Source organism: Paenirhizobium cremeum (genome assembly GCF_047553425.1).
Taxonomy (GTDB): domain Bacteria; phylum Pseudomonadota; class Alphaproteobacteria; order Rhizobiales; family Rhizobiaceae; genus Allorhizobium; species Allorhizobium cremeum.
The window spans coordinates 1-57,671 of record NZ_CP180219.1 but is presented as its reverse complement, the minus strand read 5'-3'; the positions used below and the strand labels follow the sequence as shown (position 1 = coordinate 57,671).

Below are 57,671 nucleotides of genomic sequence, written 5' to 3'. Positions count from 1 at the left end.
TCGAGAAGGTTGCGATGTCTTCTGAACCGAGCGCTGCAAGCTGGGCGGAGCTGAGGGCGCCGACCTGCGCGGAACTGAGCGCTTCGGCTTGACCGGTGGCCAGGGCTGCAATCTGCCTCGTGCTCAGAGCGGCGACGCCTGCGGTAGTCAGCGCATCGATCTGGTCGGTCGAAAGCGCCGCTATCACAGCGGTGGACAGTCCTGTGATCGCGCTCGATCCAATGGCAGCGATATCCTTGGTCGAGAAGGTGGCGATGTCTTCCGCTTCAAGGACGGTAAGTTGTGCCGAGCCGAAGGCGGCGACCTGCGCCGAGGTCAATGCCTCGACCTGCGCGGTGCTCATTGCCAGGATCTGCTTGGTGGAAAGACCTGCGATGGCCGCTGTGCCGAGGGCCGCGATCTGGTCCGTCGAGAGCGCGGCGATCTCGTTGGTGCTTAGGGTCGCAAGCTGACCGGAGCTTAAGACCGCAATCTGCTTGGTGGAAAGGCTGGCAATCTGTTCCTCGCTCAGGGCCTCGACCTGTTTGGTCGTCAGGCCTGAAATGCCGGCCGTGCTCAAGGCGTTGATCTGGCCGCTCGAAAGGGAGGCAAGGACCGCTGTCGACAACCCTGCTATCGCCGCGGATGTGATGGCCGCAATCTCGGCCGTCGAGAAGGTCAGGATATCGCCCGTGTCAAGCGCGGCGATCTGGTCGGAATTGAGAGCCGCAATCTGCTTGCTGGACAGTGCAGCCATCTGATCGCTGTTCAGGGCGTCGATCTGTCTGGTTGTGAGCCCGGCGATGCCGCCGGTGCCAAGCGCTGCAATCTGGTCGGTAGAAAGCGCTGCGATGTCATCCGTACCAAGGGCGGCAATCTGCGCCGAGTTGAGCGCGGCGATCTGCGCGGTGGTCAAGATGGCGATCTGTTCGGGTTCCAGGGCGGCGATCTGCCGCGTGCTCAGGCCCGAGATGCCGGCGGTCCCGAGGGCGGCCAGTTGTTCCGTGGTCAATGCGGTGACATTGCCGGTGTTCAACGCCGCGACTTGCGCGGAACTCAGTGCGGCAAGCTGCTTGGTCGACAGAAGGGCGACCTGGTCCGAGCTGAGAGCATCGATCTGGAGAGTGGTCAGGCCCTTGATGGTGGCCGTGCTCAGGGCTTCGATCTGTGTGCTGGAAAGAGCGGCGATGATATTCGTCGACAAACCCGATATTGCGCTCGAACTTATCGCGGCGATGTCCGCGGTGGAGAAGGTCGCGATATCGGCGGTCTCCAGCGCCGCCATCTGTGCGGAACTAAGAGCGGCCACCTGGACGGTCGAAAGCGCCTCGACCTGTGCGGTCGAAAGGGCGACGATCTGATCCGTGCTCAGGCCCTTGATCGCGTTGGCGCTCAAGGCCGCGATCTGTCGGGTGGTGAGAGCCTCGATGAGGTTTGCGGAAAGACCCGATACGGCGGTAGAGCTGATGGCTGCGATATCCGCGGTGGAGAAGGTCGCGAGGTCCTCGCTCGCCAGCGCTGCCAGTTGCACGGAACTCAGTGCGGCGACCTGGGCAGGCGACAGCGCTTCGGCCTGGGCGGTCGACAGGGCTTCGATCTGGTCGGTGCTCAGACCCGTCGTAGCCCTGGTGCTCAGCGCTGCAATCTGGCTGGTGGACAAGGCCGCGATACCGTCCGTGCCCATGGCCGCGACGTGCTTCGAGCTTAGAGTGGCGATCTGAGACGTCGTCATCGCGGCTATCTGTTCGGGGGACAGGGCGTCGATCTGGTCGGTCGTCAGGTTTGCGATTGTCGTCGTACTCAAGGCGGCAATCTGGGCGGCGGTGAGGGCCGCAAGCGCGTCGGTTGCCAGCCCCGCTATCGACTTGTAGCTGATTGCGGCGATTTCCGCGGCCGTGAAAGTCGCCAGATCGTCGGTGCCCAGTGCCGCGACTTGCAGCGAACTCAGCGCGGCCACCTGCGTTATGGTGAGCGCTTCGGCCTGCGCGGTGGAAAGGGCTGCGATCTGGTCCGTCGACAGGCTCGCAATGACGCTTGTGCTGAGCAGGGCAATCTGGTTGGTGGTAAGCGAGGCAAGGACGTCCGTGGAGAGACCGGTTATCGCCTTGCTGGTGATGGCCGCGATCTCGGCAAGTGAGAACGTTGCGATATCGTCGGTCTCCAGCGCGGACAGCTGTAGCGAACCCATCGCCTTCACCTGCGTGACAGTCAGCGCCTCGACCTGTGCGCCGGAGAGGGCAGCAACCTGATCGGTCGTCAGGTTGGCAATCGTGCTCGTGCTCAGAGCAGCGATTTGCCTGGTGCTGAGCGCCGCAATGTCATCCGTGCCGAGGGCCTGCATCTGGGACGCCTTGAGGACGCTGATCTGCGTCGTCGTCATGGCGGTCAACTGGTCGACCGAGAGTGCCTCGATCTGTGTCACCTTCAAATTAGCCACGGCGCTCGTGGTGAGCGAGGCGATCTGGCTGGAGGAGAGGGACGCAAGCACGTCGTTTGTCAGGCCCGATATCGCCCTGTTGCTGATTGCCGCGATATCGCCGGTCGAAAACGTCGCTAGGTCGTCCGCTTCCAGCATGGCGATCTGGGCCGAACTCAGGACTTTCACCTGAGCGGTGGAGAGTGCCTCGACCTGCGCGGTGGACAGGGCCTCCATATGGCCGGTGGTAAGGCCGGTAATGGCGCTCGTGCTCAGCGCCGCAATCTGGCTGGTCGAGAGGGAGGCGACCTGGCTCGCTGTCAGGCCCGACAAGGCCTTACTCGTGATGGCAGCGATATCTGCAGTCGAGAATGTCGCCAGATCCTCCGTCCCCAGGACGGCGATCTGGTCGGAGGTCAAAGTCTTCACCTGTGTGGTGGTAAGAGCCTCGACCTGCGCGGTGGAGAGAGTGTCGATCTGGTCTACAAAAAGCGCCGGCACCGCTTTCGTGCTCAATGCCGCAATCTGCGCGGTAGAAAGCGTGGCAATGTCATCGGTTCCCAAGGCCTGGACATGGGCGGCCTTGAGAACGCTGATCTGGGCGGTTGTCAGGGCGGCGACCTGTGCTGTGGACAGGGCCTCGATCTGGTCGGTTGTCAGGCTTGCCACTGCGCCCGTGCTCAAGGCTGCAATCTGACCTGTCGTAAGGGAGGCCAGCACGCCCGTTGCAAGGCCGGATATGGCGTTCTGGTTGATCGCCGCGATATCGGCGAGCGAGAATTTGGCGAGATCCTCCACGCCGAGAGCGGCAAGTTGAGACGCGGTGAGGGCTTTGACTTGCGATGAGGTGAGCGCCTCCGTCTGCACGGTGGTCAAGGCGTCGATCTGCGTGGTGGTAAGGGCTGCGACCTGGCCCGATGTCAGGCTCTCGACATCGTATTTGTCCAGAACGGCGAGCTGATCGAGGGTCAAGCCGACGATTGCGTTCTGCGAAATGGCGCTCAACTGCTGGGAGTTGAGGACATCGACGTCTTCCGTATCCAGGGCTGCAATCTGTTCGGAGGAAAGCGCGTTCATCTGCCGCGTCGAAAGCAATGCCACGTCTTCCGTAGTCCAGGCGGCGACTGCAGCAGTTGAAAGAGACCTGATCTGACTGACGCTTAAGGAGGGAATAATCGAGGTCATGCGAGAAAGCCTTTGACGTTAGCCGATTGTCGAAATCAATAAAGTTTGCGAACAGTCGCCCCAACGGGGCAGCCCACCGGTATTGCCCGTTCGGCTTTCGGCTGAGGTCGCGGCCGGCCGAACAATGCACCACCTGGCAATGGGGATTATAGGCAACTGGCTTGCCTGAACCTGAAGTTGATCCGCCACGGTTGCCATGCCCAACCCATGCGGATCGTTCAGATCGGCGAATGCAGGAATGCCGGCATCTTCGTTTCTCCGGGAGAATGGGAAAGATAAAGCCGCGCGGTATCCAGAGCCTCTCGAATCGTCACGTCCATATCGAGATAACGGTAGGTTCCCAGCCGTCCGACGAAGGTGACGGCATTTTCCTGCACGGCGCGCGCCACATATTGGGCGAGCTGTTCCTTCTCCTCCATCAGGCGGATCGGATAGTAGGGGATGTCGTCGGGACCGCAGGCGCGGGAAAATTCGCGATAGCAGACGGAACCGGCGTGCTCTTCCCATGGTGCGAAATGCTTGTGCTCGGTCACGCGGGTATAGGGCACGGAAACATCCCCGTAATTCATCACGGCGCAGCCCTGATAATCACCGTCATAGATGAAGCGCTCGAAGTCCAGTGTCCGATATCCCAGGCGGCCATATTCGAAATCGAAATAGCCGTCGATCGGACCCGAATAGAATACATGATCGAAGTCCGCTCCGAGATCCCGGTGAAACCTCGTCTCCAGGTGAACCCTGATGTTCGTATGGTCGAGGATCCGGCGGACCATCTCGGTGTAGCCGTTCTCCGGCATGCCCTGGTATTTATGGAAGAAATAGTTGTCGTCGTAATTGAAGCGAACCGGCAGCCGTTTCAGGATGGAGGCGGGAAGTTCCGTCGGAGAGCAGCCCCACTGCTTCTGCGTATATCCCTTGAGGAAGGCTTCATAGAGGTCCTTGCCGACGAAGCGCAGGGCCTGTTCTTCGAAGGTTTTCGGATCTTCTATCGTCGTGTCTGCCAGCTCGGCAATGAAGGCGCGCGCTTCGTCCGGCCGGAAAGTCCTGCCGAAGAACTGGTTGATCGTGTGAAGATTGATCGGCAGGGAGAAAACCTGCCCCTTGCTGGTCGTCTTGACGCGGTTCTTGTAGGGCAGGAAGGTCTCGAAACGGTTCACGTAATCCCATACTTCCCGGTCGTCCGTATGGAAGATATGCGGCCCGTAAACATGAACCATGACGCCGGTTTCGCGGTCGCGCTCGGTATGGCAGTTCCCGGCGATATGGTTGCGCGTGTCGAAGACGTCGATCTCGCAGCCGGCCTCGGCAAGCATGCGTCCGATGACTGCTCCGGAAAGGCCGGCGCCGACCACTGCTATTCTTTCAGTTCGAGACATTGCGAAACCGCTCTTTCCATTTGCTCCCGATGCGTTTCATGACGCCGATGCAACTGGTGTGGTCCACAGGCGATTGTCGGCGGGAATCGGCGAGAAATCGTGCCATTCGGCCAGTTTTTCGAGGTAGCGCTGCCGGTAGGCGGCGTCCTCGCAAAAGACGGTGTTTTCCTGCACGAGTTCGGCGCCGATATCATAGTAGACGTCGAGATTGCGCAGGTCCGGCACGGGTGTTTCACCGCGCTCGCATTCCTCCTGCATTTGCCAGAAAAGTTCCTCCAAACGGCGTGTTAGGGCTGGAATGTCACGCAATATGCTGGTCTCGCGTCCGGCCTGCAGAGCCCTTCTGATGCGGTCGAGGCTGCCGGGGTCCTTGGCGAAGCCGATGGCCTTTTCGACGTAGTTTTCCGGGCCCGTGCAGAGCAGTTCGGGAATGCCGGCGGCAATGACGATGCTGTGGCAAAAACGTGCCGCGAAGCTTTTTCCGGGAAAAGTGAGCACCGGCAGGCCCACGGTCAGGGCGTCTGCCGCCGTCGAATGCGCGCCGTAGGGGAAGGTGTCGAGGAAGAGATCGGCGACGGCGATGCGAGCAAGGTGTTTTGCATTCGGGGCCTTGGGCGCAAAAATGAGGCGCTCCGGCGCGACGCCGGCATTTTCCGCTGCCTTTCGCAGGCGCTGGTCCGCGCTGTCATTGCCGCTCAGCAGCCAGAGAACACTGCCGGGTGTGGCCGCGAGGATCTTCATCCACTGGCCGAACGTATCCTCTGTGATCTTCTGCATGCCGTTGAAGCAGGCAAAGACGAAGGCGTTCTCGGGCAGGCCCGCTTCCGCACGGGACGGCTTTTCCGCGATCACTCTTTTGCGATCTATCGGCTGGCAACAGGGGATCCGCAGGACCTTTTCCGAATAGTAGATTTCGTTTTCGGGCGGAACGATATGTTCGTCGGTAATCATGTATTGATGGAAGGGGCTCCCCATAGAGCCGGGATAGCCGCAAAAATTGACGATCACCGGCGCCGGCCGATATGCGAAGATCTTCGTTCTTGCGTGCTTGGTGTAGCCATTGACGTCGATCAGGATATCGATGTCGTCGCCTGCAATCAGCCTGACGGCATCCGCGTCGCCAAGCATGGCGATATCGCGCCAGCAATCGACGGCGCTCTTCATCCGCGCCTGGGTCGGATCGTTCGGCGCGGGATCGCCGCAATAATAGGCGTAGATTTCGACGCTTTCCTTGTCGTGCAGTTCCAGCACCTCGCGAAGTGCGAAACCGACAGCATGATCTCGCAGGTCCGACGATACATAGCCGATCCGCAAACGCTGGCCTGTCCCCACCTTCCGTTTCGGCGTCTTGCGCGGAAAACCGCTGATGTCAGGACGTCCCACGAAGGACTTGTTGTAGCGATAGGCTCGGGCGAGCTGGAACAGCGGGTCGTCGCAGTAGCAGGCCAGCGCCAGCGGCGACATGGAATCGATCAGCTGTCTTTTGGATACATGGTCGGACGAAACCAGGATTGGCCAGGAGCACAGGCGCTGCCGGAGCGCGCTCCAGTGCTGGCCGGCTTCGGTCTTGTCGGGCCGCAGTTCGATAGCCTGCCAGAGAGCCGTTTCCGCTTCTTCCAGCAGCCCGGCATTCTCCATGACCCGGCCGATATGCTGGAGCGCCATCAGCCGGTGTGAAATCCGGTCGGCCGTGCTTTCGGCGCTCAATTCCACGAAGCTGCGCCACTGCTGGATGGCCTGGGTGGCGATGCCTGCATCCTCGAAGGCTCGTCCGAGATTGATATGGGCCGGTCCGAACTTTGGATCGAGCTTCAGGCAGGCCCGCAGCGCATGAATGCATCCGGCGATGTCGCCGAGCTGGCGTAGCGTTACGGAATAATTGAAATAGACGAGATGAAGGAAGGGGTGACCTTCGTTGAAGGCGATCCAGCTTTTGTAGAGTTCCGCAGCCTCGGTCCTTTGACCGGTGGCGCTTCTGCTCTCAGCAAACTGGAACAGTTCCGTGAACGACAGCTTCTGGGTGCGGGCTAGCTCCAGCATGCCGGCAAGGGCCGGAACAGACTTCGAGGCCGATAGATCATTCATGATCCTGAACATCCCGTACATTGGCGGTCCGATGACCGGCGTTACAACTACGTGCGAAAGGCTGTTCGTAGTTAACCACGCTAGCTTGCCTTAGGCATGCCATCCGGCATCGGAAATGCCTGAGGAATGAAATCTCCACGGATGGGCCGGGCTTGGCCGCTCCCAATCTGCCAAAGGGGAACGTAAAACCATGCGACGCTGAGGAGATACGAACTGCGTCCGTACTACACGTGCGGCATTTCCCGCTCGACAAGATCGAGAACGAACGCGAAAGCCTGACGGGCACCCTCGACGGCGCGCTCATCCTCTTCCGGTGTCAGCGCGATCGCATCGAGTGCCGAGGTGAAGTTTCGCCAGTGCAGGCCGCGTCCATCTGCATGGCCGGCAAGATGGCGCGCACCGTACGCTTCGGAGAGGCCGAGCGTCTTGGTGGCGGTCTTCAACAGGATCGCCGCACCAAGATTGGAGCCTTCGACGACATAAAGCCAGCCAAGTGCGGTGGGCACGTCCAGCGGTTCGTCTACCTCTGAAACAGGGCTCGGCAGTTTGCCGGTGATATCTTCGACATCCCTGCAGACGCGGTCGAGCCGGCGGCGAGAGGCGAGGCCGGGAAGCAGGGCTCCGAGCTGCGGATCGAGATAGAGGCGCTCGACCCTGCCGTGGAGAGCATGCTGGACCTTGAGAAATGCAGCGTAGCGGTCAAGGTTGCCGAAGGGGTCCGCGCTCATGATCCGCTTGTCGAGCGTTTCGTGGGTGGCATGGGTTCCGTTGCGAAGGCGCAGGGCACGGCTGGGTTCGACAAGGGCGGCTTCAGCACTCATTTAAAATCCTCGAATGTGGGGTTTGTTATCGTTCGATCGGCGGGCGGTGTGGCTCAGTCATTCCTCGCGAAACGCTCTGTTGATCTGATCGCTGATCGGTTTGACGAGATAGGAAAGCGCCGTGCGGTCGCCGGTCTTTATCATCGCTTCTGCGGGCATCCCCGGCACAAGGGTCAGTCCCCCTAGCTTCTGCATCTCCTCGTGGCTGATGGAGAGACGCACGAGATAGTAGGTCAATCCGCTCTTCTCGTCGGTCGAAAGATCGGCGGCGACGCGACTGACATGGCCATTGAGTTCGGGCGTGGTCCGCTGGCTGAAGGCAGAAAGACGCAGGACGGCCTTCTGACCGGGTTGTACCTGATCGATATCCTTTGGCTGTATGCGCACGTCGAGCGCTAGGTCTTCCCCTTTCGGGACGATGAGCATGATCGGTTCACCCGGCGACACGACACCGCCGACGGTATGCACAGCGAGTTGGTGCACCGTCCCCGATTGGGGTGCGACGATATCGATGCGCTTCAGCTCGTCCTCGGCTGCCGTCTTGCGCTCGATGAATTCGCCGATCTGGCCCTGGATCTCACGCAGTTCCTGACCGACTTCCGTCTTGAGGTCCTGCTCGATCTGCAGGATCTGCAGCCGGGTTTCAGTGATGCGACCCTGCGCCTGCGCCTGATAGGCGATTTTTTCACCACGCTCGCCGCCGAATGTGGCGGCCTGCGTTCGCAGGCTGTTCAGCCGCTGGACCGATACGACGCCCCTCTCCTGCAGGGTTTCCTGCGAGACGATCTCGGACTGCAGAACCCTGAGGCCATCGGCATAGGCGATTTCCTGTGCCTTCAGACCCTCGATCTCATGTTCGTACTGTGCGATGCGTTCGCCAAGTTGGGCCTTCTTGCCGGCACGCGCCTCCCTGCGGAACTCGAACAGCCTCGTCTCGCTGCGGATTGCAGATGCTACGTCCGGATTGTCGCGTCGGGCCAGCAACTGGTCGGGAAAGTCGATCGCGTCGAGATCGTCGCGTTCGGCTTCAAGGCGCGCCAGACGGGCAGTCAACTCATCGAGGCGCTTAGTGACGATGGCGAGGCTGGCCCGGGTCTGGGTTGCGTCAAGGCGCATGACGACGTCCCCTGCCCGCACCTGCGCGCCTTCCTGCACAAGGATTTCTCCAACCACGCCGCCTTTGGGGTGCTGCACTTTCTTCACATAGGAATCGACGACAAACGAACCGGAAGCAACCACGGCGCCGGCGAGTTCGGTCGTTGCGGCCCACCCGCCGGCCCCACCGACAAGGACAAGGCCGAGCGCCAGCCCGGCCGCCAGGTGGCGGCGGATCGAACGGATGATCTGATTGTCATCAGCGGCGGCCATCGGGTTCCTCCTGTTCCTGCCCTGTCGGGGCTTCTTTCGCCGGCACGGGCCGGTTGGCGATCACACGCAGAGGTTTGAGCGCAGAGCCGGTTGCCGGAAAGCCCTTTGAGGGTGCGGGTGGCGTCTGCAGCACCTTCGCGAATACTTCGTCGCGTGGCCCGAACGCCGTCTGTCGACCGTTTTCCATCACCAGAACCTGATCGACCACGCCGAGCGCGCTGGGGCGGTGTGCGACCACGATCGCGATGCCGCCGCGGTTACGCACGCCGGCAATCGCCTGCACGACGGCGGCCTCGCCATCGGCATCAAGGTTGGCGTTCGGTTCATCGAGAACCACCAGAAAGGGATCGCGGAACAGCGCGCGGGCAAGGCCGATCCGCTGTCGTTGTCCGGCAGAAAGCGCCGACCCTCCCTCCCCGATGCGTGTCTCGTAGCCGTCATCGAACCGCAGGATGAGTTCGTGGGCGCCGGCCGCCTTCGCTGCGGCGACGATGGCTTCCGGATCAGGTCTTTCCTCGAAGCGGGCGATGTTTTCGGCAATCGTGCCGTCGAAGAGCTCGACCCCCTGCGGCAGGTAGCCGATATGCCGTCCAAGCGTTTCCCGATCCCACTGATCGAGGCTTGCGCCGTCGAGGCGAACCTTGCCGGCTGTAGGAGACCATGCGCCGACGAGCGCGCGCGACAAGGTGGACTTGCCCGAACCGGAAGGCCCGATAATCCCGAGGGCGCTGCCGGCAATGATGGTGAAACCGACCTGGGCAACTGTCGGCTTGCGCTCGCCGGGCGGGAGTATGGTGACGGCTTCGACCCGCAACTCCTTCTCCGGCGCGGGCAAGGCGGTTACCGGCGGTCGGTCCGGAACCTTGGACAGCAATTCCTTGAGCCGAGACCAGCCTTGCCGGGCCAGAAGAAACGATTTCCAGTTGGCTATGGCGAGATCGACAGGCGCAAGAGCCCGGCCCATCATGACGGAACTGGCGATAATGACGCCGCCCGTCGCCTTCTGCTCGACGACCAGCCATGCGCCGACCGCGAGTATCGCCGACTGGAGCATCACACGCATGGTTTTCGACAGTCCGCCCAAGCCTCCGGCGACATCACCGGCCCGACGGTTCGCCGCGAGATAGGCGTTGTTGGTAATGCGCCACCGGGTTTCCATCCGGCCTGCAAGCCCCATGGCGGCCACCACTTCGGCGTTGCGGCGGGTGCTTTCCAGAAGGGCGTTGCGGGCCATGTTCTGCGCGATAGTTTCGCTCACCCATTTCTGCGACAGGGTGTTGGCAAAAATGGTCAGGAGCACGAGCAGGATTGCGCCGAAAAGCGCCGTCAGGCCGATCCATACATGGAACAGAAAGCAGATGCCGAGATAAAGCGGTATCCACGGCAGGTCGAAGAAGGCGGTCGGTCCCGTTCCAGATAGGAAGCCCCGCACGCTGTCGAGATCCCGCAAGGGTTGAAGCCCGTCGCCCGGCATGCGGGCGAGAAGCGGTAACCTGACGACGGCGTCATGGACGCGGCCGGAAAGCTTGTTGTCGAAGTGCTCCCCGATCCGCAGCAAAACCCGCGCCCGAAGGATGTCGAGCGCTGCCTGGAACAGATAGAGCCCGGCCGCCAGCACGGAGAGACCCACCAGCGTCGGTACGCTGCCGCTAGAAAGCACCCTGTCATAGACCTGCAGCATAAACAGGGGTGAGGTCAGCGCCAGGATATTGACGACACCACTGATGAGGGCAATCGCAAAAAGCGATTGCCTCAGCGGCGAGACGACCGCCGCTGTCAGAGACAGCGGCGGCGCATATGTCGGTTTCCTCAGCACGTCCGCGCCGTCATCACGCGGCCAGCGCCGGAGCGAAGATGAAGTCGCTCACGTCGAGAACGCTGGAGCTGACACCGACCAGCGTGATGCCGACGGAAGCGTCTGTCAGCGAGCCGATAACGGCATCGCCGTTCGTGTCATCGTACCAGTAGATGTCGGCGGTCGAGGTCACCCCCCATGCCGATACGTCCAGCGTATCCGTTCCGTCCTGATAGCCATAAGTGCTGGCAGGACCTGCCTTGACCGTGTCCACGCCGCCGGAAAAGACGAAGGTGTCCGCACCGGAGAAGCCGACGAGAACATTGGAGGCGGCGGTGTCTTCGATAACGGTGCCGACTTCGCCGAGGTAGTCGTAGAAGCTGGAAAGAGAACCGTTGACCGTCAGATCGTAGATCGCCCAATCGAACGAGTCCTGCCCGGCGCCGGGGATGGTGCTGTCGGGCGTGATGACGAGTTCGGCGGAGACGCTGAAGCCGCTGGCGTTGGACTGGCTGAAGCCGCTGCCGAGCGTGATGGTGTCGACCGTACCGGTCAGGTTGCCGCGTGCATACTGAACCTCGCCTTCGAGGTAGATGCCCTTGCTGCCGGCAGTGCCGTTGCCCCATTGCTCATAGGTCGTGCCAGCCACGGGGTTGGTCACAAGGCCTGCGCCCTCGTCCCAGAACGCGCCGTAGCTTGTCTGGAAACCGCTGGTCCAACTCGTCAGGTAAGCTTCCAGATTGGAAGAAGCCGAAGTGAGTTCAATGATTGCAGCCATTTGTCTGCTCCTCGGATGGGTGTTGCAAAAATGCCGGATCTCAGCCCGGACAGTGCTCCCCGGGCAAAACCGAAACGGTTTCGGGGAGACTGCGTCGCATTGAAAAATCCTTGCCGGTTTCTTGCATCAGAACCTCATGTTGAGAGACGCCAGGAAGGTTCTTCCCGGCGCGGTGTAGGAACTGGTCGCCGGGATGTAATTGCGGTCCGTCACATTGTTGACGGCCAGTTTGAGCGTGGCGCTTTCGGTCAGCGCGTAGGAAGCGTAGATATCGGCCACGGTATAGGGATCGGAAATCTCCCTCAGGTTGCCGTCTTCGTCGAGGCTCCGGCTTTGGGTTGGCGTGACATGCGTCAGGCGACCTCCGATGGAGAGACGAGTTTCGAAGAACCTGAGGCCCGCGTCAAGAGTGACCTTGAATCTCGGGGCTACGGCACCCGAGGTCGCAAAGACCTCGCCGTCCGTCGTGATTGATCCATTGGAGAAGACCTGTGTCTTTTCGGGCCACTCCGTATCGAGGAATGTCATGGACCCGCCGAGCCAGAAACGATCGGTGTTGTAGTTTCCTTCCAGTTCGACGCCCCGCATGGTGGTGGTGCCGTCGTAATTGACGAAACCATTGTAGCTTCTGTCCGTTACCCCTGGAGTCAGGATGGAGCCGAGGACGATGTAATCATCCACTTCGCGGTAGAAGGCGGCAGCCTTCAGACGCAGCGAATCGCCATCCTGCAGAAGGTCGTCCAGCAGAATGTTGGCCCCGATTTCGGCCGTACGCGCCCGTTCCGGTTTCAGCCACTCATTGGGCGCAAAGACCGTGCCCGGTGCACCGTCACCGGGGGTACCTCCGGAGAAGAAGGTTTCGAGAATGGTCGGCGGACGGAAGCTGTGGGAATATGTGACGAAGGGACGGAACCAGTCGGCTGGCTTGAACTCGATGCTGGCCGAAGGCAGCCAGGCATCGTCGGTACGGTCTATTTCGACATCGTATGAGGGATAGACTGTCACAGGGTTGTGCTGGGTTGCGGACGGCCCCGTACCAGCCATGCATCGCGAAGCGAAGCTGTTGGGCCAGAGGACGTTTATGAATATCGCCCGAGGAGGAGGATTACTGCTGCCAACCGCTATTACGCTATCGTAATACTGTGCCGCGGTGTAATGGTTGGAAAGTGGGTCACAGGGCACTTCTATGACTTCGGTATAAGAATAGCGATTGTAATAGGTCGACGTTCCCTTCAGCCGCGACCAGTCATAACGCAGCCCTGCGCGCAAGGTGACCCAGTCCGCCGGCTCCAGCGCCCCGTTGATGAAGAAGCTTGCCATATCGCGCCGACCGTCCGGGCTGAAGGACGTGTAGTTGCTGGCCCAATCGGGATTGAGGTCGATGGTCGCGCTCGACGCGCTGGAGGTTGCTATATCGCGAAAAGCCTCGGCACCGTAATTGACGCTGAGCGCCCCAACAGGTGTATCGAAGCGGCTGGTATTTTCCAGTGAACCGCCGAAACTTTTCATCCCTGCGTCGATGAAAGTGTCGGGCGTGCCGTTATCTCGTGCCTCCCGCATCTCGTTGTTCATGGCGTCGTTGAACCAGAATCGGCCGGTGAAATCGATCAGGTCGCTTTCCGGATCCCATTTGAGTTCCGCCGAAACGCTGTCATTGCGCACGTCTTCGAAATTGCGGCTGGTGCCGCCGGACGAACCGTAAAGGAACTCGTTTTCCTGATGCATCCAGGAAAGGGATGTCTGGACATCTCCGAAATCGCCCTCGAGCTTGACCAGTGACGACCAGCTTTCGCGGCCTAGCTGGTTCCTCATCGTTTCTTCCGTCGTCGTCGAATCCCCGTTTGCGCCGATTTCGTATTCGCCGAGCCTGGTGCGACTGTAGCCTCCGGTCACGGAAAACGGTGTATCGCCAAGGCGGGCTGCTCCGAGGATAGAACCTTGAAAATCATAGGCATTGTCGCCGCGCGCGGCGTTCAGCTCGATGCCCCAGTTCTTGCCGTCTCTGATTAGATCATCCGCACCCACCGTGCGGAAATCGACCGAACCGCCGAGCGAACCGACATTGCCCGACGAAGCGTCGGTGCTCTTTTCCACCTCGACCGAACGGATGAAGGCTGTGTCGACATAGGCCTGCCCCGCATCCGACTGATAGCCGCCGTCGCTTCCACCGAAGCCCAGACCGCGCTGGGCGTTCTGCCGGGCACCGTCGATCGAGACCACGACGCGCCCAGCATCCTGGAGACCGCGGATGTTGGGAGATACTGTCGGGAAGCTGCCATTGCCCTCCCCCGCATAGACGCCGGAAATGTTGTTGAAGAGATCCCGCGTGTTGCGGCCCCCGCTACCCTGGATAGCCTCGCGTGAGACGACGCTGACCGACGCCGGCTCCTGATAGACCCAGTCAGGCGTGCCCTGATAGCCTGAGCCCGTCGCGACATAGCGTCCGGTCTTTCCGGAAATGACGATCGGCTCAAGGACCGTGTCGTCACCCGTGTCGATCGCACCTGCGCCGGCATCGTTCGCGGTCTGGGGCGCAGTTATGATGACCGTGCCTTCAGATGTGATGCGATAGGACACACCCGTTCCCTGCGTCAGGCGTGCAAGAGCCTGTTGGGGTGTGAAGACCCCGACCACCGAGTTCGACCGTAACCCCCTGGGAACCTCTGTTGGAAAGGCCACCTGCAGGCCGGACTGCCGTCCGAACTGCGTCAGCGCGCCGGTCAGCGGCTGGGCCAGAATATTGAAGGAACGGGCGCCCGGCTGTGTCGGGATCTGTGGCTCGGCGGTCTGTGCCAAAGATGTTCCGGCAAGAAAGACCGGTGCGCCTGTTAGCGCACACACCGCTACGCCGACAAGCAACCGGGCAGTCCCCGATGCCAGCGCCCTGCCCGCCGTCAACCCCTTTACCCTACCCCCAATACGCATTCTGCTTTCCGTCTCCGATCATGCCCGCAGGACGTCATGCCCTGCGCTTCCATGAGTAGAGACGAGCGGCACAGAAAAATTGCCAAAAAGACTCAAGTTTTTTCTGAAATTTTTGCGCGATTGCTTCTGCAACCGATCAGAAGCCTGAAATCACGCGAGAAAACGGCGTTATGGCGCGCACCCTGCCGCCGAAGGGGCCGACGATCGCGGCAAGTGCCTTGTCCGGATTGGCAAGGTCGAAGAGACCGCTGATCCTGCGTTCGGCGAGTTCACTGTCTGGCATGACAATCCAGGCGGTGTGGTAGCGCTGGACGGTCTCGATCGCTTCCCGGACGGTCACTCCTTCGAGCAGGATCTTTCCGTCCCGCCACGCGCCGATATCCTCAAGGGCAATATCCTTGACCGTGACCTTGCCGTCGGTGTGATCGATGACCGCAACCTGGCCGGAGTGGAGAACAACGGGTGCGTCATCGCTTTCCGTCATCTCTGCGCTGATCGAGCCCCGCAACAGGGCGACCGTGGTGGAGGCACTGGAGACCTCGACATCGAAGGCGGTTCCCAGCACCGTCACTTCGATGCCGTCTGCATCGACCCGAAACGGCCGTCCCTCGTCATGGGCGACATCAAAGAAGGCGGCCCCCGCAAGCAGCCTGACGCGACGTTCCGCGGATACGATCTGCGTGGAAATGGCGCTGCTGCCGCTGAGTTCAACCGTCGAGCCATCCGCCAAGCGGACGAGTTCCGTCTGGCCCGCCGCCGTGCGGTAATCGGAACGCCAGTCGATTAGCATCACCGGCACGAACACCCAGAGAAGACAGATGGCAGCAAGAACGGAAGCGGCAAGGACAAACGGCCGGCGCAGCCGCCGCCGGGCAATTCCATGCGAACGACGCGAGGGTGAACGCGCCGCATCAGGCGCAGCAGCGGCCCAGTTTCTGTCGGCATAGGCAGGCTGAGCCGCGCCGAGAACGTTCCAGGCCTGATTGACACTCGCCCAGGCGGATCGATGATCTGGCGATGTGGACACCCAGGCATCGAACTCGATCCGTAAGGGGGAATCTTCCGGAAGGCCGCGCAGCCGGAGGATCCAGCGCGTCGCCTCGCCGAGCAGTTCCCTTTCTGTCTTTGCCTTGCTGCCCAACGTCGTTTCCTTTGCAGGCTCCTTCAGTTCTTCCTGTGGCCAGAGCGAACAATCGAGCCGATGTTCCTGTTTCATCTTCCGCGCCTGCGCGAAAAGGCGGCGAACTCGGTGCTCGTCATATTAGGTTTTTCCCCCGGCAGGAGGAAGATCGTCGGTATCCTGCCGCAGGCGGGTGGTAACCGCGATCATCGCGTCCTCCACCAGTCGGTAGGCCGTGCGCAGCGACACTCCCAAGTGCGCTGCAACGTCCTCGACGGAGTATCCGCCAAACCTGACCATCTCCAATGCAATACGCTGCTTCTCCGGCAGGCTGGCGATCATATCCATGGCGCGGCGCATACTCTCACAGAATAGAATGGATTCCTCCGGCGTCGGAATGGCCTGCGGCGCCGCCCAGTCCGGCGCCTCCTGCTCGCTCTGCCTCGCCTCGAGTTTCCGCCGGCGATGTCGGTCGATCACCAGATTACGGACGATGCGAAACAGATAGGACCTCGGCGGCAAGGCTCTGTCATTACTCGTCGTCGCCGGCAGGAACCGCAGGAACGCTTCCTGCACGATGTCCTCGGCGCCATCGCGCGTACCGAGCAGACGGCTGGCGTAGTCGATGAGTACAGGACGATGCGTCGTGTACAAGCCGAAGCGAAGGTCGGGCCGTTCGTTCATCCGGCGTTTTCCCGAACAGCACTCAAACGCGCCTTCCTATCCAACGAAGTCCGATGCCGCTCCCAAACATGGAGAGGCATCTGTTCCATACCGAATGTCTACCCTGCTGAACCTCGCCTCTCGCGTGCCGCAGGTTTTTCCGTGCCGCAAACGCATAGGCGGCGCGAAATTTCTTGGCAATACCAAGCATTTACACCGCTGCTTCGGAGCTCGACGGGCGTGGGCGCGAGAAAAGTAGAGTTATTTAATCATATTTATCAACGCATTCGGCGATTGAAAGTACCGTCCGTTCGCAGAAAATGCGCTTCCCTTTGGCTGGCAAGGACTGCGATCAATTTTTCGTGATTGGAAGGCGAGGCCGGGCGGGAGGGAGAGCGACCGGCGCTTCGCTCCGCAGTCAGGCCGTGCTGGCAAAGCGTTCCGGCCGGAACGTGGCGAGCATTGGATGGCGGGCGCCGGTTGCCATTTCATAGGCCATGAGTTCGCCGACAAACAGGCCGAGTGTCGCGCCGCTATGGCTGAAGGCCACGAAGCAACCGGGAACGCCCTGCAGTTCTCCGAGTACCGGTTCCCCGTCCCCCGGGATGGGCTTCGGACCTGCGCCATAGGAGGCGACCTCCAGAACCGGATTGCCTTCCATGACTTTCGATGCTTCCTCGAGCAAGCCCTGCAACGTCTCGGCCTTCACTGCAAAGGATCCGTCCGCCCTGACCTCGACCTCTTCGGCCGCCCAGTCCGCATCGAGCGAGAAGGTACCGTTCGGCGCCGGACGGATTGCGACGCGGGGGGTGTTCAGGACGGCGCGAAGCGGGTGGTCGAGCGGTTTGGTCTGGATGAGCAGGGCAATCGGCGTTCCATCGCCGATAGTCACGCCGATATCGGAGGCCATGCGTGGAACCGCCGGGCCTGTTGCGATCAGCACGGCGTCCGCTTCGAACCGCTTGCCGGAAGCCGTGACGGCCCCGATGGCGCGACCTCCTTCCACCTGCGGCGACGCCGCACCCTGATCCGTGACCAGAACACCGCCGAGCGCCGAAAACTCCTTGAGGAGATAATCGATCAGGATGGGCAGATCGACCCAGCCTTCACCGGGGTTGAAAATTGCTCCCTGCGGGGTGATCGCCCGACCGTCGATGCCGGGAGTGATCTTGGCGATCTCCGAACCCTGCACATGCAGCGCATCATAGGCCAGCGATATCTCGTGACGATAGGCAGCGTCGATCTCGTTGCCGGCATTGTCTGCATCCCAGGTGAGGCCGCCTTCGAAGCGCAGCCAGTCCACATCGGGCAGCTTTGCCGACAGCGTGCGGTAGCGGTCGATACCCGCCATGCGCAGGCGATGATATTCCTCCGAGCGCATGCGGGCCGAGTTGAGCCAGGAAAGGGAGCGCCCGGATGCACCATTGGCCGGAGAGCCATCGTTGATGATGGTTACCTTCACCCCGCGGCGAATAAGCTGGGTCGCCGTGGAGACACCGAAAATGCCGGCGCCGATGATGATTGCAGAGGAGATCTTGTTTGTCATGGTCTTGTCTTTTCGTCTGTCGGATCAAAAATGCGGTTGGATGTAATCAGGGAGTTTCTCAAAGCCCGGTCCGCGCCGAGCGGAACAGGGCGTCAATCGCCTTCATGCTGGCGACGGCATCATCAAGGCCGGTTTCCAAGAGTTCGCCCGTGAGGACGGCATGCGCGAAGGCATCCGCCTGAAGGCGATACTGGTCGACAGGCTCGATCAAGATTTCCTCCCGCCCGCCGCCGGTAAGATCCCGGTCCCCATCTTATCGTCTGCGTCACTTCGCACCTTCTTTCATGCAGATACGGGTTTTGATGTGCTGATCGCTGGGTCAGAGCACTTCCGCCAGGAAGCGCTGGAGACGCGGGCTCTGCGGACGGTCGAAGATCGCTTCGGGCGTTCCTGCCTCCACGACGCGGCCCTCGTCCATGAACACGACCTGATCGGCCACGCGCCGGGCAAAGCCCATTTCATGCGTGACGACCACCATCGTCATGCCATGCTTGCCGAGATCGGCCATCAGGTTGAGGACGCCCTTCACCAGCTCGGGGTCGAGCGCGCTCGTTACCTCGTCGAAGAGAATAACCTCGGGCTCCATGGCGAGCGCCCGGGCAATCGCCACGCGCTGTTGCTGACCGCCCGACAAGCCGCTGGGGCGATGATGCTGGCGGCTTGCCAGGCCGACATCCGCCAGCCTTGCCTTGGCGATGCGCTCGGCTTCTTCCTTCGGCAGTCCCTTGATCTTGGTCAGCGACAGCATCACGTTCTCGAGCGCCGTATGGTCCGGGAAGAGATTGAAATGCTGGAATACCATGCCGACCCGGCGGCGGAGCTTTTCGGGCTTCATGGCAAGAATGCTCTCGCCATCCAGCAACACGTCGCCGGCTTTCGGCTCGACCAGACGGTTGAGGCAGCGCAGCAGCGTCGACTTACCCGACCCGGAGGGTCCGATAATGCAGGTGACGGAACCCGGGCGCACCGAAAGGTCCACGCCCTTCAGCACATCCAGCTCGCCATAGGCCATGCCGAGGTTCCTCACATCGAGGCTGCCGCCCTTGAAGCCCGCTCCCGGCTTCTGATCCATGCGTTTTGCGCCGTCGAGTTCGTCGACCTCTTCGAGACCGCTTGCGATGCCGGCCGGTTTCTGCTTGCCGAGCCTCAGGCGCGTGTCAATCATATTGACGACATGGGTCAGCGGCACGGTGATGACGAGATAGAATATCCCCGCGAGCAGAAGCGGCGAGAGATTGCCAGTGACGACCGCCTGATCCTGACCGACGCGAAAGATCTCACGCTCGGAGGCCAGGAGGCCGAGAAAGTAGACGAGGCTCGAATCCTTGACGTTGCCGATGAACTGGTTGACCAGCGCCGGCAGCACCCGTCGCACTCCCTGGGGCACCACGATCAGCCGCATGCCCTGGCCATAGCTCATGCTCAGCGCGCGGCAGGCTTCCATCTGGCCGCGATCGACGCTTTGAATACCGGAACGGAAGATTTCGCCGATATAGGCGCCCGCGATCAGGCTGAGTGCCATGATCCCGAGTGGATAGGGCGATGGGCCGAAAAGTTCGCGGCCGATCCGGGCGAAGCCCTGCCCTATCAAGAGGATCGTGACGATCGCCGGCAGTCCGCGGAAAATGTCGGTATAGATGCGCGCTGGAATGCGCAGCCACGGCGATCGGGAAATCCCCATGATCGCCAGCACCATGCCGATGACCACACCGAAGACGGTGGAAGCGGCGGCGAGGATCAGGGTGTTTTTCAGGCCGACCGCAATCATCGTCGGCAGCACCTCGGCCATCGCGTTCCAGTCGAGGAAACTGCGACGCAGATTTTCAAGCCAGTTCATCAAGCTCTTCCTTGAAATGCGGGGCCCGGCGGCATGCCGCCGGGCCGAACGGGATCACCTGGCGATATCACTTGGGAAGATATTCGGCCGGCATCGGCGAGCCGGGGAACCATTTCTCGTAGAGGGTCTTCCAGGTTCCGTCCTGCATGGCTTCATGCAGCCCCTTGTTCAGAGCTTCGCGGAACGTGTCGTTGCCCTTTCGGATCACGAAACCGGCCGGTGCGTCGAAGCTTGGAATGTTGATGGTGACCTTCAGATCCGTGTGGCGGGCGGTATAATCCTTTGCTGCCTCGTAATCGAGGAAGTGAGCATCGATCGTGCCATTGTTGAGGGCGACGACTGCGGAGTTGTTGTCGGGAAACTTGACCAGATCGGCGCCGGTGAAGTTCTTCTCGGCATAGATCTCCTGCAGGGTGCCCTGCACGACGCCGAGGCGCTTGCCTTTCAGGCCTTCGGCGTTGGTGATCTTCGCATCCGGCGTCAGCACCGAGAGATAGCCCGCGAGATAGCCGTCAGAGAAATCGACGGTCTGCTTGCGTTTCTCGGTCGTGCCGATAGCCGCAACCGCAACGTCGAAACGGCCGTTCGCGACGGATGGCATCAAGGCCGAGAACTCTTGACCGGTGAATACGACCTGATCCTTCTTGTAGCCAATGCGCTCTGCAACGTTCAGGAACAGTTCGATGTCAAAGCCGGTAAAATTGCCGTCGGCGGTGGTGAAGGTATAGGGCTTGGCATCGCCCATCGTGCCGACGCTGATGATGTTCGGGTCGATCAATCCGTAGGGATTGTCTTCCGCAAGCGCCGCCGTGGCTGTGACGCCGGTAAAGGAGAGAGCCAGCGCGAGCATGGCAGCCCGCATTCGGCCTATAGAATAAGACTTCGCTTCGAGGAATTTCATGGGTTCGTTCTCCTGCTCTGGTGGTCTCGTTTGCGACGTTTTCAAGCGCAAGGGTCCCGCCCGGACGGCAGCCGAAGACACCGTCCGGCCCATACTCGTCGCATATGCCGGGATTCACGATTCTTTCGTGAGACCGGTCTCTTTATATTGTGAGACCGGTCTCTTTTGGTTTTGACAATTGTTATATTCGCATTTGCCAGCCGTCAACATCTCTTGTAAGGCTAATGTCATGGAACAGAGCCCCGCCAGATCTTCCTCGGTTACGGTAGCCGACGTCGCCCGCGAGGCTGGCGTCTCCAAAGCGACAGCGGCCCGTGTTCTGGGAGGTTATGGCACGGTTAGTGCCAAGGTCCGCGACGCGGTGAAGGCGGCAGCCAGCGCGCTGGATTATCGCCCCAACGAACTCGCCCGCTCCATGACCACCGGACGATCGGGAACCATCGGCGTCGTCGTCGGCGATATCGAGAACCCGTTCTTCAGCCTTGCCGTGCGGGGCATTACCGATGTCGCCCGCCTTGCTGGTTTCAACGTCATCCTGTCCAACTCCGGGGAGGACGTCGCCGCGGAAAAGGCGGCAATTCGCACGCTGGTTGCCAAGCGCGTCGACGGGCTCATCGTCTCACCGGCGAAAGAGGGTGATGTGGAGCACCTGAAGGACATCGAGCGCTCGGGCCGTCCTCTCGCACTGCTGGATCGCTCCGCGCGATCGTTGAACGTCGACACCGTCATCGCCGATGACAGGCATGCTGCGGAAAGCGTGACGAGGCTGCTGATTGCACAGGGTCACCGGCGCATTGCCTATGTGACCGCCTGCGATACCGCCGATCATGTTTTTCGCACGCCGGAGGATATCTACACTGACTCTGTGCGGCGACGCATCGAGGGCCATCTGGGTGCATGCCGCGAAGCGTCGCTGGAAGGCGTGGAACAATGGGTGTGTGTTGGCGCCAACAGGCCGGAGGCAACGCGGCAGATCGTCATGGGCATGTTCCGTTCGACGGAGCGTCCGACTGCAATTATCGCCTCCGACAGTGTGATCGGCCTGGAGGTCTTCAGGGTCACGCGTGAGTTGGGCCTCATCCTTCCGGATGATCTCTCCCTGGTGTCCTTCCATGATGCGGACTGGACCTCGGTGACCTCTCCACCGGTGACGGTGGTGCAGCAGCCGGTTTATCAACTGGGCGAGGCTGCAGCGAGGCTGCTTGTGGGACGTCTGAAAGGCGAAACCGGTGAGGGCCGCAGGGTTGTGCTCGACACCCGATTGATCGAGCGGGCCTCCGTCGGTCCCGCCCCCTCCCCTGCCTCATAACCGAGGGTTTCGCGCGTCATCAGTGTCGCCGTTCGTTGCCATCCGACATATGGCGGCGGAGCTCGTTCTCGTTCTTCACGAGGGAGGGCTCAGCGAGGCGTTTTCCTGCATCCATAAGAGGTGGACTATCCCTGCGTCGATTGGGATGTGAGTCGCACGCACCTCCCGAGCGATTCTGGTTAGACTGGCCGAAAACGCGGCGTTGGATGCAGCTTATGGCATTTTAAAGCGGCGGGGCCGTGTGGAACTGGCCGGAGTTCCAAACAGCGCCGCAGCGGGGCTAAATGGCTGTAATTGTGTTTCCAATGGCCGGTTCGAGTCGGCATTTCGCCTGTGGAGGGCGAAGAAATTAGGGAGGCGTTAACCCTATTTCGCTTGCGGCGAACTGAGAATCGTGTCCTTGCTTGGCGAGTAATGGCCGACAAAACGCATTTTGGCCGCCAAGAGGGACCCATGGCGCTAAACACTCAGATCAGACGGGAAATCTCCGGGCAGGAAGATACCGCCGAGAAGATCGTCAGACACGCAAGCATGCTGTCAAATCAGCTGCAGCAGCTTCGTGCCCGCATGTACCCTCCCCGTTCGGAAAAAACGCTGCGGTACTTTCTGACGAACGAAGTTTCCAAACTCACATCCATACCGGATTCGACGCTCAAGCTGATGTCGATCGAGGGGCGTGGGCCGGTGCCCAGCAGGCTTGAAAACAATCATCGCGCCTATACCCTGGCGCAGATCAACGAATTGCGTGAGTTCTTTGCTGAGCAGAAGCCAGCGGAAGCCCTGCGCTTCCTTCCTCATCGCCGCCCCGGCGAGCATCTTCAGATCCTTGCTGTTTCGAATTTCAAGGGCGGAAGCGCCAAGACGACGACAAGCATACATCTGGCGCATTACCTCGCGCTGCATGGCTATCGGGTGCTGACGATCGATCTTGATCCTCAGGCCTCCCTGTCGGCAATGTTCGGTGCCCAGCCGGAGGTCGATGTCGGATCGAACGAGACGATTTATGCCGCGCTTCGCTATGACGAAAGGCGGCGCCCGATCGGCGAAATCATCCGCAAGACCTATTTTGAAGGAATTGACCTGATCCCCGGCAATCTGGAGGTCATGGAATATGAGCATGATACCCCGCGGGTTCTGTCTCAGGGTGGTGGCCGGGCCGGCGGAATATTCTTCGAGCGCTTGAAACTTGCGCTCGGAGATGTCGAGGGGAAATATGATGTTGTCATTCTCGACACGCCGCCGTCCCTGGGCTTTTTGACGCTCGCGGCCATTTACGCGGCGACCGGAATGATCGTGACCGTTCATCCAGCGATGCTCGACGTTTCCTCTATGAGCCAGTTTCTGCTGATGATGGGGGATCTGGTCCAGGTTCTGAACGAGAACGGCGCCGAATTGAAGCAGGACTTCTTCAAGTATCTGGTGACCCGACACGATCCCAACGATCAGCCGCAGTCGCAGATCGTCGCCATGCTCCGGCATTTGTTCGGAGATGATGTTCTGCTGCCGACTGCGGTCGAGAGCACGGCCATTGAGGCGGCGGGGCTTGCCAAGCGCAGTCTCTATGAACTCGAGATGGGCCAGGTCGGCCGGGATACCCATAAGCGGGCGCGGGAAGCCATGGATTCCGTCAACGAGGCGATCCTTGAGTTGGTTCGATCGAGTTGGGGTAGAGCATGAGCAAGAAATCCATCACGGCAAGTTTCGGATTGCTGGCGGCGGGAATCGACGCCAATGAGGCGGCTGATGTGACACCGGCGACCGTTCCGGCGACACCCCGCCCCTCGCCGCTTCCGCGCGTCGGCGCGGGCGTGATTGGGGCTGCCGATCGATCGATCGGTGCGTTGCGCGCCGAGCATGATCGTCTCGCGGCACTGCTCGCCTCGGGCGGTGGTGCATCGAGCGAGCTGGATCCGGCGCTGGTGGACCCCTCGCCTTTTCCGGATCGTTTGCCGGATGATGGCGATGCGGGTTATCTCGAATTCAGACAGACGATCGAAACCGAAGGACAGCGTGTCCCGATCCAGGTGCGTCCGCATCCGAACGAGGCCGGACGTTACCAGGTGGTCTACGGTCATAGGCGTTTGCGGGCAGCGAAAGAACTCAGCCGTCCCGTCAAGGCTATCGTCGTTGAAATGTCCGACCGCGAAATGGTTGTTTCGCAGGGACTTGAGAACGCATCGAGGCAGGATCTGACATGGATCGAGCGAACGCTGTTTGCTCGCCGCATGGATGATGCAGGCCTGAAGGCGCGAGATATCCGTTCTGCTCTGTCGATCGACGATCCGGAACTGGCGAGGATGCGTTCCGTTTACAGGGCGGTTCCGTTGGAGCTAATCGAGCGCATAGGTCGCGCGCCCAAAGTCGGACGTCCGCGTTGGGTGGATTTTTCCAGACGATTTTCACTGGTGTCCAATTCAGAAGAACGTGTTCTTAAAACCTTGTCAGCTGACAAGGTTTTGAAAACTTCTTCCGATGAACGCTTCCGTTTGGCGTTTGATGCCTTGAAGGCCTCGAATGCGAGCAATGGAGAAGCCGATAGCCTGGATCTGATCGAGCCTGGCGGAGAGCCCCTCGGCGTGTTGAAGGTCTCAGACAAAGGACTGCGGCTTATCGCGTCCACAGCGCGCGGGCGGTCCTTCTCGGCTTTTCTACAGGCGGAAATGCCACGCCTTATTGAGCGTTTTGTTGAAGAAGACGGCCAAGACTAACGATAAACCTTGTCAGCTGACAAGGTTCTGCAGCGGTAACTAGAACAGAAACTGGACGTGAAAGGATAGCTATTGAGGTAAAACGAAAGGCCCCCAAGCGGCGAACCAACCTGAGAGCCTTTGTATCTTGTAGCGAAGACATCAATAGCTCCCACCGAATCACCTGTCAAGTCGGAACGCCATTTTGGTGAGCACTTTCGTATTGCCTACAGCTTGGAGGCTACGAAATGGAGAGAAGCAGTATAACGACACCGTTTGGTGGTCGAGGTGTTACGCTTGCGCTGATTAGGGGCCAGCTTGAGAGCGGTTCTGTTGCGCCGGGCAAGAGCGTGGACAAGTGGCGTGTTTATCGCGATGTCTGCGATGCGCGGGGGCTGCTTGGTTTGCGGGACCGTGCGCTTGCGGTTTTGAACGCGCTTTTGTCGTTTTATCCGGAAAGCCGGCTTTCTGCGGAAGACGGCCTGATCGTGTTTCCGTCGAATGCGCAACTGAGCGCGCGGGCGAACGGCATTGCCGGCACGACGCTGCGGGAGAACCTGGCGCTTCTGGTCAAGGCCGGGCTCATTCACCGCAAGGACAGTCCGAACGGCAAGCGTTATGCGCGCAAGGGCGAGGGGGGCGCGATCGAAGACGCCTACGGCTTCAATCTGGCGCCGCTTCTGGCGCGGGCGGAAGAACTGGCGCAGCTTGCCCAGCAGGTTGCCGCCGAGCGCCGCAGGGTGCGGATCCACCGGGAGAAGATCACCATCTTGCGGCGGGACATCCGCAAATTGATCACGGCGGCGATGGAGGAGGGGGCTGCCGGCGACTGGGCGACGATCGAGGCCGGCTATATCGGCATGGTCGCCGGCATCGGGCGTGCACGGAGCGTCGACGAACTGGAGGCCGTGCATGCGGATCTGGCGCTGTTGCGCGAGGAAATCGTCAACATCATGGAAATGCAGCTTAAAACACAAAAAAGCGACGGCAATGGTGACGAATGCCGTCAGCACATACAGAATTCAAATACCGAATCCATCAATGAACTTGAACCTCGCTCTGAACAAGAGCAGGACGAACCGCCGGCGGGTATTCCCGCACCCCGGCGCGAGCCGATCAAGACCTTCCCCCTGGGAATGGTGCTGAGGGCCTGCCCGGACATGGCCGCCTATGGTCCCGGCGGCGCGATTTCGAGCTGGCGCGAGATGATGGCCGCGGCGGTGGTGGTCCGATCGATGCTGGGGGTCAGCCCCTCGGCCTATCAGGAGGCCTGCGAGGTCATGGGGCCGGAAAACGCCGCCGTCGCCATGGCCTGCATTCTCGAAAGGGCGGGGCATATCAACTCGCCCGGCGGCTATCTGCGGGATCTCACGCGCAAAAGCGCCCGCGGCGAATTCTCGCTCGGCCCGATGATCATGGCGCTCGCCCGGGCCCATCCGACCCCCGGCCAAAGGGCATCGTAGCGGCATGGCGGGAAAGGGAAAGCGGACGATGCGGATCCGCCGGATCAAAGCCCCGCGGCCTTGGTCAGGTTGATGCGGAAACGGTCGCGGCGGCGCTGATAGCGGCGGGTCATTTCGGCGGAGGCGTGACCGAGCTGCTTTTGCACGTAGCGCTCGTCGACTTCCGCCGAGGAGGCAAGGCCGGCGCGCAGCGAGTGGCCGGCGAATTTCTGGCCGCGTTCGACCTCGGAGAGATCGCCGCGTATGCCCGCTGCCATCGCCGTCTTCTTGACGAGGCGCGCCACCTCCTGGTCGTTGAGACGCTCGGCGCCGACGGATTTGCCCTTTCCGGTCACGCGACGGAAGAGCGGTCCCCTGGCCAGCCGGGCAAAGCGGATCCAGGCTTCGAGCGCCGCGACGGGGCAGGTGGTGTCGGCCGATCCCCGGCCGATCTCGACCTCGCGCCAGCCGGTCTTGCCGCGCAGGGTGACGAGGGCGCCCTTGTCGTGGATTTCGATCCAGCCGCGGCCGTCTTCGGTCTGGTCGCGGCCGAGATCGAGACCGGTGATTTCGGAGCGGCGCAGGCCGCCGGCAAAGCCGACGAGCAGCATGGCCCGGTCGCGCAGCCCCCGCAGCGTCCCGCGATCGAGGGTTTCCAGCATGGCGATGATGTCTTCGGGAAGGATCGCTTCCTTCTGGCGCGGCGGCGCGGCATGGGTGTTGCGGATGCCGGCCATGACGGTGGCGATATGCCGGTCCCTGCGCTCGAGGACAAGGCCGCGCTGGGCATAGTTCCAGGACAGGGAGGAGAGACGCCGCTCGATGGTTGCGACGGAATTCGGCCTGGCGCCGCGCTCGACCGTTCCGGAGGCGCAGGCGGTGATATAGAGGCCGACGACCTGGGGGCTCGGCGGCAGCAGCGCGAGACCCTGCCGCCGGCACCAGGCGGAAAAGTGCTTCCAGTCCGCCGCATAGGCGCGACGCGTATTGGCCGAACTGGCGGCTTCGACATAGGTGCGGGCGCGGTCGGCGAGATGTTCGAGATGCTGCGAAAGAGGCAACGGCCCGTCTTCAGCGGAGGAAGCGGGATCGGAAAGGCCGCCGGCGGCATCCGGAGCAGGCGGCGGCAGGGGCAGCGTGAGGTGGTTCTTGTCTGGTTCTTCCATGCCGGCCATATCGAAAGGGTTCGGCGCTTGCCGCGAAATCGGCGGCAACCGCCACAATGGGGGTTCACGGGGCACGCGCAAACAGGTGATTTGCCGCAGATTACGGGGCGACGGAGAGCGTGACAAGCCGGTTGCGCTTCGGGGGAGCCGACCGGCGTTCGCCTGCTTGGTTTCCCGGTGCGATAGGGAATACCGGGGTAGGGCGGGAGGGCCATGGAACGTCCACCCGCAGCTGCCGCGCAAACCGCGGTTCGATGACAGGAAGGATCGACGGGATTGCGGGCGTAGAGACAGCCGCTCCGGCGTCAAGACCGGCAGGTGCCGCAGCCGCAGTCGTCACAGGCCGGCGTTCGCCAATGCCATGGCTTGCGTGGAGGGGGAAGGCGGAGAAATCCGGAATGGCATCGGGCAAGCTCCACAAGCGCACCAGACCACACCAAGAGCCCGGCGACCGACCGGGGTCGCCAAGGCGTGGTCGCCCGCGCGGCCGGGGAAGGAGGCATCCCGTGTCGTTCCGACGGCCAGCAAACGCATCGCCCGTGTCTCTTACCGCCGTCTGCGCCACGACAGCGGTCGTTTTGCCGCGCTTGCGCGCGCGGTTTTCATAAAAGAGAACAAGGAACGATAATGCAAGATTATCAATCGTGATTGGATAAAGACAAGGCGTGCGGTTTAATACATAAATTTCGAGAAAAACGCTCCCTATGAATCGGAGTCAGCCGGGGCGTCAACGGCAAGTATACCGGTTCCCTCGAAATCCTTCACGTTGGGCGTAACGACCGCCAGGTTATGAAACATGGCCGTGGCGGCGATCGGCCTTCGAACCAGCAACATGGCATCGTGTGCCACAATCTGTTTGAGCGGTTCGACCAGCGTTGCCAGTCCCAGTCCGCCAGAACGTCCCACACGCGGGCACGCATGCCGGCGCTCATGCGTGGATGGGCGTTGGTGCACAGATCGTTTATCGATGATGGGTGAATTGCCCCCATTTCGACCGGACAGATCGCATAAGCAGAAAGGCTCAATCCGGCCGGGGTGCCGATGAGCTAGAAATTGGCGACCTTGCCCCAGACGGATGCGTGCAGGCGATCCGGGTGGTAGGGTTTCGGATCGACGAGCGGCTCCTCGCCGGTGACGAGGTCGGCGATGAGATGGCCGGCGCCCGGGCCGATGCCGAAGCCGTGGCCGCTGAAGCCCGCGGCCAGAATGAGGCCCGGCATTTCCGAAAGTTCGCCGATGGCCGGAACGCCATCCGGCGTGCTGTCGATATAGCCGGCCCATGCCGCCGTGATCGTCGTCTTGCGCAGTTCGGGAAAGAGATCGAGCGCCCGCTGATGCGTGAGCCGGATGGTGGATGCATCCGTTGCCGGATCGAGGATGCGCATGCGCTCCATCGGGGTCTCCTCGTCGAGACGCCAGCGCGTCAGGCTTTCATGTCCGGAGCGAATACCCTCCAGACCGCCCGGCGACAGACTTTTCCAGCGCCGCAGGAACATCGGCAGGAACTGCCGGGAGAAGCGTAGTTGTTGGGCGGTCGGATCGATGCGGCCGCGACCGCTGATCGCCAGCGTATAACCGCCATCGCCACGGCGCGTGACCGAGACGGCGGCGGTGTGCAGGGCATCGGGAAGCCCCTCGGCCCCGGCCGAAACCGACAGGATGGACGAGCGGACCGACGCCTGCGGAAAACGCACGCCGAACTGCCGGCAGAAGGAAGAGGCCCAGGCTCCGCCCGCCATCACCGCGAGTTTTGTCCGGATCGTGCCCTTTTCTGTGACGACGGCAGAAAGGCGTCCGCCCTCGGTCTCGATGCCCCGCGCCGCGCACATCTGGTGCATAGAACCACCAAGCGCCATGATCGCGCGAGCGACGGCGGGTGCTGCATTGGCCGGATCGGCAATGCCGTCCGTCGGCGAGAAGACGCCGCCCTTCCAGATGCGACCGGTGGCGCGGCCGCGTTCGCTCGCCTCTGCGCTGTCCAGCATATGGGTGGTGACACCGACGGTACGGGCGAAATCGCGCCAGCGCGCCCATCCCGCCAGCTCCGCCTCGTCATTGCTGAGGTAAAAGAGGCCGCAACGGCGAAAGCCGGTGTCCTCGCCACTATCGGCCGCGAAGCGCTCCCAGAGATCGAGGCTCTTCGTCGCCATCGGCAGTTCGCGGGCGTCGCGGTTCTGCTGGCGGCACCAGCCCCAGTTGCGGCTCGATTGCTCGGCGCCGATCCTGCCTTTTTCGATGAGCGCCACCTTCATGCCGCGCTTCGCCAGATAATATGCCGCGAAAACGCCGACGATGCCGCCGCCGATCACCACGACATCGGCGGATGCTGGCAAGGTCTCTGTCGTTTCGATGTGGCGCAGGGGTGCGGGCATGGTTCAGCTCTCCGGAATTCTATCCCAATCTAACGGTTTGCCGCCGGAAGCGTGACCGGAGTTTCGCCGCTCCCGGCATTTCCTTCTTCGGTTGTCCCTGACGGCAAACTATTATGCTTCAAAGACGAATTTCCTCGGAGATGGACAGTGAGGGGGGATATGCTAAGCTCGTGACACGCCGATTGCAGCATTTTATGCTGCCCTCGCGCATCCCTTGCTCGAACATGGCGGACGCGACATGAAACTGGACCGGATCGACATCAAGATTCTCTACGAACTGCAGAAGAACGGCCGCATCACCAATGTCGAGCTGGCGGAGCTGGTCAATCTCTCGCCCAGCCCCTGCCTGATGCGGGTGAAGAAGCTGCAGGCCGAGGGCTATATCGACGGCTATTCGGCGCAGATCAATGTCGGCAAGCTCGGGCAGACGCTCACCGTCTTCACCGAAGTCACCCTCAAGAACCACCGGCAGATCGATTTCGCCCGCTTCCTGGCGGCCGTCGAGAAGGTGGACCAGGTGATCGAATGCCATCTGGTTTCGGGCGGCTATGACTATCTCCTGAAATTCGTCACCGCCGGCATCGGCGAATACCAGACGATCATGGAACGCCTGACCGACATGGACATCGGCATCGACAAGTACTTCTCCTTCGTCGTGCTGAAGTCCCCGATCGTCAAGGCGCACATGCCGCTGACCAGTTTGTTTCCGCTTTGAGGAGGTGTGGGGCTATCCAACCCTTCGAGTAGGCCCCAGAGCGAAAACGTGCTAAAGATAGCTTGGCGCCCTCAACCTGGACAATTAGGCCACCTGACCTGTCATCTGAAAGCGGACGCGGCGATCTATGGCCTGAGCCCCTGAATTTCCTCCAGATGGGTAGAGTCCCTCAATAAGAAATTGGACAACCCTGTCCGCGAATGATTGTGCAAGCCGATTTGATGCTCGCTCAAGTAGACTAGCGGCGTTGCAGGAAATAACCTACAACGAAGCAAAAATAGGGCTGGGGGACTTGCCACTTTATGACCATATCTGCTCCCGATGATGACGCTATCATCTTAACTGTCGATGATAGAGAAACCAATTTTCTGTCGCCGCTAATTAATGACGAGAAACTTCTCGCCTTGGAGTACCGCAGGCGAAAGAACGGCAACGATGTTAAAAGCGTCCATCCTGCCGATGTTTCCGCCGAAGAGGCAAAGGGATGGGTGGTTCAGCGCCCTGGAAAAAGGGCCACGCGCCTCAAGCGCCCAAAGAAACACGAAAACCTGCTGGAAGACCGCGTTTGGTGCCTGCTTTATTCGATGGGTTACCGCACGCTAAACGAGGCCCGCTTTCGTATCGCTTTCACGCGGTTTGATACATCGACCGGCAGGAAGGAAATAGACGTTTACGCCGAGGACCAGGAAACAGTCCTCGTGATTGAGTGCAAGTCGCGAAAAGAGCGCGGCCGACGCTCCCTGCTAAAAGACATTCAAGAAACAATATCTCTACAGCAGTATTTCCGGGATTCGATCAACAGACGCCTTGCGGGGGCTGCAAAGCCAAAAATCATCTGGCTTTACGCCACAAACAATATTCTTTGGTCTGCCTCAGACATCGAGCGCGCTGAAACTCATGGAATTCAAATTATAACCGAAAACGAAATCCAGTACTTCGAGACTTTTTTGAAGCATATGGGGCCGGCAGGAAAATATCAAATATTGGGAGATTTCCTTAGAGGTCAAAAGATTCCGGGGCTGACAAACGTAAAAGTTCCCGCAATTCGAGGGAAGATTGGCGGAGAAGTCTTCTATAGCTTTGTCACAACCCCACGCAATCTGCTCAAGATTGCGTTTATCAACCATCAAGCACTCAACCACCCAGATGGGCGTCCTGCCTATCAGCGTATGATATCCTCATCGCGTATCAAGGAGATCGGAAGCTTCATTGAGAAGGGTGGTTTTTTTCCGACCAATATTCTTGTCAATTTTTCGGACGCGCCTCGATTTGACTTGATCTCGAACTCCGAGAATACAGATGCGAACCTTAAGTTCGGCTGGATCACCCTGCCTTCAAAATACCGTTCAGCTTGGATCATTGACGGTCAGCATAGACTCTATGGCTTCTCATATTTGGATGATGAATATCTAGATCAAAGCCTTTTCGTTCTGGCCTTCGAGAAAATGGCCGTCCAAAAGGAAGCCGATCTTTTCATAACGATCAACCACAGACAAAAGAGCGTTCCGAAAAGCCTATTGGTCAGCTTGCTCGCAGATATCCGAATGGGCGACAGCGACCCGTCTACTGCACTATCTGCTCTTGGTTCCGCGGTCGTTCGAGCACTGAATACAGATAAAACGAGCCCGCTGGCGCGTCGTTTTTCTACGCACGGGGTGCCGCCTGAACCCAGCCAGAATTTAACGATATCGGAGGCGGTCAACGGTCTGCGACGATCAGGATTGATTGGCAAGGTGATTGGTAAAACATTGGCGCCGGGACCTCTCTCAGGTGCGACGGATGATCAGACAGTAGAGCGCGCCTCAATTGTGTTAAGTGCGTATTTTGAAGAAGTAAGGCTGGCAAATCCTGCACGTTGGGAAGCGGGTCGTGAGGCGTTTATCGCTGTGAACCCCGGTATTCGAGCGCATCTGAGCATGATCGCGGAGGTCGTCACTTATCTCTCGCACAAAAATTCTCTGGACTTCCCACTGATGGAGCCGGAGGAATTTTGTCGGCATGTGACAACATTCTGCCAACCAATCTTCAAGTTTATCAAGAGCGCTTCAGATGACGTTGTTCGGGATCGGTTTTCGCGCAAATTTGGAGAAGGCGGCGTCAAAGAATACGCGTATCACCTAATGCAGATCTTACAAGACACTCATAGCGACTTTGGCACGGAAGAGTTCCAACGATGGGTGGAGCAGAGTAACTCAGAGAAGATCGATGAGGTGAACCAGTTCCTGATGAAACTCGCCGAACGTTTGACGGATTACGTCATCGACACTCTAAAGAAGGTTCATGGCACTCATCGTCTTGCGAGTGATGAGCAAGCGTTCTGGGAAATTGGCGTCGAGAGTGAGCGCATCCGAAAAAATGCGTTTGAAGCGCAGCAGAGGGATAAGGCGCGACGCAAACCGAAGGAAGCTTACCTAAACATCGTCGATCTTGCTGAGATAGTGAAGCAGCAGAACAACTGGGATCATTTTGAGAACGTTTTTAAGAACGCGCGGCCAGATGAGCGTGCTGGCCAGAAATACTATCTCGGCTGGATCAATACGTTCAATGAATTGCGCAATATAGCGGCCCACAAAAATCAACTTAAAACGTATACAGATGATGATCTTGAGTTTGTAGAATGGCTTCGAACCGAGGTTCATCCGAAGGTTCCATCATGACCCATCAACCATTAAAACCATTTCTGAAGTGGGCAGGCGGCAAACGCTGGTTATTTGAAAGCGGGCAATTCGTTCTTCCGAAATTCGACGGGCGCTATATTGAACCATTCCTTGGTGGCGGGGCCGTGTTCTTTGAGAACCAGCCCTCGAACGCCGTGTTAAGCGATGCTAACAAGCGATTAATAGAGCTCTATATCGTGATCCGGGACGATCTTGACGAGTTTGAAGACCTGATTAAGCAGCACGCCTCTGCACATTCTAAGCACTACTATTATGAACTACGCTCTGAAGAGCTAGCAACGCCGGTACGCCGTGCCGCTCAGTTTTTGTATTTAAATCGTACGTGCTGGAACGGACTATATCGGGAGAATCTAAGAGGGCAGTTCAACGTCCCAATTGGGACCAAGCAAACCGTAATTTTTGAAACAGACGACTTTCCGGCTTGGTCGAAAGCCTTACAGGGGACATGTCTGCTTCACAGGGACTTTGAGACAGCTATCAATGAAGCAAAGGAAGGTGATTTCGTCTTTGTTGACCCGCCCTATACCGTCCGACATAACATGAACGGCTTCGTGAAGTATAATCAGAACATATTTGCTTGGAAAGATCAAATTCGTTTGCGCGATGCATTGCTGCGAGCAGCTAGGCGTGGTGTGCTTTTCGCGATGACAAATGCAGATCACGAAAGCATTAGAGAGTTGTACGCGGGAATTGGTAAGCAGCGACAGCTCACGCGATATAGTGTGATCGCTGGAAAGGCGGCATATCGAGGGCAGTCGACTGAACTCCTTATAGTCGGTTGATCGCCTAGCCAATGGGTAGGAGTTGATTCGTAACGGCGGCGCTGCGCCGCAAGCAGCGTGGATGCTATCATTCGGCTTCAGCAACAGCGATAATGAGTTTGGAAGCCGCCGTTGAGGTTGGCTTCTCATCGACGGCCATCATTCTATGATAGCCCCTGAAAGCAGTCAGCCGCCTCCCAGCCCCGCAAGCGACGTAGTCCATCACTCATAACCACAGCCCATTCCAAACAATGATCTACCTCCGAAGATCGCCCCTACTTCCGGCAGTAAGAACGCACCAGTTCGGGGTCCTGCTCAAGGCCGTCGAGCCAGGTGGGGTCGAGTTTCGGGACGGATGAGAACAGCAGTTGCGAATAGGGGTGCTGCGGGGCCTTCAGCGCCGCCGGGGTGATCTGTTCGACCTTCTTGCCGCCATACATCACCACGATCTCGTCGCAGATGGCCTCGACCACCGAGAGGTCGTGGCTGATGAAGACGTAGGAGAGGCCGAGTTCGCGCTGGAGTTCCTTCAGGAGTTCGATGACGGCTGCGGCGACCACGGTGTCGAGAGCGGAGGTGATCTCGTCGCAGAGGATCAGCTTGGGTTCGGCGGCAAGCGCCCGGGCGAAGTTGACGCGCTGCTTCTGTCCGCCCGAGAGTTCGGCGGGATGGCGATGGCGAACCGAGCGGGGCAGGTGCACCATGTCGAGAAGCTGGTCGATGCGGGCATCGCGGGCCTTGCCCTTCATGCCGTGATAGAAGGCAAGCGGACGTCCGAGGATTTCCTCGATGGGCTTGGCCGGGTTGAGCGCCGTATCGGCATACTGGAAGACGATCTGCATCTCGCGCAGCTGGTCGCGGGTGCGTTCGCGGGCGCTTTTTCCGAGTTCGCGCCCGTCGAAAACGATATTGCCTGCCGAAGCGGGAAGGATGCCGGCGATGGCGCGGGCAAGCGTGGACTTGCCGCAGCCGGATTCGCCGATGATGCCGAGGTTACGGCCCTTCTCCACCTTGAGGCTGACGGACTGCACGGCGCGCACCAGCGGCAGGCCGTCCGACTGGAGCGGACCATAGCCGGCGATCACGTCCTCGATGTCGAGCAGCGGACGGATTTCCTCCGCCACCACCGCGTCGGCGGCGCGCGGCCGGGGCTCAAAGGCGGCCAGCAGTTCGCGGGTATAGGGATGCTTGGCGTCAGTGAGGATTTCGGCGGTCGCGCCCACTTCCTGAACCTCGCCGCCCCTGAGAACGACGATGCGATCGGCGATCTGGGCGACGACGGCGAGGTCGTGGGAGACATAGACGCCGCCGATCCTGTCCTTGCGCATGACGGACTTGAAGGCGCGCAGCACCTCGATCTGGGTGGTGACATCGAGCGCCGTGGTCGGTTCGTCGAAGATCACCAGCTTCGGACCTCCGATCAGCGCCATGGCCGCGGCAAGGCGCTGCAACTGGCCGCCGGAAACCTGATGCGGATAGCGATTGCCGATGGTATCAGGATTGGGCAGCGACAGGGCGCGGAAGAGTTCGACCGCACGTTTGCGCGCTTCCTCCGGCGGCATCAGCCGGTGAATGCGGGTCACCTCGATCACCTGCTCCATGATGGTCGCGGCCGGATTGAAGGCGGCGGCAGCACTTTGCGGCACATAGGCGACCTCGGTTCCGCGGATCGCGGCGCGCTGGCGCTCGGAGAGCGTCACCATATCCTTGCCGTCGACGGAAACGCTGCCGCCGGAAATGCGGCAGCCGGTGCGGGCATGCCCCATCAGCGTCAGCGCGATCGTGGTCTTGCCGGAGCCGCTCTCGCCGATCAGGGCGACGATCTCGCCTTCGGCGATATCGATGCTGACGCCCTTGATGATCTCGACCCGGCGGCCGGAATCGGTGGTCGCCTCGACCTTCAGGTCACGGATTTCGACGAGGTTGGCCATCATGCGCTCCTGTCTCGGATCTTCTTGGGCAGGTTGTCGATCAGCAGGTTGACGCTGATGGTCAGGCTGGCAATGGCCAGCGAGGGGAAGATGACCGCCGGCGCGCCAAAGGGCAGGCCGCCGATGTTTTCCCGCACCAGCGCACCCCAGTCGGCATAGGGCGGCTGGACGCCGAGGCCGAGGAAGGAGAGGCCCGAGAGCAGCAGCACGATGAAGACGAAGCGGATGCCGAGATCGGCCAGAACCGGGCCGACGATGTTGGGCAGGATCTCCGAGCCGATCAGGTAGAAGATGTTTTCGCCGCGAATGCGGGCGACGGTGACGAAATCCATGGCGTTGACATTGACCGCCAGCGCCCGGGCAAAGCGGTATGCGCCGGGGATATAGATGACCGACAGCGTCATGATGAGCACGGGGATGGAGGAGCCGACGGCGGCGACCACCACGAGGCCGAAAAGCTTGCTCGGAATGGAATTCAGCGCATCGAGAAAACGGCTGAGCACGGTATCGAGCCAACCGCCGGCAACCGCGGCGATCATGCCCAGCACGACGCCGGTGAAACAGGCGATGGCGACGGCGGCGAGCGAGATGCCGACGGTATAGCGCGCCCCCATCAGGATGCGGGAGAACATGTCGCGGCCGAGATAATCGGAGCCGAGCCAAAGCTCGGAACTCATCGGACCGAAATAGTCGTAGTCGACGATCTCGCCGACGGGATGGGGAATGAGCAGGGGCGCGAGGATCGCGATGATCGCCCAGAGCGCGATGATCGAGAGGCCGACGATACCGACGAGGTTGAAGCGGTATCCGAACCGCGAGCCGGCCGGCCGTACGGAGGTGTTCGTATTCGTAGTCATCGGAGCCTCGGGTTGGAAAGGATTGCGATGATGTCGGCGGCGGTAATCAGGATCAGGTAGCCGAGGCAGAAGATCATGGCGCAGCTCTGGATGAGCGGCAGGTCGCGGGTTGCGACCGCATCGACCATCAGCTTGGCGATGCCGGGATAGTTGAAGATGGTCTCGACGATGATGACGCCGCCGAGCAGGTAGGAAAGCGACAGCGCCACCGCATTGACGATCGGGCCGAGCGCGTTGGGCAGCGCATGTTTCAGGACGATGCGTGGACGCGACGCGCCTTTCAGCAGCGCCATCTCGACATAGGGCGTGTTCAGCGTCTCCACCACGGCGGCGCGGGTCATGCGGATCATCTGGGCCGAGACGACGAAGGTCAGCGTGATGACCGGCATGGCGTAGACGCGGAGCATGTCGGCGATGGTGTGGACCTCATTGGCGAAGGAGAGTGCCGGCAGCCATTTCAGGTAGACGGCGAAGAGCAGCACGGCCGATGTCGCCACCATGAATTCCGGCACGGAGATGACCCCGATCGTCAGGATGGTGACGATGCGGTCGTAGAGCGAGCCGCGCAGCATGGCGGCGGTGATGCCAAGCGTCAGCGCGATCGGAACGGAGAAGAGGGCGGTAACGCCGGCAAGCTTCATCGAATTGACGAAGCGTCCCGCAATCAGCTGCGCGACCGGCATGTCGTTGGCATAGGAAGTGCCGAGATCGCCCTGTAGCAGACCGAGACCCCAACGGATAAACCGGAACAGCGCCGGTTCGTCGAGATGCATGGCCTTGCGAAGGCCCTCGACCGCTTCCGGCGTGGCCGCCTGGCCGAGAAGGATGGTTGCGGTGTCGCCGGGCAGAAGTGTCGTGGCGAGAAAGACCGCGAGCGAAACGATCACCAGCGTGATGACCGCGATGAGCAACCTGCTCAGGACAAGGGACAGGACCCGCGAATTCATCTAGGCTCTCCCTATGGTGTTCGACGGTTGAACTATAACGCAAACGGGAAACGGACCGGGGATGAAAGTTCATCCCCGGTCGGCGTTTTCGTCAGGCTTCCAGCCAGACATATTCCGCGAAGGCGTAACCCATCATGCCGCCGAGCGGGTTGGCTTCGAGGCCCTTGAGCTTGCCGCTGGTCGCATCGACGTTGGAGATGTAGGCCGGAATGATCGTGCCAGCTTCCTCGGCGACCATGACCTGCATGGCGTTGTAGATCTCCTTGCGCTTGGCCTGATCGAGCGAGCCACGCGCCTCGATCAGCATCTTGTCGAACTTCTCCGACTTGTACTGGCTTTCGTTCCAGGGAGCTTCCGAGGTGTAGAGCAGCGAGAACAGGATGTCCGGGGTCGGGCGCGGGTTGATGTTGCCGAAGTGGATCGGCGCCTTGAGCCAGTAGTTGTCCCAGTAGCCGTCGGAGGGAACGCGCTGCACGTCGAGCTTCATGCCGATCTCGGCGCCGGCGGCCTGGATAATCATCGCCATGTCGATCGAGGAGGTCGCGGCTTCCGAAGCGATGACCGGGATGGACTGGCCGAGAACGCCTGCCTTCTGGAACAGCGCCTTTGCCTTGTCGGGGTCGAAGGCCTTCGGCTTCAGGTCGGCATTGTGGTAGAAATTGGCCGGCGAGACCGGCTGGTCGTTGCCGACTTCACCGAGGCCGCGCAGCGCCGACTTGACGATCTGCTCGCGGTTGACGAGGTACTTCATGCCTTCGATGAAGTCCTTCTTGTCGCCCGGCGCCATGTCCATGCGGATGTTGAGGTTGGTGTAGTTGCCGGAGGTGGTCTTCGACAGCACGAAGCCGTCCTGGCTCTCGATAAGACGCATCGAACGGGGATTGATCGAGGCGGCGAGATGGATATCGCCCGACAGCAGCGCGTTGACGCGGGCGTTGTCGTCGCTGATGGCGAAGAACTCGAAGGAGTCGACGTTCGGGCCGCCCTTCCAGTAGTTCTTGTTCTTGACGCCGACCGAGCGCACGCCCGGCTCGAACACTTCGCGCACGAAGGCGCCCGTGCCGTTGGCCTTGGAGAAGTCGGTGGTGCCGTCGGCCACGATCATGAAGTGGTGCATGGCAAGGATGGTCGGCAGGTCGGCATTCGGATTGGCGAGTTCGATCTCGACGGTTTCCTTGTCGACGGCCTTGAAGCCGGTCATCTGGGCGGCGATCTTGGCGACCTTGGAGCCGACGCCCGGATCGAGGTGACGCTTCAGCGAGAACACCACGTCGTCTGCCGTCAGCGGCTTGCCGTCGTGGAAGGTGACGCCCTTGCGCAGCTTCACGGTCCAGGTCTTGGCGTCCTTGGATTCGATCGTTTCAGCCAGCTCCATCTGCGGCGTACCGGAAACGTCGAGGAAGGTCAGGCGGTTGTAGAACGAGCAGCAACGGACATAGTCGGTCGACAGCGAGGCCTTGGCCGGGTCGAGCGTATCGGCGGTGGAGGAGGACCAGCCGGCAGCCTTCAGCGCGCCGCCGGAAACCGGCGTTGCAGCAAGGGCGTTGGTGGCGCGGCCGAGGATCATGCCGCCGGCCGACATGGCGACGCCGCCAGCCAGCATCAACTGCAGCAGTTCGCGGCGCGTTGCGCCCCGACGAATGGCGTTTTCGACCATAGCGTCGTCGGACTTCGTCCAGTTCGTAATCTTGTCGCTCATGTCATTCCCCTTTTTCGTTTGGTTTTGCAAAGCGGCCGGCCGTTCGGGCCGGGTCCGCTCCGAAGGCTGAAGTTCAGGCGCTTGCTTCTTTCACGGCGTCGGCAAGGCCGGCCATGGAGGTGAAGTGGTAGTCCGGCTCGGTAAACTCGGCCGGTTCGATGGTGCCGCCATATCCCTTCTGGGCGTGGCGACGCTCGATCCAGCAATTGGTCATGCCGAGTTTCCGGGAAATGCCGATATCGTGGTACTGGCTCTGGGCGACATGCAGGATGTCGTCCTTGCTGTTGCCCTCGGTGGCAACGAAATCGAAGACCTTCTGGAAGAAGGCGGGATCCGGCTTTTCGGTGCCGGTATCGTCGGCGGTGAAGGCGGCATGGAAGGGATTGCCGAGTTCCTTCGAAAAATATTCGAACGCCCAGCGCCGCGCATTGGTCATGGCGATGAGCTTGTGGGTCCTGGCGAGGCTGGCAAGCGCTTCGGCGCTGTCGGGGAAGCCCTTCCAGTTCTTTGCGGAATCGCGCAGCTGCTCGCCGTATTTCTGTTCGGCGGGAAGACCGAGCTTCGGCGCGATCGACAGATAGACGCGCACGAGATCATCGGGAAAGAGATCGGCGTCATCCGAATAACGCGCCGCCCGGTAGAGCGAGAGAGCTTCCTCTCCGTCAACCGATACACCGGCTTCGGCAGCGATCGCCGAGAGGCAATCCTTGATGCCGCCCTCGAAGTCGATGAGCGTGCCGACCACATCAAAAGTCATGTATTTGAATTGCGAAAGGCTCTTTGCCACGTTCACGTTCCCAGTTCAGCACGCCTTGGCAGGCGTGGCGCAGAAGAAAATTCTGTTCAATGCGATGGCGGCGGAACCGCCCTGCAAGCCGGAAAGCCCCTTTTTTCTTGGGTTTTATAGCTCTTTCCGACCCCCTTAGTTTCGCAGGTATGTCGCGCCGGATACTCCGAAATGAAACGGCGAGGCGGCACAAAATTCCGAATATGACAGTTCCGCGATATTTCGGGGGCTCGCGGAACTGTCAGCTTTTGCCCAGGACCCGCTCAGGCAAGTGCTGCGCGGACGTCCGGATCCTCCAGCGTCTGGTCCAGCGTGCGGCGGGTCCGCTCGGTGATGGCGTCGATATCGGCATCCGTGCAGCAGAGCGGCGGGGCATAGCCGAGGATGCCGTTGGCGAAGGCGCGGATGACGAGGCCGTTGTCCCAGGCGCGGTCGAAAATGCGGCGCGCCGGTTCGGCAGCCGCCGGAAGCGGCGTCTTCTTCTGCTTGTCGACGACGAGTTCGACGGCGGCGAGCATGCCGCGGCCGCGCACATCGCCGACCAGCGGATGATCCCGCAGAGCCTCAAGGCCGGCCATCAGGCGAGCGCCGGCTTTCACGCCGTTTTCCAGAAGGCCGTTCTCATAAAGCCGCAGCACTTCCAGCCCGACGGCGGCACTGACCGGATGGGCGGAATAGGTGTAGCCATGCCCGACCGCCGAAGCGCCGGCCGCATCGGCAATCACATCATACACCCGGTCCGACATGAAGACTGCGCCCATCGGCACATAGCCTGAGGTGAGGCCCTTGGCGGTGGTCATGAAGTCCGGGACGATCTCGTCCTCGGTGCAGGCGAACAGCGGGCCGGTGCGGCCGAAACCGGTGATGACCTCGTCGGCGATGAAGAGGATATCCAGCTCGCGGCAGACCTCGCGCATGGCCTTCATCCAGCCCTTCGGCGGCACGAGCACGCCACCCGACCCCTGGATCGGCTCGGCATAGAAGGCTGCGACGCGGTCGGGGCCGAGAGCTTCGACCTTGGCGCGAAGAGCCGCGACCGAAGCGGCGATGATCGCCTGCGGGTCCTCGCCGACCGGATTGCGATAGGCGTAGTGGGACGGGATCTTGTGCTGCCAGTCGAACGGCACGCCGAAGCCGGCATGGAAGGCGGGAAGCGCCGTGAGGCCTGCGCCGACCGTCGAGGAGCCGTGATAGCCCTGCTCGATCGAGATGAACTGGTCGCGCTGCGGCTGGCCGCGGGCGATCCAGTAATAGCGGACGAAGCGGATCGTGCTGTCGACGGCATCCGAGCCGCCAAGCGTGAAGTAGACGTGGTTGAGGTCGCCCGGCGCGCGTTCGGCAAGTTCGGCGGCAAGCCGGATGGCCGGCTCCGAGCCGAGGCCGAAATAGGCGGTCGCGTAGGGCAGTTCGCGCAATTGCCGGGTGGCGGCCTCGACGATGCTTTCGTGACCGTAACCGGCATTGACACACCAGAGACCGGCGAAGCCATCGACCAGTTGCTTGCCCGATGCGTCTGTTACAGTCGCGCCGGAAGCCGAGGCGAGGACGCGAACGCCCTGCTTTTCGTGGCCGCGATAGGAAGCGACCGGATGCACCAGATGGGCGCGGTCGAGTTCGATGAGGGAATTGCTGTACATGGCAGTCTCCGTTTCAGCCCAGCGCCTGGCTGGCGAGGGCGAATGTCCTGGTCGTGGAATTTTGTGCTGCGGGTCTCGGCGGGCGCTGCATGGCGATACCGCCGCCGACATGCTGGAGGCCGAGCCCCGAAAGGACGGGAGCAAGCCCGGTATCCGACGTTGTGTCGATGCGCAGGAAGGCACCCGGCCGGCCGGCGGCGAAATGGGAAATCAGCGCGCTTGCGTCATCCAGATCCGAGGCGACGACCGGACCGACCAGCTCGCCGCGTCCGAAATCGCGCAAGGCCGCAAAGCCGCTGACCTTTCCGCCCTGCCGGATGACGGCGAAGCGGCCGACATTGGCGAGATAGGCGATCAGCCCTTCCCGGTCCGCGCCAAAGGCCTGCCGGTCGAGTTCGGCGATGGCCGGAATATCGGCCGGCGAGGCGGCATGAACGTTTGCCGGCGCCGCGACCGGGGAAACCGATCCCTGGAATTGCAGAACGGTGCCGGTCTCCTGAAAGCCGAGCTTCTGATAGAGCGGCAATCCGTCGGTGGTGGCGACGAGGCGCAGGGGGTGCTCGCCCGCCAGCGAAAGGGCGGCATCCATCAGCTTGCGACCGAGGCCGCGGCCGCGCATGGCTTCATCGACGATGACCATGTTGATGGTGGCGCAATCGTTCTTGTAAGACGTGACGAGCACGGTCGCGACGACGCGCCCGCTATCATCCACGGCAACGAAGCCTTCGCTGAGCGCGAGTGCCATCTGCCAGTCCTCGAGGCGATGAGGCCAGCCGGCCTGCCGCGAAAGGGCAAGCGCCCCTTCCAGATGACGGGGGCCGAATGCCACGAGATCGATTTGATTTGTCTGCATGGGCAGTTCCTTGTTTGCTGCCCACAAGTCTCTGCGTTCGGCGCCGGAAGATCGTCTGAAGGCGGCTCCCGTCGCGGTATCTTTCGCCGTAGCAATATGGGCTCACCGCATCTTATGCTGGAGCCTCTGCCGGCCAAGGCGACTTTCCGGCCCCGGAAGGCGGGCTTTTGCCGCGATGCGCCGCAACTCTCTGCCAAACCACGCTCGGGATACGAAACATTCTGCTTCAAGGCAGGCCAATTCAGTGGCGTCGCCGTCCCCGGTCCATCCTATGATCTGGACGACGCATCTGATCCCGCTCAATCGCAAGGATGAAAAGCATGAGCCACTTCCGCCCGAAATACATCACCTTCGACTGCTACGGTACGCTGATCAATTTCCAGATGGCGGAAGCAGCCCGCGACCTCTACAGCGCAAAGCTCGACGAGCCGCGCATGGCCGAATTCGTCAAGAACTTCGCAGCCTACCGCCTCGACGAGATCATGGGCGACTGGAAGCCCTATGCGGACGTGGTCCACAACGCGATCGAGCGGACCTGCAAGCGCAACGGCGTCGCCTTCAGGGAAGAAGACGCGAAGATGGTCTATGAGCGGGTGCCGACCTGGGGTCCGCATGCCGACGTTCCGGCGGGGCTTGCCAAGGTCGCCAAGGAAATCCCGCTGGTCATCCTGTCCAACGCGATGAACTCGCAGATCATGTCGAATGTCGAGAAGCTCGGCGCACCCTTCCATGCGGTCTACACCGCCGAGCAGGCCAACGCATACAAGCCGCGCTTCAAGGCCTTCGAATACATGTTCGACATGCTTGGCTGCGGCCCGGAGGACATTCTTCACTGCTCCTCGTCCTTCCGCTACGACCTGATGTCGGCGCATGATCTCGGCATCAAGAACAAGGTCTGGGTCAATCGCGGTCACGAGCCGGCAAATCCCTATTACGGCTATGTCGAGATCGCCGACATTTCCGGCCTGCCCGGCGTCGTCGGGCTCTGAAGGAAAGGCATAGACCCATGAAGTTCCTGTCCTACTGGCACGACACCGCCCCGGTCTTTTCCGGGGCTGCGCAAGGCCCGGTCGAAGGTCATTACGACGTGGCCGTGATCGGCGGCGGCTTCACCGGCCTTGCGGCGGCGCGGCAGCTTGCGAAAGCGGGTACGCGCGTGGTCGTGCTGGAGGCGGAACGGGTCGGCGCCGGAGCCTCCGGCCGCAATGGCGGCCATCTCAACAACGGGCTGGCGCACAGCTATCTCTCGGCCAAGGCCGAACTCGGGAAGGAACGCGCCATCGCCCTCTACAAGGCGCTCGACGATTCCGTCGACACCATCGAGGCGCTGGTGGCGGAGGAAGGCATAGACTGCAACTTCCGCCGCGCCGGCAAGCTGAAGCTCGCCTCCAAGCCACAGCATTTCGAGGCGCTGGCGCGCAATTTCGAGGCGCTGCATGCCGAGGCCGATCCCGATACGGCGCTTCTAAGCAGCGCCGACCTGAAGAGCGAGATCGGCTCGCCCTTCTACGGCGCGATGCTGTCGAAGAAGAGTGCGATGATGCATATGGGCCGCTATGTCGTCGGCCTTGCCGAAGCGGCGCGCCGCCACGGCGCGGTGATCCACGAGGATGCGGCCGTCGTCGCACAGGGCAAGAACGGCAACCGCCACAGCCTGCAGACCAAGCGCGGAACGGTGACCGCCAATCAGGTTCTGGTTGCAACCGGCGCCTATACCACGCCGAACTTCGGCTATTTCCGCCGACGCATCATTGCCGTCGGCAGCTTCATCATCGCGACCCGTCCGCTGACCGATGCCGAGGTCGCCGCGACGATGCCGGGCAACCGCACCTGCGTCAACACGATGAACATCGGTAATTATTTCCGCCTGTCGCCTGACAACCGCCTGATCTTTGGCGGCCGCGCCCGTTTCTCCGCCACATCCGACCAGCGCTCGGATGCCAAGAGCGGCGAGATCCTGCGTGAAAGCCTCGCCCGGATCTTTCCCCAGCTCGCCAAGGTCGAGATCGACTATTGCTGGGGCGGCCTTGTCGACATGACCAAGGACCGCTACCCGCGCGCCGGCTATCACGACGGCTTTTGGTATGCGATGGGCTATTCAGGCCACGGCGCCCAGCTTTCCACCCATCTCGGCATGGTCATGGCGGACGCGATCCTCGGAAAGTCCGACCGCAACCCGCTCAAAGGCCTCGACTGGCCCGCCGTGCCGGGCCATTTCGGCAAACCGTGGTTCCTGCCGCTGGTCGGCATGTATTACAAGATGCTCGATAAGGTTCAGTAGGGGTAGGCTGTGGGTGGTTGTGTGTCCGCGTTGGGCCTTCAATTCGGTGGTAAAGGTCGTCATCGAGCGTATCCAAGAGCGGACATAGCCTCGTGGCGGCGTCGCGTCGCCTGTGCGCCACAAACGGACAATAGATACCCTTCGTAGAACAAGAGGCGGGGCTGTGCGTGAGCTAACCCGAAGTGGGCGAAACTACCAGCCGCTGTTTCGCGCCGGACCCCGAACGCATGATTGCATCGACAACGCGGATAAGGATCTGTGCAGGCTCGGCGTCGATTTTTGCCAATGCCGCCCTCAGGGCTAGCTCCAGCTTGTGGCTTACCAATTCAGCATCAAAACCGGGCAATAGTGAAATGGTGACTTCGACGCCGTCGGGCAACTGGCCAAACTGATATTGGCTTATCCCTTCGATGCTGGTTAGCGGGGAACGAAGCCGGTGCCCATGGACATCCACCGTTCCGCCGCCGCGTTTCGCAAACCGCAGCATCTCTTCTCTCCGTCCCTCGATGTTCGCGATGCGCCAGAACGGCAGACCGCAGCGGCAAGGTTCGGTCGCGAGCGTGACGATATCCGAGATTTCGTAGCGCACCAGAGGCAGTACGCGATTGGTAAGTGTCGTCACCAGCAGCTTTGCACCAGGCGTTCCGTTTGGCACCGGCCGGTCGTTGTCGTCCACGACCTCGAAAACGAAGGCATCCTCCGCGAGATGCAATCCATCGACACACTCGCATTCATGCCCCATAGCTCCAGCCTCGGTGCATGTATAGGAGTTGGCGACCTTCGCACCCCAAGCGTCTGCGGCGATTTCTCTCACCTCCGGAGTAAGAGTTTCCGCGCTCGTGCGAATTAGCCTTGGCCTGATATGCAGACGGCCGGCTAGTTGTTCGTTTGCCAGCACGCGCACGAACGACGGATAGGTCGAGACGACTTCCGGCTGATAGGCATTCAAACCTTCAACGACCGCTTCGATCGGCATCAACACATTCAGCCTCGGCGCAGGCGAGCGTATGGCTCGCATCTCGGCTCCAATGCGATAGGAGATATGCACGGGCGATGAAGCGAAAATGCCCATGCTTTGGGTCGCCTCATCAATGCCGACAAATCTCTGAAACCGCAAAGTGTTGCCGATTGCGGCCAACCAAGCCGAACTGTCGAATACAGCAAGCCCTTTTACGCCGGTCGTCCCTCCAGTAGCCGCGACCCTGTATTCGCCGAGAAGCAGGTCGCCAGGGTTATCGCTATCGAGGTGATGCTCGACCAGCCTTCGATCCAGCCGGGGATCGGTGACGATCTGGTCGAAATTCGCCATGAGGATCTGCTTGGTCAGGATCGGAAATTCGTGAAGCGGCGCGTTGCGCAAAACCAGTTCGCTTATCGTTTTGCCATAAAAAGGCGAGGCATCAATGGCATGCCGCAGCATAAGGACCAGCTGTTCATGCTGATGGGCCAGTAGTCGCTCCCGCTCCCAATTGCGACGAGCAAAAAGCTCATTCCCATATTGGATCAGTCTAGAAGCTTCCAACGTTGCAAGCGTCGCCAACGAAGACATTGAAGCGAGTCCCTATAAACGGTTGGCCCAAGCTACCATCCTATCATGTTTATCCAACCCTGACGATTACAGCGGAGGCAAGAACCACCGTTGATACCAATTCATGCGAATGATAACCCGCCTGTCGATCATCTGATGGAGTTCGGCGCTCCAAAGCGGTGGGCGACAGGTGCGCTCAATGACCGGTTTGGGCCGAAATCGGAAGCCACGCTTTCATGAAGCTTGGCTTCCGCAAAGAACCTGCATTGGCCGTTTCCCTTATCCGCCCACCAACAGCCTCAGGTGAGGCCGCCGATGTGGAAGGTTTTCATCTCCAGATATTCCTCGATGCCGACCTGGGCGCCTTCGCGGCCGAGGCCGGATTGCTTGACGCCGCCGAAGGGGGCGACTTCGGTGGAGATCGCGCCGGTATTCAGGCCGACCATGCCGAATTCCAGCGCCTCGGCGACCTTCCACGAACGCTTCAGGCTCTCGGTGTAGAAATAGGCGGCGAGGCCGAAGGGCGTGCCGTTGGCGATCGCGATGGCTTCCTCGTCCGTTTCGAAGCGGAAGAGCGGCGCGACCGGACCGAAGGTCTCCTCGCTTGCGAGCAGCATCTCGGTCGTGGCACCGGTCAGCACCACGGGCGCGGTGTATTGCGGTCCATCGGGCATTGCCGGCTTCTGCGTCACGACCTTCGCACCCTTGGAAAGCGCGTCTTCCACATGGCGGTTGATCTTGGCGATGGCCGCCTCGTTAATCATCGGGCCGATGGAGATGCCGGGCTCGGTGCCGGGGCCGACCTTCATGGCGTTGACGCGCTCGGAAAGCTTGGCTGCGAAAGCATCGTAGACGCTAGACTGGACGAGGATACGGTTGGCGCAGACGCAGGTCTGGCCGCCGTTGCGGAACTTGGAGACGAGCGCGCCCTCGACGGCAAGATCGAGATCGGCATCGTCGAACACGATGAACGGCGCATTGCCGCCGAGTTCGAGCGAGAGCCGCTTGACGCTGTCGGATGCGCCGCGCATCAGCAGCGAACCGACGCGGGTCGAGCCGGTGAAGGAGATCTTGCGGACCGTTTCGTTGGCCATGATCTCGTTGCCGATTTCCGTCGGCATGCCGGTGACGATGTTGACGACGCCGGCCGGGATACCGGCGCGTTCGGCCAGTACGCCGAGCGCCAGCGCCGAATAGGGCGTGAATTCGGAGGGCTTGATGACCACGGTGCAGCCGGCGGCGAGCGCGGGGGCCACCTTGCGGGTAATCATCGCATTGGGGAAATTCCAAGGCGTGATGATGCCGCAGACACCGACCGGCTCCTTCAGCACAACGATGCGACGGTCGGGAGTCGGCGAGGGGATGGTGGTGCCGCCGATGCGGCGGGCTTCCTCGGCGAACCATTTGACGAAGGACGCACCGTAGCGGATTTCACCCTTGGCTTCGTCGAGCGGCTTGCCCTGTTCGGTTATCAGGATCAGGCCGAGATCGTCGATATGGGCGATCATCAGGGCAAACCAGGCCTCGAGAAGGGCCGCCCGTTCGGCATGGGTCTTCCGCTTCCAGGCGGGGTAGGCGGCATTGGCCGCCTCGATTGCCGCGCGGGTTTCGTCGCCGCCCATATCCGGCACGCTGCCGATGGAAGACTGGGTTGCGGGATCGATCACGTCGACGGTCTTGCCGGAGGTTGCATCGACCCATTTGCCGCCGATGAGGCCCTGCTGGCGGAAGAGGCCCTTGTCCTTCAGGTTCTGCATGTCTTGTCCTCGAATCTCAGGTAAGCGCCGCAAGCACTGCGGCAGTGATGACGTCGGTCCTGTCCTTGCCCGGCACGGTGCCGATGCCGCGGGCGGTGGTCTGTTCCAGCGCCGCCATGATGCGGGCGGCGGCGTCCTTCTCGCCGAGATGCTCGAGCATCATCGCAGCCGACCAGATGGTGGCCATCGGATTGGCGATGCCGAGATGGGCGATGTCGGGCGCCGAACCATGCACCGGTTCGAACATCGATGGTGCGGAGCGGTCCGGGTTGATGTTGGCGGAAGCCGCAAAGCCGAGACCGCCCTGGATGGCGGCGCCAAGGTCGGTGAGGATATCGCCGAAGAGATTGGAGGCGACCACCACGTCAAGGCTTTCCGGCGCCATCACCATGCGGGCGGCCATGGCGTCGATGTGATAGCTGGTGACCGTGACGTCGGGATATTCGGCGGAAAGTTCCTTCGTCACCTCGTCCCAGAACACCATGGAATATTTCTGGGCGTTCGACTTGGTGATGGAGGTGAGCTTGCCGCGCCGGGCGCGCGCCTGCTCGAAACCGAAGCGCAGGATGCGCTCCACACCCTTGCGGGTGAAGATCGAGGTTTCCACCGCCACTTCGTCCGCGGTGCCCTGATGCACGCGCCCGCCGGCGCCGGAATATTCGCCCTCGGTGTTTTCGCGGATGCAGAGGATGTCGAATGCCTCGGCCTTCAACGGTCCCTGCACGCCGGGCAGCAGCCGGTGCGGACGGATATTGGCATATTGCACGAAGGCCTTGCGGATCGGCAGAAGCAGGCCATGCAGCGAGACCGAGTCCGGCACTTCCGCCGGCCAGCCGACGGCTCCAAGCAGAATGGCGTCGAAGCCGCGCAGCGTCTCGATGCCGTCTGGCGGCATCATCGCCCCGGTTTCCTTGTAGAACTTGCAGGACCACGGAAATTCGGTGCCCTTGAGCGCGAAACCCGCGTCGCCGGAGACCTTTTCGAGCACGCTCCAGGCTGCCGCGGTGACATCACGGCCAATGCCGTCGCCGGGAATGAGCGCGATGGAATATGTCTGCATGGGGAAAGACCTTGTGCTGTCAGAGGCTGATGAGGACGCTCTTGCTCTTGCGGTTGGCGAGATAGGCGTCGCGGCCGAGATCCTTTCCGATCCCGGAGCGTTTGTAACCCCCGGTCGGCAGGATGTGATCGCGCGAGCGGCTGTAGCGGTTGACCCAGACGGTGCCCGCCTGGATCTGGCGGGTCAGGCGGATGGCGCGGGAGAGATCGCGGGTAAAGATGCCGCTCGCCAGCCCGTAGGTCGGATGGTCGGAAAGCGCCAGCGCCTCTTCCTCCGTGGTAAAGGTCTGCATGGTCAGAACCGGTCCGAAGATCTCCTCGGTCACGGCGGGCGAGTCCTGCCGGACATTGGCGATCAGGGTCGGGGCGTAGAAATAACCTTCGCCCTCCATCGCCGCGCCACCGGTCAGGCACTCGCCGCCGGCGGCAACCGCCGCCTGCACGATGCTGCCGATGCGGCCGCGCTGGCGCTCGGAAATGATCGGCGAATACTGGCTTGCCTCGTCCCAGGTCGGGCCCGGGCGCACGGCCTTCATACGGGCGATGATGGCCTCGACAAGAGTGCCGGCCACACTTTCCTCGACGATCAGGCGCGAACCCGCAACGCAGGCCTGTCCGGCATTGGAAAGAATGCTTCTGGCAATCTCTTCGGCCGCCTTGCCGAGATCGGCGTCGGCAAAGACGAGCTGCGGGCTCTTGCCGCCGAGTTCCAGCGTCATCGGCTTGACCCCGGTGCGGGCGATATTGGCCATGATCGCGGAACCCGCGCCGGTCGAGCCGGTAAAGGAGATCTTGGCGATATCGGGATGCCCGGTGATCGCATTGCCGGTGGTCGGGCCGTCGCCCAGCACGATGTTGACGAGACCTGCCGGGATGCCAGCGCGCACGGCGAGCTCGGCGAGATAGACGGTGGAGAACGGCGTCATTTCGGAAGGTTTCAGCACCACCGCATTGCCCGCTGCCAGTGCCGGACCGAGCTTCCACCCGGCCATCGAGACCGGGAAGTTCCATGGCGTGATGGCGCCGACCACGCCGTAGGGTTCCGTCATCACCATGCCGAGACTATTGTCGTCGGTCGGTACGAGATCGCTGCCTTCCTTGTCGGCGAATTCGGCGAAGAACCGGATCTGCTCGGCGGTGATGGCGATATCGCCGGCGACGAGATGGCCAACGGGCCGGGTGGAGGAAAGCGCCTCGAGCTTGGCGAGCGTTGCGGCCTCGGCTTCGATCAGGTCGGCCCAGCGCTGCATCGCCTTGGTGCGTTCGCGGGGACGCACGCCGCCCCAGTTGTTGGCTTTCAGGGCCTTCTTCGCGGTTTCGACGGCGCGGTCGACGGTTGCCTCGTCGGCGAGTGGGCAGCCGGCATAGGCCTTGCCATCGGAGGGGCGATGCATGTCGATGACGCCACCGGCCTCCACCAGCCGTTCGCCGATGAAATGACCGACGGACAGCGGAAGGGTATCGGGATCGAAACTGAGGGTCATGACGCGCACCTTTGCAAAGCCTTTAGGCAAGGGTAACTGCCGCGCATGAGCAGCATGCGTCGTGTGGGACGGCAGGCGCGAATGAAAATCCTGTTTTACCGGCGAGGGGCAGTGCAATCTTCCGCCGCGGCAAAGGAGCGGCGGAGGCTTTGCAGGAAAGCCGAGATGAAACGGGACTTCGGTCGCTGCTCGTTGATCGAAATCGAGACGCGTGTGGTGACGACCGGCTCGAAGCGCCGGGCGACGATGCCTTCCCCGCCCTGAAGCACCGCGAGGCCATCGACCACGGCGACGCCGAGCCCCTGCCGCACCAGAGGCAGCGCACCGACGGATGAGGCGATCTGGATCGCGACATCGCGGATGAGACCCCTTGACGCAAAGGCCTCGTCGAGCGCCGGCCCGACCTCGTCGGCATGGGAGCCGTAGGAAATCAGCGGCACGCCTTCGAGAAGTTCCGGCGTGATGACCTCATGAGCGGCGAGCGGATCGCCTTCCCGCAGCACCGCCACCATTGGCGTGGCGCCGAGCGCTTCCACCCGCACGCTCGGTGCAAGGATGGCCGAGAGCGTCACCGCGACATCGATGTCGCCGATGGTCAGGGCTTCTGCGATCTCGCGCTTCGGGAGCGTGTGCAGGTGGATCTTCACCTCCGGATGACGGGAGCGGAAATCGGCAAGCGCCGGCGGCAGCACCGAATAGGCAAGCGGCAGGCTTGCGCCGATCCGCAACAACCCGATCTTGTTGGCGCCGACATCGCGGGCAAGCGTCTTCAGCGCCTCCATCTGGCGGAACACGCGGTCCGCATCGGAAAACAGCAGATGCGCCTCCATCGTCGGCACCAGCCGCCCGCCGATCCGCTCGAATAGCGCGTATCCGAGCTGGTCTTCCAACTGCAGCAGAAGCTTGCTGACGGCCGGTTGCGAGACGCCGAGCGAATTGGCCGCGGCGGTGATAGTGCCGTCGCGCATGATCGTCCGGAAAATCTCGAGTTGGCGGACATTCATGGAACGACGGTTCCCCCGGGGGTATCTCTTCGGCCTAGAGACCGTAGCGGATTTTCATCTCCTGAAACAGGCCGCGCATCTGGTCGGCGACCGGCCGGATGTCGGAGCCGAACTTCTCCACCGCCTCGAAAATCCGGTGCTTCAGGAAGAAGCGCCAGCCGACGGGCGCGGTCGCAAGGAATTCGGTCAGAAGATCGTAGCGCTCGTTGGTCCAGACAGCCTCGAATGCCAGGCGTTCCGCGCCGTAGGTGATGACCGGGGGCGTGGGGTCCGCCGGGCGGGCTGCGCGCAGACTTGCGGTCTCGACCTCGTCAACGCGGCGTTCGCGAATGGCGACACCGTAATCCCGCCTTGCGCTTTCCTCGCTGACCGCTCCCTTCAGCACGTCATCCAGAACGTCTTCGGGATCGCGCAGGAAGGGATCGCCCCAGCCGCCGGCACCCGGACCGACGACGCGGATCACATCGCCCGGACCGCAATTGATGACATCGGTATTGCCGAGCGATACCTCGTCAGCGCGACCGGGATTGCGCAGGAAGCGCGATACCGTGCCGGCCTTTGCGCCGTTCACGCCCCAGGCTGGCATGATCGAGCGGTTGCGGTTTCGCGCCGTCACCACGGTTTCGGGCGAGAACACCTCGAATTCCATGACGGCGGACAGGCCGCCGCGATGACGGCCGGGCGCGCCGCTGTCAGGCTCCAGCCCGTAGCGCAGGAAACGGATCGGCACTTCCGCCTCGCTGATCTCGATCGGCGTGTTGCGCAGGAAGCCGGTCGCCCCGCCCGCGCCGTCGCTGCCGTCGCCGAAGGGCGTGCCACCGCCACCGCCGCCGACCGGGCCGATGGAGGCCATGACCGGGCGGCCGTTGCGGCCGCTGGTCTTGATGTTCATGATCGCGTTGCCGCCAGGAGAGGCGGCCGGCATCAGGTGGGGCAACGCCTGCGCGAACGCGCCGACGGTGACGATCTGCGTCATGGCGCAGGTGAGCGAGCGCATGCCGACGGCGGCCGGCCGCTGGCAATTGACCACCGATCCCTCGGGCAGGATGGCGCGGGCCGGGCGCAGCGTGCCGGCATTCAGAAGCAGGCTGTTGTCCAGCGTGTAAAGCACGTAGGTCAGGCCGACCATCACCAGCGGATGGCGTTCGCGGCCGCCGGTCGGCATGTTGAGCGAGGAGCCGAGCTGCGGATCGGAGCCGGTGTAATCGAGCACGATTTCGTCGCCGCGCACCTTCAGCGTCAGCGCTACCCGGCAGGGCTTGCCGCCGACGGAATCCTCATCGGCATAGTCGGCGAAGAAGTAGTCGCCGTCCGGCACGCGCGTCAGGATCTGGCGCACCTGCGCTTCGGCATAGTCGAGGATCTGCTCGACGCCCTCGATGAAGGTGTCGAAACCGAAGCGGTCGACGATCTCCAGGATCTTGCGTTCGCCGACATTGACGGAGGCGATCTGGGCATGGAGGTCGCCGAGGTTCTGTTCAGGCAGGCGAACATTGGCGCGGATCATCTCGGGAATGAAGGGGTTCAGCACGCCCTTCTCGACGAGCTTGACCGGCGGAATGCGCAGGCCCTCCTGCTCGATTTCGTTCAGCGAGCGCGAGAGCGAGGCCGGTACCGCGCCGCCGACATCGGTATTGTGGATGTGGCCGACGACGAAGCAGGCGATGCGGCCCTCGTGAAACACCGGCTTCCAGATGTGGATATCCGGCGAATGGGTGGCGACGAAGCCGTTATAGGGATCGTTGGTGATGCAGATGTCGCCTTCCGCATAGTCGTCGAACATCTCAAGCAGCGGGGCGTAATCGATGCCGCTGTACCATGGCGCGCCGAACTGGCGCGGATTGGCGAAGGCCAGCCCCTCGCGGGTGACGATCTGGCAGGAAAAGTCTTCCGTTTCCTTGACGAAGGCCGAATGGGCGGTACGCATCAGCGTGAAGGCCATGGCGTCGGCTGCGGCGGCGCAGAAGTTGGCGAGAACTTTCAGGTTGCGGCGATCGATGGCCATGTTCACAGCTCCGACTTGGTGATGACTAGGTTTCCGAGGCGGTCGACGCAGACCTCGAAACCGGGCGGAACGACCGTGGTCGTGTCGTCCTGGGCGATGATGGCGGGTCCCTGGAATTCATGGCCGGCGGCAAGCTCTTCCCGTCGATAGACGCCGGTGACCCAGGTGCGTCCCTTGAACCAGCCCTCGACATGGAAACGCGGTTCGGCTGGTCCCGTTGCCTCCGGAGCCGGTTGCAGGACGAATTTCGGCGTCGCACCGGAGATGACGAGCCGAAGGCTCACCATCTGCACCGCGGCCGTCTCGTCGGAATGGCCGTAGAGCCTTTCGTGCTCGCGGTGGAAGGCGCCGGCGACCGCGGCCGTATCGCCAGCGGTGAGCCAGACCGTCTCGAGCGGGGTCTCGATCTCGAAGGACTGGCCGAGATAGCGCATGTCGGCCGAAAGCCGGATCTCGCCTTCTTGCGCGTGGCCCTGCGCCTTCAGCCAGTCTCGTGCAGCGGTTTCGAGTTCGGAGAAGACCGGAAGCAATCCCGCGATACCGGCCTCGTTCACCTCGCAATAGGTGGTGCGGATGAAGTCGTTCTTGAGGTCGGCGATCAGGCCGCCCAGCGCCGACACGACGCCCGGCGTCGGCGGCACGACGACACCCTTCATGTCGAGTTCGCGGGCGAGGAAGCAGGCGAGCATGGCGCCCGCGCCGCCGAAGGCGAACAGGTGGAACTCGCGGGGATCGATGGCAAAGCGCGAGACGAGCGCGCTCACTTCGGCATACATGCCGGAAACCGAGATATCGATGACGCTGCCGGACAGTTCCTCGACGCTGGTCGAGAGCTGGGCCGCAAGCGGTTCAAGTGCTGCCCGCGAGGCCGCATGATCGACCGTGACCGCGCCGTAGCCGAGCGGCATGTGGCCGATCAGGTTGGAGGCGGCCATGGCGTCGGTGATGGTCGGCTTGGTTCCGCCGCGGCCATAACAGGCCGGGCCGGGCGTCGAGCCGGCGCTTTCCGGGCCGACCTGAAGGAAGCCGAGCGGGTCCACCCAGGCGACCGAGCCGCCGCCCTGTCCGACCGAACTGACCGAGACCGAGGGAACATGGATCTGGAAGTCGCCGATCAGTTCGCCGACGCCGTATTGCGCGGTGCCGTCGACGATCACCGCGACATCGGCGCTGGTGCCGCCGATATCGAGGCTCATGATCCGGTCGAAGCCGCTCGCCTTCGCCAGATAGCCAGCGCCGATGACGCCGGAGGCGGTTCCCGAAAGGATCATCTGCACGCATTCGGCCCGGGCCTGGTCGATGCCCATCACGCCGCCATTGGTCTTGGTGATGAGCAGCGGGCAGGCAACGCCACGGCCGCGCAGAACGGTTTCGAAGCGGTCGAGATAATGGGCGACGCGCGGCTGCACATAGCCGCTGATGACGGCGGTGATGGTGCGCTCGTATTCGCGGATGATCGGCCACGTATCGGCCGAGGAAACGACCGGCAGGCGGGGAGCGAGACGCTCGATCATCGCCTTGACGGCTCGTTCGTTCGCCGGGTTACGATAGGAATGGAGGAAGGAGATGACGATACCCTTGCAGCCGGCGGCAAGCGCCTCTTCGACCGCGCGGGCGACATCGTTCTCCCGGGGTGCCTCTGCGATCTCGCCGGTTGCCAGCGTGCGTTCCACGATCCCGAACACCCGGTCGCGACGGATCAGCGGTTCGGGCCGGACGGAATAGAGATTGTGGATCTGCGGGATCTTGAGGCGCGCGATTTCCAGCACGTCCTCGAAATTGCGGGTGGTGAAGAGCGCGATGTCATGGCCGTTGCGCTGGATCACGGTGTTGACGCCGACCGTGGTGCCATGGGTGAAATAGGCGATCTCGGCCGCGTCCATGCCGTCGCGCGCCTTCAGCGTATCGAGCGCGAGCAGGATTTCCTCGCCCGGCGCATCCGGTCTCGAAAACACCTTCAGCGTCGAAAGCCTCCCCGTGTCCTCGTTCAGCACCGCGAAGTCCGTGAAGGACCCGCCGACATCCACACCGATCCGATAAGTCATGCCGTTCTCCTGTCGTTGGCATGACTGTCGCATCGGCTATACGACACCACCACCGAATTTCGATGAGGAATCCATAACCACTGGTTATGTCCTATTCGGGCTTGGGCACCGTCATGTAATATTCGGGATGGGGTGCCGGCCGGTAGCCGGCCTTTTCATAGACGGCGTGGGCGTCCTTCGTCGCGAGCATCCAGCTCGAAACGGTGGCAAGCTCCGGATGATTGCGGATTTCCAGCGCCAGCCATGAGGCGAGACCCTGACCGCGATGGGCGGGCAGGGTGAAGACGTCGCGCAGATAGGCGAACACGGCATAATCCGTCACCAGCCGGCCGAAGGCGGCAAGCGTGCCGTCCGGGGCGTAGATGGCCACCGGCAGGGAGCCTTCCAGCGCCCTTTCCAGCTGCTCGAAGGTGAGGTTGCGCGCCCAGTAGGACTCGTTGACGAGGAAGCGATGAACCTCGACCGGATCGAACCGGCTCCGATCCGTGCTCAGCGTATACCCCTTGCGGGACGCCTCGAAGATGACCTTGTCGCGCAACATCGCAATCACATGACCGTAACGTAGATTTTCCGAACGGTTTCTATCGTCTTCCAGACGCCGATGAAACCCGGCTTCATGACGAAGCTGTCACCGGCCTTGTAGACGACTGGCTCGCCGCCTTCCGGGGTGATTTCGACGACGCCAGAGATGATGTGGCAGAACTCGAAGGTCTCGCCCTTGATCGAGCGCGTTTCGCCCGGCGTCGCTTCCCATACGCCGGTATGGATCATCTCGCCGCGAGCGACATCCTGCGCCCATGTCTTGAAGGAGGGATTGCCGGCAATCAGGCGTTCCGGCAGCGGGCCGGATTCGCGCGGTGCGGAGGAGGGATTGGTGTCGATAGTCTTGAGCAGGGACATGGCTCTCCTTTCGGGGGTGGGGAAAATCAGTAGCCGCGGGTCCGGTCCACGAGCCCGATGGGGTCGAGGCCGGCTTTGTAGCGCCTGACGTTCTCGACGACGGCGCGGGCAGCGGTTTCGGGTTGCGTGACGCTCGCGACATGCGGGGTCAGCAGGATTTTCGGATGCGACCAGAAGGCATGGCCGGCCGGAAGCGGCTCGGGATCGGTGACGTCGATCACCGCACCGGAAAGATGTCCCTCGTCGAGGGCCGCGATCAGCGCATCATGCTCGAGTTGCGGTCCGCGCCCGACATGAACGAGGCCCGCGCCCGCCGGCAGCCGGCGGAAAAGGGCCGCATCGAGAAAGCCGCGGGTCTCCGGCGTCAGCGGCAGCAGGCAGACGAGAATGTCGGTCTCCGCCAGCATGGCCGCAAGCCCTGACGCGCCGCTGTGGCAGGTGACGCCCTCGATCTCGCGCGGGCTGCGGCTCCAGCCGGCAAGCGGAAAGCCGAAGGGCTTCAACCGTTCCAGCACAGCGGTGCCGAGCATGCCGAGGCCGAGCACGCCGATACGTCGCTCGCCCGCCTGCGACTGCGCCAGCATCCGCCACGTCTGGTGGCGCTGCTGGTCGAGATAGGCTGGAAGGTTGCGATGAAGGGCAAGCACCGCCATCGTCACATATTCCTGCATCATGCGCACGATGCCATCTTCGACCATGCGAACCACCTTCACATGCGGCGGCACGGCGTCGATGCGGAACTGGTCCACGCCGGCGCCTATGGAAAAGAGGATTTCCAGATTGCGATAGCTCGCGAGGTTTTCCGGAACCGTCCATGTGATGAGGTAGCGCACCGCATCCGGGTCGACGGTCGCCGGGTCCATCGAGAACGGCACGTCGGGCAGATCGCGCGCAAAGGCTTCGGCGAAGATCGCGCCGCGTTTCGCATCGGAGTTGAACAGAAACGTCATTTCGGCCGCATCCCCTCCTTCG

The 57,671-nt window shown here is 61.5% G+C and carries 42 protein-coding genes (1 of these 42 running past the window's edge); 9 read left to right on the top strand and 33 right to left on the bottom strand.

All coding sequences use genetic code 11. The annotated features are described in order from the left end of the window. The 14 genes from ACLBKR_RS21735 to ACLBKR_RS21670 form a co-directional block, all read right to left on the bottom strand. A protein-coding gene (locus tag ACLBKR_RS21735; RefSeq protein WP_113486396.1) for a hypothetical protein crosses the window boundary here: on the bottom strand, positions 1 to 3,580 show its 5' portion. 3,332 nt of this gene lie to the left of the window's left edge; 3,580 of the gene's 6,912 nt are visible here — the first part of the coding sequence; its start codon is at positions 3,578 to 3,580; its stop codon lies off the left edge, out of view. Positions 3,581 to 3,798: 218 nt separating this feature from the next. Continuing rightward, a complete protein-coding gene (locus tag ACLBKR_RS21730; protein WP_113339950.1) occupies positions 3,799 to 4,956 on the bottom strand; it encodes a UDP-galactopyranose mutase in 1,158 nt (385 codons plus the stop codon). Positions 4,957 to 4,992: 36 nt separating this feature from the next. Further along, a complete protein-coding gene (locus ACLBKR_RS21725) occupies positions 4,993 to 7,041 on the bottom strand; it encodes a glycosyl transferase (protein ID WP_113486394.1) in 2,049 nt (682 codons plus the stop codon). A gap of 224 nt (positions 7,042 to 7,265) precedes the next feature. After that, complete coding sequence (locus tag ACLBKR_RS21720; protein WP_113446902.1) at positions 7,266 to 7,862, bottom strand: biliverdin-producing heme oxygenase; 597 nt, start codon at positions 7,860 to 7,862, stop codon at positions 7,266 to 7,268. Positions 7,863 to 7,919: 57 nt separating this feature from the next. Then, on the bottom strand, positions 7,920 to 9,230 hold the full coding sequence (locus tag ACLBKR_RS21715) for an HlyD family type I secretion periplasmic adaptor subunit (RefSeq protein ID WP_113339948.1): 1,311 nt from the start codon (positions 9,228 to 9,230) through the stop codon (positions 7,920 to 7,922). Beyond that, positions 9,217 to 11,046 (bottom strand): type I secretion system permease/ATPase, encoded by a 1,830-nt coding sequence (locus tag ACLBKR_RS21710; RefSeq protein ID WP_113446903.1) that lies wholly within the window; start codon positions 11,044 to 11,046, stop codon positions 9,217 to 9,219. The genes ACLBKR_RS21715 and ACLBKR_RS21710 overlap by 14 nt, the downstream gene beginning before the upstream one ends. A 13-nt stretch (positions 11,047 to 11,059) precedes the next feature. Beyond that, entirely contained in the window at positions 11,060 to 11,803 is a 744-nt protein-coding gene (locus tag ACLBKR_RS21705; protein WP_113446904.1) for a hypothetical protein, read from the bottom strand. Positions 11,804 to 11,929: 126 nt separating this feature from the next. Beyond that, positions 11,930 to 14,728 carry a TonB-dependent receptor gene (locus tag ACLBKR_RS21700; protein ID WP_113446905.1) on the bottom strand — a complete coding sequence of 933 codons (2,799 nt, stop codon included), beginning with the start codon at positions 14,726 to 14,728 and terminating at the stop codon, positions 11,930 to 11,932. 136 nt (positions 14,729 to 14,864) lie between these two features. After that, positions 14,865 to 15,944, bottom strand: a complete 1,080-nt coding sequence (locus ACLBKR_RS21695; protein WP_414902185.1) for a FecR family protein — start codon at positions 15,942 to 15,944, stop codon at positions 14,865 to 14,867. Positions 15,945 to 15,989: 45 nt separating this feature from the next. Continuing rightward, entirely contained in the window at positions 15,990 to 16,532 is a 543-nt protein-coding gene (locus ACLBKR_RS21690; RefSeq protein ID WP_414902183.1) for an RNA polymerase sigma factor, read from the bottom strand. Positions 16,533 to 16,929: 397 nt separating this feature from the next. Next, positions 16,930 to 18,057 carry an NAD(P)/FAD-dependent oxidoreductase gene (locus tag ACLBKR_RS21685; RefSeq protein ID WP_113486390.1) on the bottom strand — a complete coding sequence of 376 codons (1,128 nt, stop codon included), beginning with the start codon at positions 18,055 to 18,057 and terminating at the stop codon, positions 16,930 to 16,932. Positions 18,058 to 18,115: 58 nt separating this feature from the next. Next, complete coding sequence (locus tag ACLBKR_RS21680; protein ID WP_414902180.1) at positions 18,116 to 18,268, bottom strand: hypothetical protein; 153 nt, start codon at positions 18,266 to 18,268, stop codon at positions 18,116 to 18,118. Between the two features lie 108 nt (positions 18,269 to 18,376). Further along, the gene (locus ACLBKR_RS21675; RefSeq protein ID WP_113486388.1) at positions 18,377 to 19,894 is read right to left on the bottom strand and encodes an amino acid ABC transporter permease/ATP-binding protein; all 1,518 of its coding nucleotides are present in this window, start codon (positions 19,892 to 19,894) and stop codon (positions 18,377 to 18,379) included. Between the two features lie 67 nt (positions 19,895 to 19,961). Then, the gene (locus ACLBKR_RS21670) at positions 19,962 to 20,756 is read right to left on the bottom strand and encodes an ABC transporter substrate-binding protein (RefSeq protein WP_414902229.1); all 795 of its coding nucleotides are present in this window, start codon (positions 20,754 to 20,756) and stop codon (positions 19,962 to 19,964) included. A gap of 268 nt (positions 20,757 to 21,024) precedes the next feature. Between ACLBKR_RS21670 and ACLBKR_RS21665 the strand changes: the two genes are divergently transcribed. The 4 genes from ACLBKR_RS21665 to repC all read left to right on the top strand — a co-directional run bounded on the left by ACLBKR_RS21665 (position 21,025) and on the right by repC (position 26,254). Then, the gene (locus tag ACLBKR_RS21665) at positions 21,025 to 22,104 is read left to right on the top strand and encodes a LacI family DNA-binding transcriptional regulator (RefSeq protein WP_113486383.1); all 1,080 of its coding nucleotides are present in this window, start codon (positions 21,025 to 21,027) and stop codon (positions 22,102 to 22,104) included. A gap of 453 nt (positions 22,105 to 22,557) precedes the next feature. Next, positions 22,558 to 23,781, top strand: a complete 1,224-nt coding sequence (gene repA, locus ACLBKR_RS21660) for a plasmid partitioning protein RepA (RefSeq protein WP_162759181.1) — start codon at positions 22,558 to 22,560, stop codon at positions 23,779 to 23,781. After that, the gene (gene repB, locus ACLBKR_RS21655) at positions 23,778 to 24,812 is read left to right on the top strand and encodes a plasmid partitioning protein RepB (RefSeq protein ID WP_113446910.1); all 1,035 of its coding nucleotides are present in this window, start codon (positions 23,778 to 23,780) and stop codon (positions 24,810 to 24,812) included. Before repA ends, repB begins: the two co-directional genes overlap by 4 nt. Positions 24,813 to 25,039: 227 nt before the next feature. Next, positions 25,040 to 26,254 (top strand): plasmid replication protein RepC, encoded by a 1,215-nt coding sequence (gene repC / locus ACLBKR_RS21650; RefSeq protein WP_414902177.1) that lies wholly within the window; start codon positions 25,040 to 25,042, stop codon positions 26,252 to 26,254. Positions 26,255 to 26,298: 44 nt separating this feature from the next. On the opposite strand, the gene ACLBKR_RS21645 is transcribed toward repC, so the two are convergent. Then, on the bottom strand, positions 26,299 to 27,408 hold the full coding sequence (locus ACLBKR_RS21645) for a tyrosine-type recombinase/integrase (protein WP_113488182.1): 1,110 nt from the start codon (positions 27,406 to 27,408) through the stop codon (positions 26,299 to 26,301). 1,037 nt (positions 27,409 to 28,445) lie between these two features. Beyond that, positions 28,446 to 29,771, bottom strand: a complete 1,326-nt coding sequence (locus ACLBKR_RS21640; RefSeq protein ID WP_113486452.1) for an NAD(P)/FAD-dependent oxidoreductase — start codon at positions 29,769 to 29,771, stop codon at positions 28,446 to 28,448. Between the two features lie 238 nt (positions 29,772 to 30,009). Here ACLBKR_RS21640 and ACLBKR_RS21635 point away from each other — a divergent pair, with 238 nt between their 5' ends. From ACLBKR_RS21635 to ACLBKR_RS21625, 3 genes are all read left to right on the top strand, one after another. After that, positions 30,010 to 30,486, top strand: coding sequence for an Lrp/AsnC family transcriptional regulator (locus ACLBKR_RS21635; protein WP_099060665.1), 477 nt, complete (start codon positions 30,010 to 30,012; stop codon positions 30,484 to 30,486). 302 nt (positions 30,487 to 30,788) lie between these two features. Beyond that, positions 30,789 to 33,143, top strand: a complete 2,355-nt coding sequence (locus ACLBKR_RS21630) for a DGQHR domain-containing protein (protein WP_113486450.1) — start codon at positions 30,789 to 30,791, stop codon at positions 33,141 to 33,143. After that, positions 33,140 to 33,946, top strand: a complete 807-nt coding sequence (locus tag ACLBKR_RS21625; protein WP_113486448.1) for a Dam family site-specific DNA-(adenine-N6)-methyltransferase — start codon at positions 33,140 to 33,142, stop codon at positions 33,944 to 33,946. Before ACLBKR_RS21630 ends, ACLBKR_RS21625 begins: the two co-directional genes overlap by 4 nt. Before the next feature lie 254 nt (positions 33,947 to 34,200). Here the strand turns inward: ACLBKR_RS21625 and ACLBKR_RS21620 are convergent, their stop codons facing one another. The 7 genes from ACLBKR_RS21620 to ACLBKR_RS21590 form a co-directional block, all read right to left on the bottom strand. After that, positions 34,201 to 35,856 (bottom strand): ABC transporter ATP-binding protein, encoded by a 1,656-nt coding sequence (locus ACLBKR_RS21620; protein WP_414902173.1) that lies wholly within the window; start codon positions 35,854 to 35,856, stop codon positions 34,201 to 34,203. Then, complete coding sequence (locus ACLBKR_RS21615; protein ID WP_414902171.1) at positions 35,856 to 36,713, bottom strand: ABC transporter permease; 858 nt, start codon at positions 36,711 to 36,713, stop codon at positions 35,856 to 35,858. The genes ACLBKR_RS21620 and ACLBKR_RS21615 overlap by 1 nt, the downstream gene beginning before the upstream one ends. After that, entirely contained in the window at positions 36,710 to 37,660 is a 951-nt protein-coding gene (locus ACLBKR_RS21610; RefSeq protein WP_113340103.1) for an ABC transporter permease, read from the bottom strand. Before ACLBKR_RS21610 ends, ACLBKR_RS21615 begins: the two co-directional genes overlap by 4 nt. 91 nt (positions 37,661 to 37,751) lie before the next feature. Continuing rightward, a complete protein-coding gene (locus ACLBKR_RS21605) occupies positions 37,752 to 39,359 on the bottom strand; it encodes an ABC transporter substrate-binding protein (protein ID WP_113426653.1) in 1,608 nt (535 codons plus the stop codon). A 73-nt stretch (positions 39,360 to 39,432) separates the two neighbouring features. After that, the gene (locus tag ACLBKR_RS21600; protein WP_113426654.1) at positions 39,433 to 40,146 is read right to left on the bottom strand and encodes an HAD-IA family hydrolase; all 714 of its coding nucleotides are present in this window, start codon (positions 40,144 to 40,146) and stop codon (positions 39,433 to 39,435) included. Positions 40,147 to 40,409: 263 nt separating this feature from the next. Then, complete coding sequence (locus ACLBKR_RS21595; protein ID WP_113446807.1) at positions 40,410 to 41,783, bottom strand: aspartate aminotransferase family protein; 1,374 nt, start codon at positions 41,781 to 41,783, stop codon at positions 40,410 to 40,412. A gap of 13 nt (positions 41,784 to 41,796) precedes the next feature. Continuing rightward, positions 41,797 to 42,636 (bottom strand): GNAT family N-acetyltransferase, encoded by an 840-nt coding sequence (locus ACLBKR_RS21590; protein WP_113446808.1) that lies wholly within the window; start codon positions 42,634 to 42,636, stop codon positions 41,797 to 41,799. 320 nt (positions 42,637 to 42,956) lie between these two features. Between ACLBKR_RS21590 and ACLBKR_RS21585 the strand changes: the two genes are divergently transcribed. Continuing rightward, positions 42,957 to 43,625 carry a haloacid dehalogenase type II gene (locus tag ACLBKR_RS21585; RefSeq protein WP_113446809.1) on the top strand — a complete coding sequence of 223 codons (669 nt, stop codon included), beginning with the start codon at positions 42,957 to 42,959 and terminating at the stop codon, positions 43,623 to 43,625. Positions 43,626 to 43,642: 17 nt separating this feature from the next. Continuing rightward, the gene (locus ACLBKR_RS21580) at positions 43,643 to 44,917 is read left to right on the top strand and encodes an NAD(P)/FAD-dependent oxidoreductase (RefSeq protein WP_113446810.1); all 1,275 of its coding nucleotides are present in this window, start codon (positions 43,643 to 43,645) and stop codon (positions 44,915 to 44,917) included. 172 nt (positions 44,918 to 45,089) lie between these two features. On the opposite strand, the gene ACLBKR_RS21575 is transcribed toward ACLBKR_RS21580, so the two are convergent. The 10 genes from ACLBKR_RS21575 to ACLBKR_RS21530 all read right to left on the bottom strand — a co-directional run bounded on the left by ACLBKR_RS21575 (position 45,090) and on the right by ACLBKR_RS21530 (position 57,649). Continuing rightward, positions 45,090 to 46,466 carry a phenylacetate--CoA ligase family protein gene (locus ACLBKR_RS21575; protein ID WP_414902166.1) on the bottom strand — a complete coding sequence of 459 codons (1,377 nt, stop codon included), beginning with the start codon at positions 46,464 to 46,466 and terminating at the stop codon, positions 45,090 to 45,092. Between the two features lie 278 nt (positions 46,467 to 46,744). Next, a complete protein-coding gene (locus ACLBKR_RS21570; RefSeq protein WP_414902164.1) occupies positions 46,745 to 48,202 on the bottom strand; it encodes an NAD-dependent succinate-semialdehyde dehydrogenase in 1,458 nt (485 codons plus the stop codon). Between the two features lie 16 nt (positions 48,203 to 48,218). Continuing rightward, the gene (locus ACLBKR_RS21565) at positions 48,219 to 49,262 is read right to left on the bottom strand and encodes a tartrate dehydrogenase (protein ID WP_414902162.1); all 1,044 of its coding nucleotides are present in this window, start codon (positions 49,260 to 49,262) and stop codon (positions 48,219 to 48,221) included. A 19-nt stretch (positions 49,263 to 49,281) separates the two neighbouring features. Further along, positions 49,282 to 50,745: an aldehyde dehydrogenase family protein gene (locus ACLBKR_RS21560; RefSeq protein WP_414902160.1), complete on the bottom strand. Its 1,464-nt coding sequence runs from the start codon at positions 50,743 to 50,745 to the stop codon at positions 49,282 to 49,284. 95 nt (positions 50,746 to 50,840) lie between these two features. Next, on the bottom strand, positions 50,841 to 51,749 hold the full coding sequence (locus ACLBKR_RS21555; RefSeq protein ID WP_414902157.1) for a LysR family transcriptional regulator: 909 nt from the start codon (positions 51,747 to 51,749) through the stop codon (positions 50,841 to 50,843). Positions 51,750 to 51,783: 34 nt separating this feature from the next. Then, complete coding sequence (locus tag ACLBKR_RS21550) at positions 51,784 to 53,754, bottom strand: hydantoinase B/oxoprolinase family protein (RefSeq protein ID WP_414902155.1); 1,971 nt, start codon at positions 53,752 to 53,754, stop codon at positions 51,784 to 51,786. 2 nt (positions 53,755 to 53,756) lie between these two features. Continuing rightward, positions 53,757 to 55,799: a hydantoinase/oxoprolinase family protein gene (locus tag ACLBKR_RS21545; protein WP_113438551.1), complete on the bottom strand. Its 2,043-nt coding sequence runs from the start codon at positions 55,797 to 55,799 to the stop codon at positions 53,757 to 53,759. 91 nt (positions 55,800 to 55,890) lie between these two features. After that, positions 55,891 to 56,340, bottom strand: coding sequence for a GNAT family N-acetyltransferase (locus ACLBKR_RS21540; protein ID WP_112829700.1), 450 nt, complete (start codon positions 56,338 to 56,340; stop codon positions 55,891 to 55,893). A 5-nt stretch (positions 56,341 to 56,345) separates the two neighbouring features. Continuing rightward, the gene (locus tag ACLBKR_RS21535) at positions 56,346 to 56,699 is read right to left on the bottom strand and encodes a cupin domain-containing protein (protein WP_113446816.1); all 354 of its coding nucleotides are present in this window, start codon (positions 56,697 to 56,699) and stop codon (positions 56,346 to 56,348) included. Between the two features lie 26 nt (positions 56,700 to 56,725). Then, positions 56,726 to 57,649: a 2-hydroxyacid dehydrogenase gene (locus ACLBKR_RS21530; RefSeq protein ID WP_113446817.1), complete on the bottom strand. Its 924-nt coding sequence runs from the start codon at positions 57,647 to 57,649 to the stop codon at positions 56,726 to 56,728. Positions 57,650 to 57,671: the final 22 nt, after the last annotated feature.

Coding starts and splice junctions, on each gene's coding strand:
- ACLBKR_RS21730 (WP_113339950.1), bottom strand. CDS start 4,956: ATGTCTCGAACTGAAAGAATAGCAGTGGTCGGCGCCGGCCTTTCCGGA.
- ACLBKR_RS21725 (WP_113486394.1), bottom strand. CDS start 7,041: ATGAATGATCTATCGGCCTCGAAGTCTGTTCCGGCCCTTGCCGGCATG.
- ACLBKR_RS21720 (WP_113446902.1), bottom strand. CDS start 7,862: ATGAGTGCTGAAGCCGCCCTTGTCGAACCCAGCCGTGCCCTGCGCCTT.
- ACLBKR_RS21715 (WP_113339948.1), bottom strand. CDS start 9,230: ATGGCCGCCGCTGATGACAATCAGATCATCCGTTCGATCCGCCGCCAC.
- ACLBKR_RS21705 (WP_113446904.1), bottom strand. CDS start 11,803: ATGGCTGCAATCATTGAACTCACTTCGGCTTCTTCCAATCTGGAAGCT.
- ACLBKR_RS21700 (WP_113446905.1), bottom strand. CDS start 14,728: ATGCGTATTGGGGGTAGGGTAAAGGGGTTGACGGCGGGCAGGGCGCTG.
- ACLBKR_RS21695 (WP_414902185.1), bottom strand. CDS start 15,944: ATGAAACAGGAACATCGGCTCGATTGTTCGCTCTGGCCACAGGAAGAA.
- ACLBKR_RS21690 (WP_414902183.1), bottom strand. CDS start 16,532: ATGAACGAACGGCCCGACCTTCGCTTCGGCTTGTACACGACGCATCGT.
- ACLBKR_RS21685 (WP_113486390.1), bottom strand. CDS start 18,057: ATGACAAACAAGATCTCCTCTGCAATCATCATCGGCGCCGGCATTTTC.
- ACLBKR_RS21675 (WP_113486388.1), bottom strand. CDS start 19,894: ATGAACTGGCTTGAAAATCTGCGTCGCAGTTTCCTCGACTGGAACGCG.
- ACLBKR_RS21670 (WP_414902229.1), bottom strand. CDS start 20,756: ATGCGGGCTGCCATGCTCGCGCTGGCTCTCTCCTTTACCGGCGTCACA.
- ACLBKR_RS21665 (WP_113486383.1), top strand. CDS start 21,025: ATGGAACAGAGCCCCGCCAGATCTTCCTCGGTTACGGTAGCCGACGTC.
- repA (WP_162759181.1), top strand. CDS start 22,558: ATGGCGCTAAACACTCAGATCAGACGGGAAATCTCCGGGCAGGAAGAT.
- repB (WP_113446910.1), top strand. CDS start 23,778: ATGAGCAAGAAATCCATCACGGCAAGTTTCGGATTGCTGGCGGCGGGA.
- repC (WP_414902177.1), top strand. CDS start 25,040: ATGGAGAGAAGCAGTATAACGACACCGTTTGGTGGTCGAGGTGTTACG.
- ACLBKR_RS21645 (WP_113488182.1), bottom strand. CDS start 27,408: ATGGCCGGCATGGAAGAACCAGACAAGAACCACCTCACGCTGCCCCTG.
- ACLBKR_RS21640 (WP_113486452.1), bottom strand. CDS start 29,771: ATGCCCGCACCCCTGCGCCACATCGAAACGACAGAGACCTTGCCAGCA.
- ACLBKR_RS21635 (WP_099060665.1), top strand. CDS start 30,010: ATGAAACTGGACCGGATCGACATCAAGATTCTCTACGAACTGCAGAAG.
- ACLBKR_RS21630 (WP_113486450.1), top strand. CDS start 30,789: ATGACCATATCTGCTCCCGATGATGACGCTATCATCTTAACTGTCGAT.
- ACLBKR_RS21625 (WP_113486448.1), top strand. CDS start 33,140: ATGACCCATCAACCATTAAAACCATTTCTGAAGTGGGCAGGCGGCAAA.
- ACLBKR_RS21620 (WP_414902173.1), bottom strand. CDS start 35,856: ATGGCCAACCTCGTCGAAATCCGTGACCTGAAGGTCGAGGCGACCACC.
- ACLBKR_RS21615 (WP_414902171.1), bottom strand. CDS start 36,713: ATGACTACGAATACGAACACCTCCGTACGGCCGGCCGGCTCGCGGTTC.
- ACLBKR_RS21610 (WP_113340103.1), bottom strand. CDS start 37,660: ATGAATTCGCGGGTCCTGTCCCTTGTCCTGAGCAGGTTGCTCATCGCG.
- ACLBKR_RS21605 (WP_113426653.1), bottom strand. CDS start 39,359: ATGAGCGACAAGATTACGAACTGGACGAAGTCCGACGACGCTATGGTC.
- ACLBKR_RS21595 (WP_113446807.1), bottom strand. CDS start 41,783: ATGTACAGCAATTCCCTCATCGAACTCGACCGCGCCCATCTGGTGCAT.
- ACLBKR_RS21590 (WP_113446808.1), bottom strand. CDS start 42,636: ATGCAGACAAATCAAATCGATCTCGTGGCATTCGGCCCCCGTCATCTG.
- ACLBKR_RS21585 (WP_113446809.1), top strand. CDS start 42,957: ATGAGCCACTTCCGCCCGAAATACATCACCTTCGACTGCTACGGTACG.
- ACLBKR_RS21580 (WP_113446810.1), top strand. CDS start 43,643: ATGAAGTTCCTGTCCTACTGGCACGACACCGCCCCGGTCTTTTCCGGG.
- ACLBKR_RS21575 (WP_414902166.1), bottom strand. CDS start 46,466: ATGTCTTCGTTGGCGACGCTTGCAACGTTGGAAGCTTCTAGACTGATC.
- ACLBKR_RS21570 (WP_414902164.1), bottom strand. CDS start 48,202: ATGCAGAACCTGAAGGACAAGGGCCTCTTCCGCCAGCAGGGCCTCATC.
- ACLBKR_RS21565 (WP_414902162.1), bottom strand. CDS start 49,262: ATGCAGACATATTCCATCGCGCTCATTCCCGGCGACGGCATTGGCCGT.
- ACLBKR_RS21560 (WP_414902160.1), bottom strand. CDS start 50,745: ATGACCCTCAGTTTCGATCCCGATACCCTTCCGCTGTCCGTCGGTCAT.
- ACLBKR_RS21555 (WP_414902157.1), bottom strand. CDS start 51,749: ATGAATGTCCGCCAACTCGAGATTTTCCGGACGATCATGCGCGACGGC.
- ACLBKR_RS21550 (WP_414902155.1), bottom strand. CDS start 53,754: ATGGCCATCGATCGCCGCAACCTGAAAGTTCTCGCCAACTTCTGCGCC.
- ACLBKR_RS21545 (WP_113438551.1), bottom strand. CDS start 55,799: ATGACTTATCGGATCGGTGTGGATGTCGGCGGGTCCTTCACGGACTTC.
- ACLBKR_RS21540 (WP_112829700.1), bottom strand. CDS start 56,340: ATGTTGCGCGACAAGGTCATCTTCGAGGCGTCCCGCAAGGGGTATACG.
- ACLBKR_RS21535 (WP_113446816.1), bottom strand. CDS start 56,699: ATGTCCCTGCTCAAGACTATCGACACCAATCCCTCCTCCGCACCGCGC.
- ACLBKR_RS21530 (WP_113446817.1), bottom strand. CDS start 57,649: ATGACGTTTCTGTTCAACTCCGATGCGAAACGCGGCGCGATCTTCGCC.